The sequence below is a fragment of the Achromobacter maghribensis genome, from assembly GCF_057334215.1.
Genome location: NZ_JBHFII010000047.1, coordinates 396436 through 443937 on the forward strand (window position 1 = coordinate 396436; position 47502 = coordinate 443937).

37 protein-coding genes are annotated in these 47502 nt (G+C 65.7%); 21 read left to right on the forward strand and 16 right to left on the reverse strand.

The window, feature by feature from the left end; translation table 11 throughout:
• Positions 1–70: 70 nt before the first annotated feature.
• Complete coding sequence (locus ACE039_RS21745) at positions 71–8695, forward strand: filamentous haemagglutinin family protein (protein WP_485823349.1); 8625 nt, start codon at positions 71–73, stop codon at positions 8693–8695.
• A gap of 58 nt (positions 8696–8753) precedes the next feature.
• Here ACE039_RS21745 and ACE039_RS21750 read toward each other — a convergent pair whose 3' ends face one another.
• Genes ACE039_RS21750 through ACE039_RS21760 form a run of 3 tightly spaced genes read right to left on the reverse strand, consistent with a single transcriptional unit; the run spans position 8754 to position 9820 of the window.
• Positions 8754–9290: a hypothetical protein gene (locus tag ACE039_RS21750; RefSeq protein ID WP_485823300.1), complete on the reverse strand. Its 537-nt coding sequence runs from the start codon at positions 9288–9290 to the stop codon at positions 8754–8756.
• A 28-nt stretch (positions 9291–9318) separates the two neighbouring features.
• A complete protein-coding gene (locus ACE039_RS21755; RefSeq protein WP_105555198.1) occupies positions 9319–9576 on the reverse strand; it encodes a hypothetical protein in 258 nt (85 codons plus the stop codon).
• Positions 9577–9616: 40 nt separating this feature from the next.
• A complete protein-coding gene (locus ACE039_RS21760) occupies positions 9617–9820 on the reverse strand; it encodes a cold-shock protein (protein ID WP_105555199.1) in 204 nt (67 codons plus the stop codon).
• A 461-nt stretch (positions 9821–10281) separates the two neighbouring features.
• Here ACE039_RS21760 and ACE039_RS21765 point away from each other — a divergent pair, with 461 nt between their 5' ends.
• The 5 genes from ACE039_RS21765 to ACE039_RS21785 all read left to right on the forward strand — a co-directional run bounded on the left by ACE039_RS21765 (position 10282) and on the right by ACE039_RS21785 (position 13426).
• Complete coding sequence (locus ACE039_RS21765) at positions 10282–10725, forward strand: hypothetical protein (protein WP_105555200.1); 444 nt, start codon at positions 10282–10284, stop codon at positions 10723–10725.
• A 58-nt stretch (positions 10726–10783) separates the two neighbouring features.
• Positions 10784–12079 carry a hypothetical protein gene (locus ACE039_RS21770; RefSeq protein WP_485823301.1) on the forward strand — a complete coding sequence of 432 codons (1296 nt, stop codon included), beginning with the start codon at positions 10784–10786 and terminating at the stop codon, positions 12077–12079.
• 228 nt (positions 12080–12307) lie between these two features.
• A complete protein-coding gene (locus ACE039_RS21775) occupies positions 12308–12580 on the forward strand; it encodes a type II toxin-antitoxin system RelE family toxin (protein ID WP_485823302.1) in 273 nt (90 codons plus the stop codon).
• Entirely contained in the window at positions 12564–12959 is a 396-nt protein-coding gene (locus tag ACE039_RS21780) for a helix-turn-helix transcriptional regulator (protein ID WP_485823303.1), read from the forward strand. Before ACE039_RS21775 ends, ACE039_RS21780 begins: the two co-directional genes overlap by 17 nt.
• A 62-nt stretch (positions 12960–13021) precedes the next feature.
• Entirely contained in the window at positions 13022–13426 is a 405-nt protein-coding gene (locus tag ACE039_RS21785; RefSeq protein WP_448709685.1) for a GCN5 family acetyltransferase, read from the forward strand.
• Positions 13427–13437: 11 nt separating this feature from the next.
• On the opposite strand, the gene ACE039_RS21790 is transcribed toward ACE039_RS21785, so the two are convergent.
• Both ACE039_RS21790 and ACE039_RS21795 read right to left on the reverse strand, forming a co-directional pair.
• Complete coding sequence (locus tag ACE039_RS21790; protein ID WP_105555204.1) at positions 13438–14178, reverse strand: SDR family oxidoreductase; 741 nt, start codon at positions 14176–14178, stop codon at positions 13438–13440.
• Between the two features lie 37 nt (positions 14179–14215).
• Complete coding sequence (locus tag ACE039_RS21795) at positions 14216–15556, reverse strand: CitMHS family transporter (RefSeq protein ID WP_105555205.1); 1341 nt, start codon at positions 15554–15556, stop codon at positions 14216–14218.
• A 157-nt stretch (positions 15557–15713) separates the two neighbouring features.
• Here ACE039_RS21795 and ACE039_RS21800 point away from each other — a divergent pair, with 157 nt between their 5' ends.
• The 4 genes from ACE039_RS21800 (at position 15714) to ACE039_RS21815 (ending at position 19784) form a co-directional block, all read left to right on the forward strand.
• Positions 15714–16418, forward strand: a complete 705-nt coding sequence (locus ACE039_RS21800; protein ID WP_485823304.1) for a response regulator transcription factor — start codon at positions 15714–15716, stop codon at positions 16416–16418.
• A gap of 3 nt (positions 16419–16421) precedes the next feature.
• A complete protein-coding gene (locus tag ACE039_RS21805; RefSeq protein ID WP_485823305.1) occupies positions 16422–17810 on the forward strand; it encodes a sensor histidine kinase N-terminal domain-containing protein in 1389 nt (462 codons plus the stop codon).
• Positions 17800–18879, forward strand: coding sequence for an ABC transporter substrate-binding protein (locus ACE039_RS21810; protein WP_485823306.1), 1080 nt, complete (start codon positions 17800–17802; stop codon positions 18877–18879). Before ACE039_RS21805 ends, ACE039_RS21810 begins: the two co-directional genes overlap by 11 nt.
• Before the next feature lie 176 nt (positions 18880–19055).
• A complete protein-coding gene (locus ACE039_RS21815) occupies positions 19056–19784 on the forward strand; it encodes a LuxR C-terminal-related transcriptional regulator (RefSeq protein WP_485823307.1) in 729 nt (242 codons plus the stop codon).
• Positions 19785–19867: 83 nt separating this feature from the next.
• Here the strand turns inward: ACE039_RS21815 and ACE039_RS21820 are convergent, their stop codons facing one another.
• A complete protein-coding gene (locus ACE039_RS21820; RefSeq protein WP_485823308.1) occupies positions 19868–20929 on the reverse strand; it encodes a hypothetical protein in 1062 nt (353 codons plus the stop codon).
• Between the two features lie 188 nt (positions 20930–21117).
• On the opposite strand from ACE039_RS21820, the gene ACE039_RS21825 reads away from it, so the two are divergent.
• The 3 genes from ACE039_RS21825 to ACE039_RS21835 all read left to right on the forward strand — a co-directional run bounded on the left by ACE039_RS21825 (position 21118) and on the right by ACE039_RS21835 (position 25054).
• Positions 21118–21762, forward strand: coding sequence for a cysteine hydrolase family protein (locus ACE039_RS21825; RefSeq protein ID WP_448709679.1), 645 nt, complete (start codon positions 21118–21120; stop codon positions 21760–21762).
• Positions 21763–22068: 306 nt separating this feature from the next.
• Positions 22069–24531 carry a penicillin acylase family protein gene (locus ACE039_RS21830; protein ID WP_485823309.1) on the forward strand — a complete coding sequence of 821 codons (2463 nt, stop codon included), beginning with the start codon at positions 22069–22071 and terminating at the stop codon, positions 24529–24531.
• A 79-nt stretch (positions 24532–24610) separates the two neighbouring features.
• A complete protein-coding gene (locus tag ACE039_RS21835; protein WP_448709677.1) occupies positions 24611–25054 on the forward strand; it encodes a hypothetical protein in 444 nt (147 codons plus the stop codon).
• A 54-nt stretch (positions 25055–25108) separates the two neighbouring features.
• Here the strand turns inward: ACE039_RS21835 and ACE039_RS21840 are convergent, their stop codons facing one another.
• Positions 25109–25831 carry a DUF4377 domain-containing protein gene (locus tag ACE039_RS21840; RefSeq protein WP_485823310.1) on the reverse strand — a complete coding sequence of 241 codons (723 nt, stop codon included), beginning with the start codon at positions 25829–25831 and terminating at the stop codon, positions 25109–25111.
• A 334-nt stretch (positions 25832–26165) separates the two neighbouring features.
• The gene (locus ACE039_RS21845; protein ID WP_485823311.1) at positions 26166–32207 is read right to left on the reverse strand and encodes a DUF3320 domain-containing protein; all 6042 of its coding nucleotides are present in this window, start codon (positions 32205–32207) and stop codon (positions 26166–26168) included.
• Positions 32208–32399: 192 nt separating this feature from the next.
• Here ACE039_RS21845 and ACE039_RS21850 point away from each other — a divergent pair, with 192 nt between their 5' ends.
• A complete protein-coding gene (locus ACE039_RS21850; RefSeq protein WP_332007348.1) occupies positions 32400–33170 on the forward strand; it encodes an extracellular solute-binding protein in 771 nt (256 codons plus the stop codon).
• A gap of 24 nt (positions 33171–33194) precedes the next feature.
• On the opposite strand, the gene ACE039_RS21855 is transcribed toward ACE039_RS21850, so the two are convergent.
• The 8 genes from ACE039_RS21855 to ACE039_RS21890 all read right to left on the reverse strand — a co-directional run bounded on the left by ACE039_RS21855 (position 33195) and on the right by ACE039_RS21890 (position 40775).
• Positions 33195–34025 (reverse strand): lysozyme inhibitor LprI family protein, encoded by an 831-nt coding sequence (locus ACE039_RS21855; RefSeq protein WP_485823312.1) that lies wholly within the window; start codon positions 34023–34025, stop codon positions 33195–33197.
• Positions 34026–34053: 28 nt separating this feature from the next.
• Positions 34054–35244, reverse strand: coding sequence for a COG3904 family protein (locus ACE039_RS21860; protein ID WP_485823350.1), 1191 nt, complete (start codon positions 35242–35244; stop codon positions 34054–34056).
• Positions 35245–35423: 179 nt separating this feature from the next.
• Entirely contained in the window at positions 35424–35852 is a 429-nt protein-coding gene (locus ACE039_RS21865; RefSeq protein WP_313464308.1) for a VOC family protein, read from the reverse strand.
• A 55-nt stretch (positions 35853–35907) separates the two neighbouring features.
• Complete coding sequence (locus tag ACE039_RS21870) at positions 35908–36963, reverse strand: sensor domain-containing diguanylate cyclase (protein ID WP_448709673.1); 1056 nt, start codon at positions 36961–36963, stop codon at positions 35908–35910.
• Positions 36964–37196: 233 nt separating this feature from the next.
• On the reverse strand, positions 37197–37796 hold the full coding sequence (locus ACE039_RS21875; RefSeq protein WP_448709672.1) for a nitroreductase family protein: 600 nt from the start codon (positions 37794–37796) through the stop codon (positions 37197–37199).
• 188 nt (positions 37797–37984) lie between these two features.
• Positions 37985–38950: a Bug family tripartite tricarboxylate transporter substrate binding protein gene (locus ACE039_RS21880; RefSeq protein WP_332007350.1), complete on the reverse strand. Its 966-nt coding sequence runs from the start codon at positions 38948–38950 to the stop codon at positions 37985–37987.
• A gap of 50 nt (positions 38951–39000) precedes the next feature.
• Positions 39001–39513: a DUF3237 domain-containing protein gene (locus tag ACE039_RS21885; RefSeq protein WP_332007351.1), complete on the reverse strand. Its 513-nt coding sequence runs from the start codon at positions 39511–39513 to the stop codon at positions 39001–39003.
• Positions 39510–40775 (reverse strand): flavin-dependent oxidoreductase, encoded by a 1266-nt coding sequence (locus ACE039_RS21890; protein WP_485823313.1) that lies wholly within the window; start codon positions 40773–40775, stop codon positions 39510–39512. The genes ACE039_RS21885 and ACE039_RS21890 overlap by 4 nt, the downstream gene beginning before the upstream one ends.
• A 152-nt stretch (positions 40776–40927) precedes the next feature.
• On the opposite strand from ACE039_RS21890, the gene ACE039_RS21895 reads away from it, so the two are divergent.
• The 7 genes from ACE039_RS21895 (at position 40928) to ACE039_RS21925 (ending at position 47487) form a co-directional block, all read left to right on the forward strand.
• The gene (locus tag ACE039_RS21895) at positions 40928–41419 is read left to right on the forward strand and encodes a MarR family winged helix-turn-helix transcriptional regulator (protein ID WP_485823314.1); all 492 of its coding nucleotides are present in this window, start codon (positions 40928–40930) and stop codon (positions 41417–41419) included.
• A gap of 80 nt (positions 41420–41499) precedes the next feature.
• A complete protein-coding gene (locus tag ACE039_RS21900; protein ID WP_332007353.1) occupies positions 41500–42279 on the forward strand; it encodes a tyrosine-protein phosphatase in 780 nt (259 codons plus the stop codon).
• A gap of 41 nt (positions 42280–42320) precedes the next feature.
• Positions 42321–42626, forward strand: coding sequence for a hypothetical protein (locus ACE039_RS21905; protein ID WP_105555227.1), 306 nt, complete (start codon positions 42321–42323; stop codon positions 42624–42626).
• 96 nt (positions 42627–42722) lie between these two features.
• Positions 42723–43859, forward strand: coding sequence for an NAD(P)/FAD-dependent oxidoreductase (locus ACE039_RS21910; RefSeq protein WP_310033105.1), 1137 nt, complete (start codon positions 42723–42725; stop codon positions 43857–43859).
• Positions 43860–43884: 25 nt separating this feature from the next.
• Entirely contained in the window at positions 43885–44280 is a 396-nt protein-coding gene (locus ACE039_RS21915; protein ID WP_313462437.1) for a RidA family protein, read from the forward strand.
• Positions 44281–44415: 135 nt separating this feature from the next.
• Complete coding sequence (locus ACE039_RS21920; protein WP_485823315.1) at positions 44416–45861, forward strand: M81 family metallopeptidase; 1446 nt, start codon at positions 44416–44418, stop codon at positions 45859–45861.
• A 54-nt stretch (positions 45862–45915) separates the two neighbouring features.
• Positions 45916–47487, forward strand: a complete 1572-nt coding sequence (locus ACE039_RS21925) for an ABC transporter substrate-binding protein (RefSeq protein WP_485823316.1) — start codon at positions 45916–45918, stop codon at positions 47485–47487.
• Positions 47488–47502: the final 15 nt, after the last annotated feature.

The window sequence follows — 47502 nt, forward strand, 5'->3', positions numbered from 1 at the left end:
GCCGCGCCCAGGCCGCCGCCGGGACGCCTCGGGCAGCACTGCCACGGTACTGATCAATGGCGTGCCGACGATGTTGGCGGGCGCTGGCGGCAACATCGCCGTCAGTTCCGGCAACGGTCTGTACCTGGATGGCCGCATGACCGCCCTTGCAGGCGGCAGCGGCGCGCCCGGCGGCACCCTGTCCATCGGCCTGGATGCGCCGGTCTACCGTACGGCGGCGATGACCGCCCGAGTGAACAAAGGACGCGATCTGCGCCTGTCGCAACAGGCCCTGCCCGACGACTTGGCCGGCTTTGCCGACGCGCAGGCCGCGGCGGACGCGCTTGTCTATGGGCACGGCGGCCTAAGCGTTGCGCAGGTGGAAGACGGGGGGTTCGGCAGCCTGAACCTGCTGAGCAACGGCGCCATCAGTTTCGCGGGCGACGTCGACCTGCGCATGGGCCAAAGCCTGCGCCTGTTCAGCACGTCGCTCAACATGACGGAAGCCGCGCCCACCGCCGCCCGGGTGCGGCTGGCCGCCCCCTATGTGATGCTGGCAGGCGCCACCGACAATGGCGCGCCCGACTTGTACACCCGCCCGTCATCCTCGCTTGCTCCGTCCACGCGCATCAGCGAATCCACCTTCACGGCGGATGCCGGCTTCATCGATATCCGCGACCTGGTACAGCTGGGCGCGCTGACCACGCAGCGGGCGCCGAATGGCGATGCCAGCTACGTCGGCACCGGCTTCATCCAGACCGACCTGCGCAGCCAGAGCGACATACGGGTGCTGGGCGGCCGGGGCACGCAGGTTGCGCTGGCCAACCAGCCCTACACCACGCAGTTTGCTGCCCCGGGCAATCTCAACCTGACCGCCGCGCAGATCTATCCGGACACGGGAGCGGTGACGCGAATCGTGGTCGGTCCGAACGGCTCTCGCGACGGCGTCAGCGGCTACGAAGCCGGCCGCACGCTTACCATCCGCCGCAATAACGACGCCCTTCCCCCCCTTCCGTACAGCGCGTTCGGCAAGCTGCGGCTGGCCGCCGACATCATCGACCAGGGCGGCGTGGTGCGGGCGCCGCTCGGACTGGTGGAAATGGGGGTGGCGGATACCACCGGCACAACCTCCCGCGTCAATCTGTTGCCGGGCAGCGTCACGTCCGTCAGCGGCCAGGGGCTGGTCATGCCCTATGGCGGCACCGTCGACGGCGTGACCTATCAATACGCCAGGCAGAACATCGTGTTGATCGGCGCAGGCGCCGCCACGCTCGGCGGCGACTTGAGCAGCGGCATTCAGCTGGCCGGCGAAGAGGTTCGGGTGGACGGCAACGCCATGCTGGACCTGTCCGGCGGCGGCCGCTTGTTGGGCGCCGGCTTCGTGACAGGCCGGGGCGGCTCCACCGACGCGCGATTCAACCCGCTGGTGCAGATCAATGCCAAGGGTGCGGGCTTCACCCTGCCGGGCCTGGCCACCAATCCCGTCTACGCGCTGGTGCCCGGCGTGCAGGCGCCCGTGGCGCCCACCACGCCCGACGGAAGCCAGAAGCCGCAGATCGGGCAGCAAGTCACGATCGGAAACGGGGTGCCCGGCCTGCCCGCCGGCACCTATACGCTGATGCCCTCGACTTATGCCCTGATGCCAGGCGCATTCCGCGTGGAAGTCAACGGGCTGGCTTCGAGCGCCGCCGCTTCGGGTGCGATACCGCTGCGCAACGGCTCCTGGTCCATCGCGGGCAACGTCGGTACCGCCGGCACGAACCTCGCCACGGCGACGCCCAAGCAGCTGTTGATCACATCCGGCGACGTCCTGCGCCAGTACTCGCAATACAACGAGATGGACTACGCCGCCTTCGTGCAGGCCGACGGCGCGCGCCGCGGCATTCCGCGCGCCATGTTGCCCGCGGACGCACGCACGTTGCGGGCGTATCTGGCGAGCGGCGCCGAAGGCCAGGCCTTTTCATTCGCGGGCCAGGTCGACTTTTCCGCCGCGGCAGCCGGCTACGGCGGCACGTTCGCCGTCTCGTCCAGCAATGACAAAGCAGGGCATCTAGAGGTCACCGCGCCGGGCGCGGGGCGCAGTGCGGGCTTCGAGGGCTTATCGCTGGATTCCGCCCAGCTCAGCGCGCTGGGCGCGCCCCGCCTCGTGCTGGGCGCCGTCCCCAATGTGGACTATGCCAACAACAGCAATACCGTCGACTTCGGTTACGCCCGCACCCACTTCAACTCCGTGGTCCTGCGCGAGGGCGCGTCGCTCTCGGCGGCCGAAGTCTTCCTGGTGACCAGCGGCCTGGCCACCGGCATCACCCTCGAACGCGGGGCCTCGATCAACACCATCGGCCGCGGCAAAGCGCCTTTTGATTCCACTGCCGGCTACACCTATGGGGCATCTTCCAGCAGCCTCCTGGCCTTGTCCAACGGTTGGATCAACATGCTTCCTCCCACCGCCGACCAGGAACCCAAAGGCGCCGGTCCCATCCGCATCGGCGTCTGCGGCGCTACCTGCGTCGGGGAATCCCTGTTGTATACCGAAGGCACGCTGGCGGCCGTCACCAACAAGACCTTCGAGCTGGGTAGTGCTGCCGGCTACGGCGCACGCTACCTCACGCTGGCCGTGGGCGCCGTCAACGCCGGCAGCGAACAGGCCCTGGCGGCCGCAGCCACGCGCGGCACAATTGGCGCAGGGCTTAGCCTGGACCAGACGCTGCTGAATCGTCTGATGGCGGGCGACCAGCGCTTCGGCGCGCCGGCGCTCGAGATGCTGACCCTGGCCGTAAGCGACTCATTCAACTTCTTCGAAACCGTCACGCTGGACACGACCGATCCCGCCACCGGCAAGTCGCGCCTGCAAACCCTGGCGCTGACGGCGCCGGCCATCTACGGGTATGGCCAGGCGGGCGACGTGGCCACGCTGCGCGCGGGCAACCTGATCTGGAACGGATCGATCGCGCCGCCCGTCGGCGTGATCGATAACGGGGCGGGCTCCGGCAGCGGCACACTCAATATCCAGGCCGAGCGCATCGAGTTCGGGTATGGGCCCTATACCCAGCCGTTGGGCGAACTGGACAATGCCCGTCTGGCCCTGGGTTTTGCCAACGTCAACCTGACCGCCAGCGACCGCATCACCGCCAATCATCAAGGCAGCCTGGCCGTGTACCAGTCGCGCGGGGCTTTCGATGCCGCGTCCGGCTGGCGCTACAGCGGCGGCACCCTGAATCTGTCGACGCCCCTGCTGACGGGCGAGTCCGGCTCCATCAATCGGATCAAGGCGGGCGCCGCGATCAACCTCGGCAGCCCGCCGGCAAGCGCCTCGGCCCCCGACGCGCGCGGACTGGGTGCGGAACTGGCGCTGGACGCCGGCACGCTGAATATCAACGGCCGCATCGCGCTGCCCACCGGCAAGCTAAGCGCAAGCGCGGACAACGCCTTGATCCTGGGCCCTGGCGCGCATCTGGACGTAGCTGGCCGGCCTGTACCATTCGACGACATCACAAAATACAGCTGGGGCGGCGACGTCAGCCTCCACAGCCGCCAAGGCGACATCACGCAAGCGGCGGGCAGCACCATCGACGTCTCGGCCCAACACAACCGCGCCGGCCGCCTGACCGCCGTGGCGCTGGCTGAGGACGCTGGCCGCGTGGACCTGCAAGGCCGAATTCTGGGCATGGCTTCGGGCAGCTATGACGCGGGCGGCACCCTGGTCCCCTACGCCTTCGGCGAAGTGGATATCCGAGCGCAGCAAGTGGACTTCGCGGCGCTGAACCAACGCCTGAACGAGGGCCAGGTCTTCGGCGGGCGCAGCCTGCAGCTCAAGCGCGGCAACCTTGCCATCGGCGACGAGGTACGTGCCCGCAATGTGAATATTTCGGTCGATGCCGGCAGCCTGACCGTGACCGGCCGCATTGACGCCAGTGGCGATGGCGTGGGCAGCATCCGCCTGGCCGCGCGCGATGGACTGCGCCTGGCGTCCACCGCAGTGCTGGATGCGCACGGCACGGCGCTGCGCGTGGACAGCTACGGCAAGATCATTGACGCGCCCAACCGCGCCATCGTGGAACTGAATTCGGGCAATGGCCAGTTGCGGATGGACGCAGGCGCGGTCATCGATGTGCGCGCCGGCACGGGTGCGCCCCGCCATGACGGCCTCCCGCGAGGCACGCTGGCGCTGAATGCGCCGCGGCTGGGTGGGGCGACTGGCGGCGACATCGACATCGACGCGCGCGGGCCGCTGGACATCCGCGGCGCGCGCAGCATCGCGATCAATGGCGTCTGGGTCTACACGGACGCAGCGCCAGGGACCGAAACGACGGCGGACGGCAAGCCCTACCAGATCATCGACCAGGCCTACCTGACCCGCCTGCATGGCGACAGCGTCGCCTTCATCAACCGGGCCCGGTCCAACGGCAATCTGATCAACGGCAGGCTGGCCGGCTTGCTCGCCTATGGCGACGCCCTGCACCTGCGCCCCGGCGTTGAGATCCGCAGCGCCACCGCAGACGGCAATCTGGTGGTGCAAGGCGACCTTGACCTGTCCGGTTTCCGCTACGCCAGCCTGAACCCGCATACGCCGCTGCGGCCGGGCGTCTACGGCTCGGGGGAAGTGGGCAATCTGGTCATCCGTGCCGGTGGGGACCTGCAGATCCACGGCAGCATCAACGACGGCTTCGCGCCGCCTCCAGAGGTCAAGCAGGACGTGAACGGCTGGCGCCTGCTGCCAGGCCGGGACTTCACCGGCGGTGACATGATCACGCCCCACGCCGGCGTGGTGCTGGCCGCCGGTACGGCGTTCCCGGTCGGTGTCACGCTGAATTACGACTTGACGCTGCAAGGCGCCACGCTTCTCGAAAATTCCGTCCTGCCCGTTACCGCCCCCTTGGCCCAGGCGCTGACGCTTCCCGCCGGCACCGTGCTATCGGCGCCCATCCTCAACCCGGACGGCACGGTGGCGCACGCAGCCGGCACCGTGCTGCGCCAAACGCTGACGCTGCCTGCGGGGATGGCGCTCGGCGCCGGCACGCGTTTGACAAGCACTGCCTTCCTTGGCGCCGTCACCTGGCCTGCGGGGGTTCCTCTGCCCCGCAACGCGAATCTGGCGGCTGCCGTCGCCCTGCCGCGCGGCGCACTGATCCCATCGGGCACCAACGTGAAACTGGAACCGGGCGTGGAATATGTCGATCTGCGCCCGCGCGTCGACGGCGCCCAGGGCCAGGTGTGGGCGGTAGCGCCCATGCTGCCCGAAGGTTCGCAATCCTGGTCAATGCGGCTGGCCAGCGGCGCCGACCTGGGCGCGGCCGATACGCGGACCACGCAGTTCACGACGAAGGAAGGCGCCAAGCGTGGGGACCTGGTGCTGGCCGACAGCCACTACGGCATGTATGGCTTTGATGGCCCCGGCAACTTCGTCTGGACGCAGCTGGTCGCCGACGACGTCGGCATGCCGGAACTGGTCGGCCAGGTCATCGATGATGCTTTCGTCCGCGACACGTTCGGCTATCCGAATGCCGGCGCCCTGTGCGCCGAACTCCCCGAGTACTGCGCCGCAAGCGGCGCGAACAACTACATCCCCGCGCCTGCCACCCCGCGCTTCAGCGTGCTGCGTACCGGCACCGGCGACCTGGATCTGCTGGCGGGCGGCAGCTTGCGCATGCAGTCGCTGTACGGCGTCTACACCGCGGGCACGTCATCCACTGGCACCTACGCGGGCGACCCCTATAACCAGCCTCGCCTGATCAATCCCGACGGCACGGTGCTGCGCGACCCGAGCAAGGGCTTTGAAGCCTTTGTGGATGGCGGGCCGCAAAGCGTCTACCGGGCCTGGTATCCGGATGGCGGCGGCAACGTGACGCTGCGTGCCGGCGCCAGCCTGACCGGCGATCTGATGACGGCATCCGTGGCTTCGTACGGGCGGCCATTGACCCGCTCGACCGGCTACTCCTCCGACCTGGTCGGAAACTGGCTGTGGCGCCAGGGCAGCGGCGACGCAGCGATAGGCCAGGCACAGCCCACTGCATGGTGGCTGAACTTCGGCACCTATACCTCCAGCGCGCCAGACCAGGCCGATGAATTGCGTGGCTTCACCGGCTTCGGCACGCTCGGCGGCGGCAACCTGGACATCGACGTGCGCGGCGACGCGGGCATCATCACCTCGCACCCCATCAGTTTCCAGGAACGCCAGATCAACCCGCGCAGCCAGGCCTTGACGCTGGCCGTGGCCAGCACGGGCCGCGTGATGGCCGACGGCACGTTGGCGCTGACAGGGGGCGGCGACATCATCCTGCGGGTCGGCGGCAGCTTGAATCCTGCGCTGCCCAGCCCCTATGAAGCCTCGGGCGCGGTCACCAACTTGCGCGGCCAGACACTGCTGCAAGCCGCCTCGATGGGCCGGATGGACCCCATCTACAACATTCGTGCGGCACGCGACACGCGCGCGCTGGACCGCTTCCAGGCCAGCACCTACGAGCCTGCGGGGGCGTTGACGCTGACGCCGGGAGACAGTGCATTCCAGCTGCAGAGCCTGGGAGACCTCGTTATCCAGGCGGCCAGGGACCCCGGCCGCGTGCTCCTGCCCGTGTCCATGCCATATACCCAGGCGGACGGCACACTGGGCGTCTACGGTTCCGACAGCTGGTTTTCGCTGTGGACGCCCAATACCGCCATCGACCTGTTCAGCGCGGGCGGCAACCTGGCGCCGGTACACAGGGCCGGCAACGACAATGACGGCATCGTCATCTACCCGTCGCAGTTCTCGTCGGTGGCCGCTCAGGGAGATATCCAGTACAACAATACGATCGCCCTGGCGCCCGGTGCCCTGTCCCGCCTGGACTTGCTGGCCGGCCACTCGCTCTATGGCGGCAACACCTCCTTTGGCCGCACCAGCGCCGATCCCGGCGCGTTGGCATCGATCTACCGCCCGGCTTTTGCCGGAAAGGTGAAGGCGGCCGAAAGCAGCAACATCATCTGGGGCCCCACCAACCTGTCCAGGGACGGTGCCTATCGCGACAACGTGTTGTTCGCCTTCGGGTCGTTGTCGGCCGCCACGTCAGGCGTCGTGGCGCCGTCGCGCTTCTATGCGAAGGACGGTGATCTCGTCGGCGTCAGCAGCGGCCGGCTGATCCAGCTGACGGACAACGGCAATGTCGTGACCGGCACCGACTGGTACGCCGCGGGCGGTCCGGTACGCATGATCGCCGGCCGGGACATCGTCGGCAGCGGCAGCCCGTTGGGGCCCGCCGATGCGTTGTCCACGCCCATCCCATATCAGTACACCGACAACCTTTTCGTGCATGGCGATGCGAACGACGTGTCGGTCGTGCAGGCCGGCCGCGACATCCTTTACGGCAGCTTCACCGTGGCCGGTCCCGGCACGCTGGAGCTTAGCGCGGGCCGCAATATCCTGATGGAAGACAAGGCCGCCGTCGTCAGCCTGGGGCCAGTCGTCCGCGGCGACACGCGCCCCGGCGCCAGCATCGTGCTGCAAAGCGGGCTGGGGGCCCAAGGTGCCGACTATGCCGGCTTCCTGCGCCACTATCTGGGCGCCGACGTCGCCGATCCTGGTCTGCCGCTGACGGACCAGGGCAAGCCGTTCAGGACCTACGAGGCCGAACTGCTGCTGTGGCTGACCCAGGCCTACGGCTTCGCCGGCAGCACCGACGACGCCCGCGCCTTCTTCAATGCGCTGCCGTCCGAGCAGCAACGGGTCTTCGCACGCCAGGTCTACTTTGCCGAATTGCGCGCCGGCGGCCGCGAGTATGGCGACAAGGCCGGTCCGCGCGAAGGCAGCTATCTGCGCAGCCGGCAAGCCATCGCCGCGCTGTTCCCGGGACAGCCCGCCGCGGGCGCGGCGCAAGCCGGTGGCGGCAGCGTCACGATGTACGGCGGCGCGGGCCTGCAGACCCGTAGTGGCGGCGATATCCAGGTGTTGACGCCGGGCGGCGCGCAAATCTACGGCGTGGAAGGCACCGCGCCTCCCGCCACCGCCGGCGTCCTGACGCAAGGCCGTGGCGACATCCAGCTGTACGCGGCAGACAGCATCCTGCTGGGCCAGAGCCGCGTCATGACGACATTCGGCGGCAACATCCTGGCGTGGTCGGCGCAGGGTGACATCAACGCCGGCCGCGGATCCAAGACCACGGTGGTCTACACCCCGCCGCGCCGGGTCTACGACGCGGTCGGCAACATCACCCTGTCACCCGCTGCGCCCGCCAGCGGCGCTGGCATCGCGACACTGGCGCCGCTGGCGGAAGTGCTTGCCGGCGACGTCGATCTTTACGCACCGCTGGGAACCATCGACGCGGGCGAAGCCGGCATCCGCGTGTCGGGCAACGTCTACATTGGCGCGCAATCCGTGCTGAATGCCGCCAACATCAAGACGCAAGGCGAAAGCGCCGGCATCCCGGCCGCCCCCAGCGTCAATACCGGTGCGCTGACCTCGGCCAGCAGCGCCGCCACCTCTGCCGCCAACGCCGCCCAGGACTCGGCGCAGCGCGCGCAGAACCAGGCGCGCCAGAACCTGCCGTCGATCATCAACGTGCAGATCCTGGGATTCGGCGAGGAATCGGCTTCAGGTACGTCGACGGTGGCGCCCAAAGACGGCCAGGCCGCGGATATCCCGGCCTACCGGCCCAACAATATGGTGCAGGTCGTGGGTGACGGCGCGCTGACGGCAGCGCAGTCGGCAAAACTGACGGGAGAAGAGAAGCAGGCGTTCGGGCTGTAGGGCAGGATGCGCCTTGGGGCAATGGCCGGCTCGCCGATGAAGCACCCGGCGGGCCGCCTCACACCCAGGATACGGGCCAGTGAGCCAGGCGCGTTACCTGGCCCTCCACGTCTTCGTATACGGCAAGCACACCGCGCTTGTTGCGCAAGACAACGACACGCTTGCCGTCAAATTCGTTGATGTGGCTGTAGTGCGCGGGTTCCGCGGCCCCGCCGTCCTGCTTGTAGGCCGTCTTGGCGCGGTCGACGAAGTCATCGTCGTCGCGCACCCCGCGCGTGATGCCCGGCCGCATACTGACCGGCGGCGCGTCCCCAAGGCGGAAGCTGACGCCGTCCGCCATGAAGCGCGCGATCTGCGCCTTCACCTGCGGAGAGTTGATTTCGGTTTGCCCGGCCGCATGGCTCATGAGGCGTTGCCTCGTGCCGTGAGGCAGCGCGCTCCAGTGGTTCAGGACGGAGGCGCCAAGTAAAGCCAAGATACGCTGTTCGGCGGCGTCCAGTTGCTCAAGCGCGAATGACGTGGCCAGTGCGGCGAACCGCCCGTGGCCTTGATCGTCCGATTCCGCCCTGCCTGCCCTGCCGGTTGAATTCGCCATGCGAATCTCCTGGGCGTACTGCACGGCATCAAGCTGGCCTGGCGTGCGCATCCACTACGAGCCGGCCGTGATTGATCGCGGCGTCCACCGCCATTCCGGGGCTGGATACAAACCCGCCCGATGCGAACAACGGCACGGTGTGGTGTTCGTTGAGTTTGTCCTGATCTGCCGCAAGTTCCACCGCAACGGTTGCGGTGAAGGCGGGCCGGCCGCTGCCCCCGACGGAAACGCGGGAAACGTTGGCGGTAAGGCGATAGCCCTTGTAGACCATATTATTGTGAAACATGAAACCCCCTATTTGATCAAAAGGCCCAAAGGGCCTTCATTCACAAAGCGCGGATTTGCGTAGCGTGAGGGCCTTTGGCGCCCTGCGCGGTGACATAGCTGACTCGCTGGTTTTCCAGCAGCACTTTATGCCCTTCGCTCACGATTTCGGAGAAATGCGCAAACAAATCCTTGCCGCCGTTCTCGGGCATGATGAAGCCGAAGCCCTTGGCATCGTTGAACCATTTGACGATTCCGGTTTCCATAATCTCTTTCCTTTAAATGCGGGCACCGCCCGCGAAATGAGCCTGTCAAGGAAAGGACCGCGAACAATGAAGCGCCCTCGGAGGGTGCAAGACCGGACGAAAATCACGATGCTCGAAAAGCTTCAAGTCCACTATGGGCGCAGGGGTAGTTAAAGTCAATCGGCGTTTCCGATTACCACCAAATAGTTATTCTGGTGCGTTTTGACCGCTAATTCACCGTAAATGCGCCCATCCCGGCCTGCATATGCACCGGGGATTTACTTATTGCGTAACGGGCGCCGCATTTGCATACGCGCGCGTAATAAAGCGCGTATCCTGAAGCGATGGTGCTTGAACGCGCGTTGCCTCGCCGTATCGCCATACAGGAGTATGGTCATGCCCACCCCCCGCAATACCCCCCCGTGCACGCGCCGAACCTTGCGTTTCACGACAATGGCGCGCGCGCTGACTGCGGAACGCGCGTGAGCGCTTTCAGAAGGTCGATCGCCAAATTCGCAAATGCGTGCGTGAAGTTGCTTCCCCCCGCATCGCCGTCACCGCGTGGCGGTGGCGGTGAACCCAAGCGCACGGTACAGCGCGACCACGCGGCCATCTCGTCGCCGTGGCGCATCTACCGCATCTATGCCCGCCCCGGGCATCTGCTGATGCGCAACGAACAAGGCCGGATCCTGGACCTGGGCGTCATGAAAGGCGCTGAACCCGACCTGGCATACCGGCTGTTCGCCAGTGACCTCCAAGGCAAGGGTTTCGCCACGCGCACCTTGCTGCTGGACGACATTGCCCGCCGCATCGAAGCCGGCGAAATCAACAAGGAACTGCTGAACCTGCCCGATTGGGATCAGCCTCTTGGCGCAGACCTGGACCGGGGCACGCATACGGATGTGTCGATGAAGCTGGGGCGGTAAACCGCCCGCTTCACCCGCGTGGGATACTGTCCCCCTGAGAATTTTCAGGGCCCGCCCGATGCAAGACCCCGCCGCAATCCTGAACGCGTTTGAACGCCTGGGTTGGAAGAACAACGACCCGATGGCGCAGACGCTGCGGTTGCGCCTTGAAGACCCGAAGGCGCTGGGCGAACTGGTCGCGCAAGCGCTGGACCGCTCGCTCGACAACGCCACGTTCATCGATGCCGCGCTCGACCTCATGGACGACGACGCCTACGCGGCGACGGTCACCCTGGCCTGGCAGCGCGCGATGCAAGGCGTCCGTTCGGACATCTTGTCCGCGGTGCTGGATTCCGCTGCCCTGCAATACCCCGATGCCTTTGCCGGCCACTGGGAACGCCTGCTTACCGCCGTGCACACCGGCGACGGCGGCCCGGAATACCTGGATGGCCAAGCCTGGCGCGCGCTGGACGACGCGACGATCGACGCATGGCGCGCCGGGCTGGAACCGGACATCAGTGAAGAAACGCTGGGCCGCGCGCGCGCCATCGCCCTGCTTCGCTCTCGACGGCCGAACGCCGTGCTGCATGCCTGGGCGCGCTTGTTTCCCGATGCATCGGATCCCGCTGCCCGCTCCTGGCTGATGCTTGCCGGCTATGCCAGACAGGCGGACGGCTTGCGTTCGCTGCATACGGAATCCCCGTTGCACATCGGATTCAGCGCCACGCAGCGCAAGCCCATGCTGGCGAGCCAACCCGCCTGGCGACGCGACATCCAGAAGGCCCATCCCACCTGGAACCCCGGCACGCCGCCCGTCACGCAAGCGCGCATGGGCGGCGTGCTGGCCAGCACCTGCGGACTCTGCCATGCCCCGTTGCACCGGTTGCTGTCCATGCGGGAGCCCGCCCTCGTCGGCATCGACGGCAGCGGCCCGATCGAATTCGTCACCTGCCTGTCTTGCCAAGGTTGGGAAAGCGACGGCCCGATGTTCTATCGGCACGACGCCGACGGCGTTGTCAGTGCGCACCCGGTCCAGCAGCGCGACGACCCCTTGCGTCCCGAGGTCGTCGCCCACGCGTTGCAAGACGCCGAGGTCCAGCTCTTTGCCGCCCCCGGCCGCTGGGCCTGCCAGGATTGGGGCGAATCAAACGGCCGCCAGAACCTCAGCCGCGTCGGCGGCGCACCCAGCTGGGTGCAATCCCCCGACTACCCGGCCTGCCCCGACTGCCAACAGGACATGGCCTTCGTCATGCAACTGGATTCCGGATTGCCGCAGGCCGACGGCGGCGAATGGTTGTGGGGCAGCGGCGGCTGCAACTACACGTTCTGGTGCGCCGGCTGCCGCGTCAGCGGGCAACTGTGGCAATGCACGTAGACGACTGATTTTTGTCTGCGGTCCGTCCTGTACGCAATGACGAGCAGGTATTCGCGCAGGGCATGCATCAATCGAGGCGATAGGGAAACCGTCCTAGATTCGAGCAACTCGGTTGATGCCGACCCGACCCCACGGTAGAACTCGTCGGAACCGTCCCATCCCAAGCAGGGCGCCAGCCATCGGTGCCTGACGACGGACTTGCTAACCTATATAGCTTAGGCTATAACAATGACAGCTCCGCCGAGCACGTTCTCCATCAACTGGGCCAGGAAAGCCGTCAAGCAATGGCTGAAATTTCCCACAGCCGATCGAATCAGGATAACTACCGAGATCACCAGACTGGAGTTGTTCCCGGCCCTTTCGAATATCAAGGCGCTTTCGAATCACGAGTTTGGATATCGGCTCCGCGTCGGCCAGTATCGGGTCTTATTCGACGTCCGAACTGAAATTCGGATCATAGACATTCAGGAAGTGAGAAAGCGCGATGACAACACCTATTGAATCCAATGCGCGTGGCCGCCGCAGGCTCCATCCCACTATCCTGGAAGCCGACGGAAAGCCGACCTTCGTCGTTCTGCCCTATGCCGAATATCTCGCACTGACCGGCGACCAACAGGCCATCCCCCATCCCCACCCCCGCATTCCTGCCGACGGCACGATCCCGCACGAGGTCGTATCGTTGATGGCCAACAATGGCTGGAGCATCTTGCGGTCATGGCGCGAGTATCTCGGCCTCACTCAAGTACAGATGGCATCACGCCTTGGCATACGCCAACCCAGCTATGCCACGATGGAGGCGCCTGGCGCCAGGACGAAGAGGGTCACTCGGGAACGCATTGCGAACGCGCTTGGCGTGCAGTTTGACCAGATTGACGTATAGGGCCGATCACTCCCGCGTCGGCTTTGCCAATCCCCCTATCCAATCACCGCATTGAAAATTTGATGACGACTTCCACCACTTCCCCCTACCCCATCGCCATCAGCCCCGACCAGGTTGGCGAATACCCTGCCCTGACCAAATCCGGCGGCGGCTATTTCTACGATGACGTGTTGGAATACCGCGTGTGGGTGCACCCGCATGCGGGTGGCGAGGATCTGCACGATGGCGACGACTATTACTACGCGTTCGCCACCTTCGAGGACGCGGCGGAATGCTCGAACGAGACGCCGGGCGCGGAGCGGCCGCTGGTGCTGGTCCGGCAGTTCGAGTCCATCAACGAACCGTCGCCGGGCGTCTTCGAGCATTACACCACCGAGCGCATCACCGAATGGCGCGTGGAGTGGCTGGCGGACTGCAAGCGCACCGCCGCCTCCATCCCGGACTTCCTGAAAAGCCGCGCGCGCTAGGCGCCTGCCCGTCAGCTCATGTACACGCCACCGTTGATGGCGTAGTTGGCGCCCGTTACGAAGGCCGCCTCGTCGGACGCCAGCCAGGCGCACAACCCGGCCAGGTCACGGGCGGTGCCCAACCGCCCCACGGGCACGCTTTCGATGATGCGGTCCAGCAGCGCGGGCGGGAAAGCCTTCACGGTATCGTCCGCGATGAAGCCGGGCGACACCAGGTTCACCGTCACGCCGCGCGCCGCCACTTCCTGCGCCAATGACCGCGTGAAGCCGATCACCGCGCCCTTGGCGGTGGCGTAGTTGATCTGGCCGATCTGGCCTTTTTCGGCCGCGACCGATCCGATGTTGATGATGCGGCCCCAGCCACGGTCGGCCATGCTGTCGACGACCTGCTTGGTGCTGTTGAACAAGGTGTCCAGATTGCTGCGCAACACGGCTGACCAGTCTGCATACGCCATCTGGCGAAAGCGCATGTCCAGCATCGATCCGGCATTATTGACCAGCACATCGATCTCGCCGACTTCGCGGCGGACCTTCGCGAACGCCGCCTCGGTCGACGCCCAGTCGGTTGCATCCCCTTCCGACGCGATGAAGTCGTAGCCCAGGGATTGCTGTTCCTTCAGCCACGCGTCGCGGCGCGACGAACGCGGGCCGCAGCCGGCCACCACGCGGTGCCCGGCCTGGTGTAGCGCCTGGCAGATCGCGGTGCCCGTATGGCCCATTCCGCTGGTGACATAAGCAATGCGCAAAGCCATGAACGTTCCTTTATGAAAGTGCGGCAGGCGCCGCGGATCAACCGACCGCCCCGACCAGCGGGAACAAGCCGAACGCCAGCGCGGCCGCCAGCATCACCATGCAGACCATCGTGGCCCACTTCAGCGCGTAGCGCTGGTGGTCGCCGAATTCCACGCCTGCCAGGCCGACCAGCAGGTACGTCGACGGCACCAGGGGGCTCAGCAAATGCACCGGCTGGCCGATGAGCGACGCGCGCGCCATCTCGACGGGCGAAATGCCGTAGCCCTGCGCGGCTTCGCTCAGGATGGGCAACACCCCGAAGTAGAAGGCGTCGTTGGACATGAAGAACGTGAACGGCAGGCTGACCAGGGCGGTGATGCCGGCCAGATACGGTCCCATCGCATCCGGAATCACGGCAAGCAGGCTGCGCGACATGGCCTCGACCATGCCCGTGCCCGACAGGATGCCCGTGAAGATGCCCGCGGCGAAAATCAACGACACCACCGACAGCACGTTGCCCGCGTGTTGCGCGACGCGGCGGCGCTGCTCGGCCAGGTTTGGATAGTTGATGATCAGCGCAACCGCGAAAGCGATCATGAACAGCACCGGCAACGGCAGAATGCCCATCACAAGGCTGACCATCAGCGCCAGCGTCAGCCCGGCGTTCACCCACAGCAGCTTGGGGCGGCGCAGGTCGTGGTCGACTTCGATCTCGGGCAGGTTCTTTGGGCCGTCTTCGTCGTAGCCGGCATGCAACGACGCGCCCTGCGGCAGCGACAGCACGCCCAGGCGGCGGCGCTCGCGCAAGCCCAGGAAGAACGCCAGGACCAGGATCGAAACGATGGCCACGCCCATCACCGGCACCAGCGGCACGAAGATATCGCCCGCATCCACGTGCAAGGCGCTGGCGGCGCGCGCCGTCGGCCCGCCCCACGGTGTCAGGTTCATGACGCCGCTGGCCAGCATCGCCAGGCAGGTCATGGACAGCGCGTTCATTTTCAAGCGGCGGTACAGCGGCAGCATCGAGGCCACCACGATCATATAGGTCGTCGAGCCGTCACCATCCAGCGAGATCACCAGCGCCAGCACGGTGGTGCCGACCACGATTTTCAGCGGATCGCCCTTCACCGCGCGCAGGATGCGCCCCACGATGGGGTCGAACAGGCCTGCGTCGATCATCACCCCGAAGTACAGGATCGCGAACATCAGCATCACGCCGGTGGGCGCGATCTTGCGGATGCCGTCCAGCATCATCTTGTCGATACCGGCGCCGAAGCCGCCCAGCAACGCAAAAATAATGGGGACAAGGATAAGGGCGACCAACGGCGACAGGCGCTTGGTCATGATCAGCGTCATGAACGTGATCACCATGCCGAAGCCAAGCAGGGTCAGAAGCATGAGGGGTATCTCCGACTAGTCATTGTTATGTGTGGCGCTGCTTCCGGCGGGGGAAGCAGGTGCGCAAGACTAGGAAGAAAAGCTGTCTGGAACCTGTCGTTTTCTGGCAAGCGCGCCCGCGAAGGCCCGGGCACGCACGGGGCTTTACAATCGGCCGATGCGCATCCTGGTAATCGAAGACGACGAGGATCTGGCCGACGCCATCGTCCGCCGGCTGCGCCGTCTCGGCCATGCCGTGGATTTGCAGAAAGACGGGCTTAGCGCCGACGGCGTGCTGCAATACGAGACCTTCGACCTTGTCATCCTGGACATCGGGCTGCCCCGCATGTCCGGCTTCGACATCCTGCTTCGCCTGCGCGACCGGGGCAGCAAGACGCCCGTGCTGGCCCTGACCGCCCGCATCGACATCGAAGATCGCGTCCATGCCCTGGATACCGGGGCCGACGACTATCTGGCCAAGCCCTTCGACTTCCGCGAGCTGGAAGCCCGCTGCCGCGCGCTGCTGCGCCGGCCGCTCGCCCAGGCAGCCGGCGTGCAGCGTTTTGGCGACTTGACCATCGATAGCGCCGCCCGCCAGGTCACCCTGGCCGGTCAACGCATCGACCTCCCCAAGCGCGAGTACAGCCTGCTGGAAATTCTGCTGGCCGGCATGAACCGCGCCGTCAGTAAAACGGAAATCGCCAACAAGCTGTTCGCCTTCGACGACGACGCCGCCCCCAACGCCATCGAGGTCTACATCGCCCGTCTGCGTCGCAAGCTGGAAGGGTCGCCGCTACGCATCGAAACGCAGCGCGGCACGGGTTATCTGCTGACCGCCACCGACGACGCGGACAGCGGCGCGCCGCCCCCGCCCCGGGCCTGACCCGTGCAGCACGGCCGCATCTCCGTCCGCCGCCGCCTGCTGGCCATGCTGATGGCGCTGTTCGCCGTCGGCCTGGGCGCGCTGTACCTGCTGGTGCGCGGCTATGCGCATCAAACCGCCGACACCACTTATGACCAGCTGCTGCGCGCATCGGTGCTTTCCATGGCCGACAGCCTGCAACTGGTGCAGGGCAAATGGCAGATGGACATGCCCTACGCCGCCCTGGCCCTGCTGGAACAGGCGCCGCGCGATCGCGTGTTCTACCGCGTGGCCACCGGCAGCGGCGCGCTGATCTCCGGCTATGCCGACCTGCCGCCCCCGCCGGACGATTCGCGCCAGCTCTACACCGCGGCCTATCAGGGCGGGCCGGTGCGCATCGCCTGGATGGAGCGCAAGGTGGCGGGCCCCCACAGCGCCGAATCGGCCGTCATCCAGGTGGCGCAAACGCGCGAGGCCCGCAATGCGCTGGCCGAAAATATCCTCTGGCAGGGCACCCTGGCGCTGATCGGGTTCACGGCCGCGGCGCTGGCCCTGGCGTACTGGGGCCTGCAACGGTCCCTGTTCCCCATCCAGCGCATCGAACGTGAACTGGCCGCCCGCAACGCCTCCGACCTGCATCCCATCACCGCGCCGGTGCCCGAAGAGCTGGACACCCTGGTGCACTCGCTGGACGGCTTCATGGCGCGCCTGGCGGACAACCTGGACACGCTGCGCCTCTTCATCGCCGAAGCCGCGCATCAATTGCGCACGCCGCTAGCCGCGTTGCACGCGCAGATGGAAGTGGCGCTGGACGAAGAGGATCCTGCCGAGCAACGCCGCAGCCTGGTGGCCGTGCTGCGCAATGCCGAAAAACTGTCTCGGCTGGTCAATCAGCTGCTTAGCGACGCTAGCGTCATCCACCGCAGCAACGTCAAGCAGTTCCAGCCCGTGAACGTGGCCGACCTGCTCAGCCAGGCCGTGCATGACACCGTGCCGCAAGCCGAGCCGCAACCGGACGTCCGGCTGCGCCTGCCGGAATCCGCCGGCGCCAGGCCGCCCCTGGTACTGGGCGATAGCCTGATGCTGCGCGAAGCCTTCAAGAACCTGATCGACAACGCCCTGCGCCACGGCAGCAACGAACACGGGCACATCGACATCCGGCTGGAGGCCGACGACGGCAATTGGCGCATCACGGTATCGGACCAGGGGCCGGGCATTCCGCCAGCGCTGGCCAACACCGCGTTTGAGCGCTTCGCTCGTGGGCCGAACCCCCGCACGCCCGGCGCCGGCCTGGGATTGTCGATCATCAAGCGCGTCGTCGACGTCCACCAGGGCAGGCTCAGCCTGAGCAACCGCGTGGGCGGCGGCCTGGATGCCGTCATGACATTGAAGGCCGCCCCCCATGATGCGTAGCGCCCTGTCCGTGATCCGCGCCGCCGGCGCGATGGCCGCCCTGCTGCTTGCCTTGCTGCCTGCCGCGACGGGACACGCCGCCGAGGTCAGCGGCGGCGGCCTGACACTGGGCCCGGCCGACAGCAAAAACGTGCTGATCTTGCACGCTTCCAACAGCGTGCAGGTCTTTCGCGGCGTACTGGAGGACTTCAGCGCACTGCATCCCGGCCTCCGGCTGGAATACACCGAACTGTCCACGCAACAGCTCTATCGCGACACCGTCGAACGCGCCGCACGGCCTGCCGTCAAGAGCGGCCCCGATCTGGTCATCAGCAGCGCCATGGACTTGCAGACCAAGCTGGTGAACGACGGCTACGCGCAGACGCACGTATCGCCCGAGACCCGCTCGCTGCCGGCCTGGGCCAACTGGCGCGACGAGGTTTTCAGCATCGGCACCGATCCTATCGTCATGGTCTACAACACCCGCCGGCTTGCTGCCGCGCGCGTGCCGCACACCCGCCGTGAACTGCTGTCGCTGCTGCAAGCGCCCGACCGGCCGCTGGCGGACCGGATTTCGACTTACGACGTGCAAGGCAGCGGCATCGGCTACCTGGCCGCCACGCAGGACACGCGGCTGGACAGCATGGCCGGCGCATTGCTGGCGGCCTTCGGCCGCAACGGCGTGTCCGTCCACGAATCCACCGAGGATGCGCTGGACAAACTGGAGCGCGGCGACATCACGCTGGCCTATAACCTGCTGGAGTCCTATACGCGGCACCGTATCGACCAGGGCGCGCCGCTGGCGATCATCTATCCGCAGGACTACACGTTGATGCTGTCGCGCTCGGCGATCATTCCGAAACAGGCGCCTCGCGGCGACCTGGGCGCGCTGCTGCTGGATTATCTGCTGTCGCCCCGGGGCCAGGAAATGCTGGCCAAGCAGTCCGGCATGCGGCCGGTCAATGCCTCGGTCGTCCCGGCGGCCGGCGTGCGCCCCATGGCGCTGGGCGTGGGGTTGCTGGTGTATCTGGATCCGTTGAAAAAACGGCATTTCCTGGACGTCTGGCGGGCAGCCATGCAGACGCCCTGAAGCAGATGCCCCGGTACGGCTGCCCCATGGCGGGCAGATATGCCGTTTTCCTTGCGTCCAATGGACAGGGATTCCTCCCGGATCGCCCATTCACGCGCATAATTTTCCCCTGGGCCCCACCCACCACCTGCGACACGTAGCCGCGCTTACGTTTGAACCAGCGTTGGAGGCACATCATGGCCGAACCTCAGATTGCCGTACGCCCTGCCACCGGCGCCGCACCCGCCCTGGCCGATTCCAACCCGCCGTGGCAAGACATCCTGCACACCCCGCACGCGTTGGCCGATACCGGCGGCGTCGCCCGGCACAGCAGACGTGCCTTGCGCCAGCAGGCCTTGTCCGCCGGCTGGCAATCCATCGACAGCGCCTTCTCCGGCCTCGGCGAAGCCGTGTTGCTGATCGGCAAGGACTCCGCGGTCGACAAGATGTCCGCATTGGCGATGCGCTACCTGGACGACGGCCACGGCTGGGCGGTACGGGACGGCACGTTGCGCCATGCCAACGCCAAGATGCAGCGCTTGTTCGAGGCCTATTGCGCCGCCGTCTCGCGCGACAGGCAGATGCGCTCGCTGGCGACAACGGCCAGCTGGGGCGAGGTCTTCTGGATCGACATCAGCGCCGCCCCCGCCGCCCTTGGCCAGATCCGCGGGCCCATGATGCTGCTGCGCATGCGCCGTAAAAGCGCCTTCGCCATGCCCGACGTGGCCAAGCTGAAATCCGTCTTCGCCATCACCCCCGCCGAGGCCGCCGTGCTGGCGGGGCTGGCCGCAGGCCACAGCGTGGAGGAAGTGGCCACGTTGCGTGGCGCGTCGGTGCTGACCGTGCGCAAGCAAGTGGCGTCGCTGCTCAGCAAGATGGAATGCCACCGCCAGTCCGAACTGGTCCGCCTGGCGTCCCTGCTGTAGGCGGAGGGCTCGCCTGCGGCCATGCGGCGCCCCCCATGCGGCCCTACCATGAACCCGAAGCCAAGGGAGGAGGGGCCCTCCGGTCACGCCAGGTACGACGCCACCTCGTCGGCCGTCAGATAGCGCGTGAAGGTCATCGACGGCTGCTGCGCGTCGTGGATGATGCCGTTGAACCCCGACCAATTGCGCTGGGTGCCCGCTTCCGTCTCAAGCGCGATCAGCACGCGCTTGCCGTGCTTGGCCATGTTGTGGCGCAGCGCCGCTTCGCCCCACGCCCACAACATCGGCTGGACCAGTTCGCCCCCGGAATACGCGCCGACCTGCAGCCATTGGAAGTCGGCGGTGTCCCGCTCCATCTCGGGCTGGCGCGGCGCGATCTCGCGTTGGACGCCCAACGCCTCGGCATGCTCGCCAATGATGATCTGCAACAGCGTAAAGGCGTGGAAAGTGTTGTTGACGGCGTGGGCGCGCGCCACGAAGCCCGATCGGGACGCCGGCAGCACCACCACCAGTTCGTCTTCGTAGCTGACTTGCGCCGCCATCCACAAATAATGCAGTTGCTCGAACGGCAAGCTGTCGTTGTGGGTGGCCATCGGATGCAACAGGGCCATCAACGCCGTGTCGGACACAAAGGCGTGATGATTGCCTCGGTCGCGCATCAGCATCGTCATCATGGGCAAGACAAGCACGTCCACGGATTGATGCAGGGCTTCGATCTCCCATCGGCGGTCTTCCGGCACCCCGGCCAATTTCGCCTGCGCGTCCGTCCAGGCCTGACGATCGGCCGCTTCGACTTCCTCATCGTCGTCTTCCACCTCCTGCGCGCAATAGGGGCGCAGGGTCTCCAGCCATGGCCGCAACAGTGATTGCAGGGTGGGAAACAGGATGGCGGGATCTGCGTCGTCTTCAACCAGCGACCCGCACATCAGCGCCAGGGCCGACGCGCGATTGGGATGAAGCCGGGCAAGCAGATCGGCGCAGACCCGAAGGCAGGCAGCGGTGTGGGCCGGGTCTTGCGCATGCGCGTAGAAGGCGCGGACTTCGGGACGGTTGAAGAACTGCTCCAGGGAATCCAGATCGTCCGGCGTCAGAATCGGGCTGGACAGCGGGGCGGAAAGCGCAGCGGCAAGGTCGTCAAGGGGCATGGGAACCAGTGGCACGCAAGGTGCAAGTCGAGAACATCTGGAGAATATCGCGGGAGGATACCCCGCCACATCAGGCCGGGCCAGCGTGCGGTGCGCCGACGTCTAGTGAATGGGCCTGATGGCCTGCCTCGCGAAGGCCATGGTAGATTCATTTGTCGATCCCACCGCCACCGCCCATGCCGCCCTCCATGGAACCAGGAAACGCCGATCCGAAGCCCTCGCAGCCCGCCTCGGGAAGTGTTGCCACGGCAGAAGACGCAGGCCACTGGCCGCCGGCGATCATCCCCGCGCGGACCGCGCTGCTGGTCATGCACTATCAGACCGACATCCTTGAACTTTTCCCGTCGGTCGCCCCCGCCCTGGTGTCCAACACGCGCCGCCTGTGCGATGCGGCCCGGCAAAACGGCGTCAGCGTCTATTTCGCCAACATCCGGTTCAGCCCTGGCTATCCCGAGGTCAGCCCATTGAACAAGAACGGGCAAGGAATCAAGCAGATGGGCCTTTTTCTCGGCGACGACCTATCACCCGCGCTTGGCCGGCAAGCCAGCGAACCGCTCATCATCGCGCACCGCGCCAGCGTGTTCCACGGCACCGATCTGCAGGTCCGGCTGTCGGCGCAGGGCATCGATACGCTGATGATGGCGGGCATCGCCTCGACCGGCGTCGTGCTGTCGTCGGTAGCGTATGCCAGCGATGCCGATTTCCGGCTGATGACCGTCAAGGATTGCTGCTACGACCCCGACCCGGTAGTGCACGAACACCTTTTTGCGACGGCATTCGAGTCGCGCACGACCGTGCTTTCGCTGGCCGACGCCTTGTCATTGCTGGCCTGATCGGCGGCATGAACGTGGGCCTTCGCCTTCCCCGCCATTTGATAAACGTATCAGACTGCAAGGTCGCCGGCCGGCTCCGCAACCGCGTCGCTCGGTGCCCAAGCCGCCCCGAATCGCGACGCGCGCCATCTTGCAGGGGCCGACGAAACGTTTGCGACGTTACAAGCCCACTCATATCTCATCAAATGAAACACCTGTTCCGCGCCGCGTGATTTAGTTGTATTGCTGGCTTGCGAGACCGCCCGGCGGCACGACGCTCCGGGGCCTGCAGGCCGATATAAAAGCAATAAACCGGAAGGAGGAGCCATGCGTATTCTTTATCGCAGGATCGCCGCATTGCTGGCGAGCGGGCTGATCGTTGTCGTGGCCGGCTGCGCCGCGCCCGGCGGCAAGAAAGACACGATCGATATGGCGGGACTGTCCCAGCCCGTGGAGATCGTCCGAGACAAACACGGCGTATCGCACATTTACGCCCAGAACCAGAACGACCTGTTCTTCGCCCAAGGCTTCAGCGCCGCGCGCGACCGTTTATGGCAGCTGGACCTGTGGCGCCGCCAGGGCGAAGGCAAGATGGCCGAGCAATTCGGCCCGCGCTTCATCGAACAGGACCGCGCCGCGCGCCTGTTCCTCTTCCGCGGCGACATGCAGGCGGAGTTCGCCAGCTACCACCCCGAAGGCCGGGCCATCCTGACCGCGTTCGCCAATGGCATCAACGCCTATGTGAAATGGGTCAAGGCCAACCCCGAGCAATTACCGCCGGAATTCAAACTGACTGGCACCGAGCCTGGTTACTGGAGCCCGGAGACCTCGCTGATCCGCATCTACGGGCTGACCCGCAACCTGAACGAAGAAGTCAAGATGGCGCAGAAGGTCGCCGCCTTGGGATTGAACAACGTGCAGGGGTTGAGCACGTTCGAGCCGCCCCTGGCCTTGCAGGTGCCGGCGGGGCTGGACGTGCGTCAGATCGACAAGACCATCCTGGCCAATTACGCCCTGGCGCGTGATGGCCAGAAGTTCGTCGCGGCCGACTTCCCGCGCAGTCCGCTGGCCGCCGATCAACGCGCCACGCTCGCCAGCGCGCTGTCCGAAGGCAGGCTGGCATCGCTGGATCCGGATTTCGATCCGATGGCGACCCGCTATGAAAGCAATAACTGGACGCTAGGCGGCCAACGCACCGCCACCGGCAAACCCATCCTGGCAGGCGACCCGCACCGCTCCATCACCATGCCGTCGCTGCGCTACATGGTGCATCTGAACGCGCCGGGCTGGAACGTGATCGGCGCCGGCGAACCCGCGTTGCCGGGCGTCTCCATGGGCCATAACGACCGCATCGCGTTCGGGCTGACGATCTTCGCCTTCGGCGACGAAGAGGATCTCTACGTCTATGACACCAACCCGGCCCAACCCGACGAATACCGCTACCAGGGCCGTTGGGAAAAAATGCGCCAGGTCGACGAGTCCATCCCCGTGCGCGGCGCGGCGCCCGCCGTTCGCAACCTGAAGTTCACGCGTCACGGTCCGGTCATCCACGAAGACCGGATTCGCCACAAGGCCTATGCCTTGCGCGCCGCCTACCTGGAATATCCCGGCACGGCAGCCTACCTGGCCAGCTTGCGCCTGAACCAGGCGCAGAACTGGAACGAGTTCGTCGCCGGCATGGAAAAGCACTACACGCCCAGCGAGAACATGGTGTACGCCGACGTGGACGGCAACATCGGCTGGTTTGGCGGCAGCATCGCGCCGATCCGTCCGCGCGGCGACTGGTCTGGCATGTTGCCCGTGCCGGGCAATGGCGATTTCGAGTGGCGCGGCATCCTGCCGGGTAGCGCGCTGCCACGCGCCTACAACCCGCCGGAAGGCTACGTGGCGACGGCCAACGAATACAACCTGCCCGTCGACTTCACGCACAAGGACATGTCGGCACGCACCTGGGCCGAACCCTACCGCGTCCAGCGCATCCGCGAAGTGCTGGCTGAAGGCCGTGGGCTGACGGTGCAGCAATCCCAGGATCTGCAATACGACAACCTATCGATCCCCGCACGCACGTTGACGGCTTACGCCAAGTCGCTGAACGCCGCCGACCCGGCCTTGAATGACGCGCTGGGCCTGCTGAAGGACTGGGATTCGCGCATGGACACCGAATCGCGGGCGGCCTCGGTCTACGCCTTCTGGCTGCCCGAAGTAGTCAAGCGCGTGACGGACCTCTACGTGCCGGCGAACGGACGCGAGACCTTCGGCGAACTGTCTACCCGCAAGACGCTGGAAAAGCTGGCCACGCCCGATGCCGCTTTCGGCCCCCGGCCGGAACAGGGCCGGGACGCGCTGCTGCTGCAGGCGCTGGCCGATGGGGTGCAAAAGCTGCGCGCCAAGCTGGGAACGGATTCGACCCAGTGGCAATGGGGCAAGCTGCATCACATCCAGTTCGAGCACAGTCTGGCAAGCCTGCTGCCGCCCGACACCGCAAAGGCCTACGGCACGCCGCGCTATCCGGTGGGCGGCGACAACGACACGGTGCATCGCGCCACGTTCCGCAAGAGCGATTTCCGCCAGATCAGCGGGTCGTCGTACCGCCAGGTGATTGATGTGGCCGACTGGGACAACTCACGCGTGCAGAACGTGCCGGGGCAGTCGGCGGATCCACGCAGCCCGCATTACCAGGATCTGCTCAAGGATTGGGCCACGGCGAAGTACTTCCCCATGGCCTTCAGCCGAGCCAAGGTGGATAGCGAACGCGCGGATACGCTGACGCTGCGGCCATCGGGAAACTGAGAAGACGGGCCGATTAACCCCTACCGGGCTGCGATTCAAGGACGGCGTCGCAGCCCGTTTTTTTCATTCAGGAGAATGCATGTCCCAAAGAACCCTTACCGACTCCCGAAGCTCCGATCGCCGACAGCCCAGCGAACGGCGTTTCTGGTTCATCGTCTTGGCCGGGACGCTGGCCGCCCTCAGCTACGAAATCGTGTCTCTGCTGCAAGGCGAATTCTCGGTGTTGAAGAAGCTGCTGCTGCCCGGGCTTTTGCTGGCGTGGCTTTACCACGGTAGTCCGTGGGCGCGCTGGATCTTGATGGCGTTGCTGCTGGGGTTCGGCGCCCTCAATCTGTACCTGGGACTCGGGCTGCTGCAAGACGCTCCCGACCGCCTGCTGTACGTGTTCGTTTTCAGCGGTTTCATGGTGGCGACGGGCCTATATTTGGCATTCGCCAACAAGGACTTTTCCCGCTATCGCAATTATGTTGCCGTGCGCGAGGACCTTCGCGCCCGCGCACGACGCCCGCCTGCCCGGTCTTGATCCGGGCATGGCTGCAGGACGGAAACGGCGACGCTTATCCGGCGTCGGCCGTCGTTACTTCCCCGACGCGTCCTGCTCCACCACCATGTCCAGCACGTACACCTTCGAGGGCGCATCGGCGGGCGGGTTTTTCCAGTCGTAGCGCTTCACGCGCAGCACGGTACGCACGCCGTCCTTGTGTTCGAAGCCTTCGATCGACTGATACAGCGGATGCCACTTTTCCTGCGCCGGCTGCTGCACGCCCGCGTCGTTATAGCGGCGTTCGCGCACCATCAGGCACTGGTAGTTCGGGATCATCGGGTGGCTGCATTCCGCTTTCTTCGCGGCCACTTCCAGGAACATGGTTTCACCCGCGCTGCCATAAAGCGTCTCCGGCGTCGGCTCGCCGACGAACTTCAGGACGCTGCCGTCCTGCGCCACCAGTTCCAGGGCAGGCTCGGCGGTGTCCCCGGACAGCGTTGCGCGCAGGTCTCCGTTCACGCGTTGATTGACCTCTGCATCCAGCTGCATCAGGCTCTGTTCGCAAGCCTTCATCGTTGATGCCAGGTTGTTCACATGCAGCACGCCATTCTTGTAGGTGTACCCGCCGAATTGCGCGTTGCAGCCGCCACGGATATTCAGGGCGTCATTCGAAAACGTCAGGCGCAACTGATGCTCGATCCCTTTCTGCAACGCGGCGATCGGCTTGCCCGACGCGTCGCTGGCGGATGCCAGACGCCAGTGGTACGCGGGCAGGGTCAATGGGCTGGCGGGCGACGTGGCGGTAGGAGTGGGCATGGAAGACGATCCTTCGCTGGGAGGGGTAACCGGAGCGCAAGCCTGAAGCAGCGCGGCGCATGCGGACGCAAGAAGGATTATTTTTTTCATGGTTCGTTCCTGTAAGCCGGATGGCACTGATGACAAGCGGCATTCTACGTTCACGCTATGGACGAAATGGGATGACGGGCTCCCAGACCGTTTCAAAACCTTGCCAGACGCGATGCCGGGAAAAGGCGACGGCGGCGCCAGCAGAAAACGCCGATGCCCTCCTGCCAAGGCGACAATCGCGACTCTGGCGGACAGGCTGCTGGGCGACAGCAGACGTTTACAGTCTGACACCATCCCCCGTCCTCTATGCCGTGCGCAGCATTCCCATCTCTTCCCGCACCACGCCCTGCTGCACCAGGCGGGACACCGCCATCCCGACCCGGGCTTCCGCATCCGCCAACGTCCGCGCCATTCCCAACATGCGGCACACGGACTTGATCACGTCTGCCTTGGGTGCGTTGCCGGCCATGGCCAACACGTGCAAGACGCCGTTGGCCAACTCCTGGACGCACACATCGTCAATGCGGCGACGCGTGGCGTCATCGTCGCCGGCACTGCGAAAACCCTTCCATTCTTCAGGCTTCACGCCCCCGGGCCAATAGAAGGTGGCGTCCCCTTCCTCGGTCTGCCCGACGTCCATCGGCGTCAAGGTGCGCAGGCGCTCGACAATCCGGACGCCGGTCCGTTCCAGCCCCCACGCCCGCGCCACCCTGCGGTGCAGCACGGTTTCGGCGACCGGGCCTTCGGTTTCGATCACGACACGCAACTGCTCGGCCACCTGGCTGTTGTTGGCGCGGCTGTAGAACGCCTCGGCATCACCGCCGTCCAGGGACGCCAACGTGTACACAGGCAGGCTGCCTGACAAGCCCGAGGATGCCGATGCGCCGTTTTCGGCCGCCCAGGCGCCCTCTTCCGTCGTGATCTCGAACGGCACGCCGCGGCCGGCGCCCGCCCCCGGAGCACTGTCCGGGACCGCATCCTGCGACATTCCCGCTTCGGTCTGTGCTTCGGCCTGCGCTTCGGCATCCACTTCCGCTTCCGCCTCAGGCGCGTCGTCTGCCTGGCGTTCCAGCTCCGCGTTCAGTCGGGCCAGGATCTTCTGCACTTCGCGTTCGGGGTTGATCCACCAATCGGTTGACCAGACCCGGTGCAGGCGCCATCCCAGACCTTCCAGCACCACCTGGCGCAGACGATCGCGGTCGCGCGCCGTGGCGCCGGAGTGGTAGGCGCGGCCGTCGCATTCGATCCCCATCAGATACCGGCCCGGCGCGCGCGGATCCACCACGCCCATATCGATCCGGTATCCCGAGCACCCAACCTGCGGGTGCACGGTCCAGCCGTGGTTGCGCAGCACCTTGATGACCTGAGTTTCGAACGGGCTGTCGGGTTCGCGTCCGGTGGGCAGCGACTGTTCGACCAGGGCACGCGGGCCCTTCAACGCGAATTCCAGATAGTGCTTCAAGTCGCGCACGCCGGTGGCGCGAACGCGTGACAGGTCGATCTGCTCGGGCATCAGCGTGCTGTAGATCACCACGCCCTCACGCGCCCGGGAAATCGCGACGTTCAGGCGGCGGTGTCCGCCTTCGCCATTCAGCGGTCCAAAGTTCATCGTCATCTTGCCGGCCGCGTCCGGGCCGAAGGTGATCGAGAAATAGATGACATCACGCTCGTCGCCCTGCACGTTTTCCAGGTTCTTGATGAACAGGGGTTCGCGCGACTGGGCGGAAATCGCCTTGTCCAGTTCGGCATTCGCGCGGCGGCGCGCATCCAGCAGGGTTTCGATCAGCGATTGCTGGGGCTGGTTGAACGTGACCACGCCCAGGGTCTGGCGACGGCGCGACTTGTCCAGATAATGCTGTTCGATGCCCTGCACGATGGCTTCGGCTTCGCGGCGGTTAGTGCGGCTGCCGCCCCGGTCGTAGACGCCGGCCACCTTCTCCAGGCGCACGGCCACATCATCGGTGACGGGCGACGGGAACGTGATCAGTTGCGAATCGTAGTAGGTGACGTTGCTGAAGGTGATCAGGCTTTCATGCTTGCTGCGGTAATGCCATTGCAGGCGCAGCCGGTTCATATCGGCGCCCAGGCATTCGTCCAGGATGCTCTCCAGGTCTTCGACCTGGCCGTCATCGCCTGCACCATCTTCTTCGGGCGCGGATTTGCTGAAGAAGCTGGTGGGCGGCAGTTGCTTCGTGTCGCCTACCACCACCAGTTGCTGGCCGCGCGCGATTGCGCCGACGGAATCCCACACCGGAATCTGCGATGCCTCGTCGAAGACGACAACGTCGAACTGCGAATGGCCGGCGTCCAGGTATTGCGCCACGGACAAGGGCGACATCAACAGGCAGGGCTTCAATTTCGGCAGCAACGACGGCAGGCGCTGCATCAGCTGCCGCACCGGGACGTGGCGGGCCTTCTTCTGCAATTCGCGGCGCAGCAGGCCCAGTTCGCTGTCGGGGCTGACCAGGATACCGTTGCCGGCGGGCACCTTGCCCGCCAGCACGGCAGCGATATAGGCCGACGTCAGTTTCTGGAACCGATCGTCGGCATCGCGGAATTCGCGGATCTTGCGTTCGTGGTCGGCGCTGGAAAAGGACCGCAACACGGGCGAATGGTCGATGACTTTCTTCACCCACCACAGGCGGTAGCTGAATTCAAAATGCGCTTCCACCTGCGCAAGCGGAACGCGCCCTTGTTCCAACGATGCAACCAGCCCTTGCAGTTGCGCGCCGACCGCCTGTTCGCGGGCTTCGCGCCACACGCACCAAGGCATCAGGAACTGCTTGTTATGGCGCCAACCGTCCAGAACGGACTGAACGCGTTCCAGCGCGCCGTTGGCATCCGCTCTGCCCGCCAGCGCCTCGGTCGGCTTGGCTAGCGCATCGATCTCGGCAAGCCTGTCCTGCAAGACGCGCCATGCGTTGCGGGTATCCAGCAAGCGCTTGCCCAACGCCGCCCCCGGTTGCAGGAGCGCGCGATTTTCGCCTACCAGCGGTTGCAGCCGCGTGCGCAGGCCAGACGCGGCGGCAGGGTCGCCCGCCACCAGCGTGACGGCATCGGTGAAGCGCTGCGCCCACTGTTCGTGACGCTGCACCTGTTCCCAATCCGTGCTTAGACCCGTGTAGGCGTCCTGCAGCAGACGCTGGGCATCGGCTTTCAAGACGGCCAGTTCGCGGTCTTCGGCGTTGACTGACGCCAGCGGCGCCAGCACCGCGCCGATCGCCGCGTCGTCGGGGCGCTGGGCATCCACGCGATACGCCGCCAGGCGCTTGCGGATACCGCCTTTGGCGAAGATGGATTTCGGCCACCATGCCGAGCACGCCGCCAACCATTCGGCCTTCAGCACATTCGCATCCTGCTCGGCCAGCTGTGCATTCCACTGCGGGTCCACTTGCGCCCAATGGGCGTTGCGTGCCAGCCCATGGCGTGCCAGCGCCTGAACCTGCGAGCGGGCGGCCGGGTCATGCGCTTGCGTGGCGAATCCTGCCGGGACTTGCGGCGCGGCCAGCAGCACGTCGATCAGGCCGTCCAGCTTGGCGTAGGCGTCCAGGCTAAGGCCGGCAGCCGGCACGCCCAGCCCCTCGCCTGCCGCGACCACGTGCTGCTGAAACTCGGCCACCGCCTGATCCAGCGCCTGGCCCGCCGCCAACAGCGCGTCTTGCCAACTGGGACTCCATTCCGCCATGCCGATGTGCGCCAGCGGGTGGCCATGCAGCGTGCCCAGCTCGCCGGACAAGGTCGCCATGCGCCGCGCGGTTTCCCGCAATTGCGCGAGGTCCTTGCGTTCGTGCGCCTGCTCATCCGGCCACGACATCGGCGACGGGTCACGCTCCGCGTTCTCGATACACGTGCCGATGGCGTCGAACACCGTCAGGCCATTGGGATGTTCGTGATGCAGCGCATCGACCAGCCCGTTCAGGTCCTGGCGCAACACGGCCAGCCGCTCGGCTTCGCGGGCCCAGTCGTCGCTGGTGCGCTGGCCGCTGTGGTCCAGCGCCTTGCCCAGCTGTTGCAGCACTTCGGCCTTGCGCGCCTTGGACGAATGCAATTCCAGGCAGAATGGTCCCAGCCCGATGTTGGCCAGCCGGCGATGCACGACCTCCAGCGCGGCCATCTTCTCGGACACGAACAGCACGGTCTTGCCGCGCGCCAGCAGGTGGGCGATCAGGTTGGTGATGGTCTGGCTCTTGCCGGTGCCCGGCGGCCCCTCCAGCACCAGGTCGCGGCCGGCGTCGACCGCGCAGATGGCTTTCAGCTGCGACGAGTCGGACAGCAGCGGGGTCAGCAGGTCCTCCGGCTTATAGCTCTCGTCCAGGCGGTCGAAGCGCTCGTCCAAGGGCGCTTTGGCAAACGCCTGTCCCGGATGATCGATCAGGTGCTTGACCACGCGGTTGGCTTTCAGTTGCTCGGTGCGGTCCTGCAAGTCCTTCCACATCAGGTACTTGGTGAAGGAAAAGATGCCCAGATGCGCCTGTTCCAGCACTTCCCAGCCTGCAATCTCGCGAACGGCCAGCCGGAAGGCCTGCAGCACGCGCGCCACGTCCACGCCCTTGTCGTCCGCCGGCAGGATGTCCAGCCCCGGAATACGCAGCTCGTAGTTGTTGCGCAGCATCTGCAACAACGTGGGATTGATGATGGTCTCATCGTCATGGCGGACCAGGCGGAAGCCGCTGCGCACGGACTGGCGCTGCAACGACACCGGCACCAGGATCAGCGGCGCCAGATGGGCGCTTTCCGCACCCGGGCTTTCCGTCCAGCGCAGCATGCCCATTGCCAGATACAGCGTGTTGGCGCCGCCCTCTTCCAGCCCGATGCGCGCCGCGCCGAAGATGGCCAGCAGGTTGGCGTCCAGCGCTTCCTGCGCGACGCGGGCGATCAATTCCTTGTTGCCCAACGCCTCCAGCGCCATGTCGTCCAGCGGCGCGCGGCCGCCCCGGCTGACGTGCACGTCGGCCATGCGCGGGTCGTTGCCCTCCATCAGCGCGGCGGGCAACGGCCGGATGCGGAATTCGCTGCCATCGACGATGGCGTCTTCCAGCCTGGCCAGGTCCGGCACGACCAACGGCAGCGTGGACTTGGTCAACTTGAAATTCAGCAGGCGGTTGCGCAGCGTCAGGTCCAGCAGCCGCGACTTCCACTTGGCCAGCCGGCCTTCCGGCGTGTCGTCGGCAGGTTCCAGGCTGATGACGAACTCCGGATCCAGCGGCGGCAGGTCGGGCGTGGGCTCGATGGCAGCGGGACGCTCTACGTCGGGGGTGTCGTCCGGCGTCACCGACACGCCCCGGGACGGCAGCGGCTTGATCTGCAATTCGCGTGCGCGATGCACGTCGATCGCATATCGGAAGGTGTCCTCTTCGCGCAGATGCGCGGCCCCCTGCTCCAGCGCCAGCCGCAAAGAAGGGCGGAAATTCGGGTGCTGGGCGATGCCGGTGGTTTCAAAGACCAGGAACTCGCCGCTGTCCACGCGTTTTCGAACCGCCTGCACATCATCGGTCAACGGGTCCGCGAAGCAGGCTTGATGCAGCCAGACGCCCACCCAGGCGTGGCCGTCCTTCATCAGGATGACGGGGCGCAGCCCTGCTTGTTCCAGGCAGGACGAGAACAGCATCGCCAGGTCCAGGCAGGTGGCCACGCGGGCCTCCATGATGCGGTCCGGCGTGCGGATCTTCTGCCCGTCCACGCCGAAAGACGCAGGCGGCTCGGCATAATGCAGCGATTCGGCGGCCAAGGTGCTGTAAATGGCCGACACCTGTTTCCAGACCACGTCGCGGCTCTTGGACTGATAGCCGTTCATTTGCAGATCGGCGTGCTGCGCGCGCAGCAGCTTCGAGGCCTTGCCGATCAGCACATCCACCGCCGGATTATTGGGCATCGAAAATGCGGCCAGCAGTTCCGGCAGGGCCCGCGTGCCGGCCCACTGGTCATAGGCCAGCACGGAAATCGGCTGCGAGGCCTGGCCCAGTTCCTGCGTCCCGGACCGAACGGCAACGTCGATGCTGGCCCGCACGGCCTCTTGCAGATCGGCCACATAAGCATGGTCCGGCGCCAGATCCAGCGGCGAGACGCGGCGGATCTCGCCGGGCGCCAGCTTGTCGAAACGCAGCTTGACGGGCTGCGCGAAGGCCGGGTTGCAGCGGAGTTGGACGTCGACGCTCTCGAACGCCTGCGGCGTGCGGTTGGTCAGCAGCAGCGAACGCACGATGGGAACCGCATTCTGAATGGAGGCGTAACCCAGTGTCGGGTCCGCTTCGATCGTGATGGCGATGGCGTCGGGCGTGTTCGCCCCTGCGGCGTGCGCCGCGCCTTCCTGGATCGCCGGCGGTTCCAGGTCTTGTCGCTTATCCATCGATATCTCTCTGCGAATACGGAGCGTGCGCCCCATTTCTAATCTGCAAGGACGAATTCTAAAGCCCGCACCCGGTGACGGCATCGAGTAACAGGCTTTACACGCGGAATATTCGCCCGCGCCGTGGCGTCTATTCCATTGGCACGCCGCGCAGCGGCGCCGATGGAAGACACTTGAATGAGGGTGAAGGATATGAAGTCGTTCAGAACGTTTACCGGCGGCATGCTCGCCTGGGCCTGCCTGGCCGCCGCCCCCGCCTGGGCCGCACCGGACGTGAATGTGTACGGCCCCGGCGGCCCGGCGCCCGCCATGAAAGAAGCCGCCGCGGCATTCGGCAAGACGCACGGCGTCACCGTCAACATCACGGCCGGCCCCACGCCCGCCTGGGCCGACAAGGCAAAACAGGATGCCGACGTGCTATTTAGCGGCGCCGAAAACATGATGAGCGGCTTCGCCAGCGCCCTGCCCGGCGTGTTCGACCTGCGCGATGCGCGCACGCTGTACCTGCGCCCGTCGGCGATCCTGGTGCGCCCCGGCAACCCGAAGGGCATCAGCGGTTTCAAGGACCTGCTGAAACCCGGCATCAAGGTGATGGCCGTGTCTGGCGCGGGGCAAACGGGCCTGTGGGAGGACGTGGCCGGCCGCCTGGGCGATATCGAGACCGTCCGCGCCTTCCGCGCCAATCTGGTATTGCCGGAAGCCGCCAACAGCGCCCTGGCGCGCACCCAGTGGACCGAAGACACCAGCATCGACGCCTGGCTGATCTGGAACATCTGGCAGGTGTCGAATCCCACGCTGGCCAGCGTGGTGGATATCGAAGAACCGTACCGCATCTATCGCGACGCCGGCGCGGTGGTGACCAAACAAGGCAAGAACAATCCGCAGGCGCAAGCCTTCGTGGATTATCTGGCCTCGGCCGATGGCAAGGCCATCTTCAAGAAATGGGGCTGGAAGACGGACTGAACGCCCGTTTTCTACCCCACGGCCTTACCGGGCAGCCGGGTACGCAGGCTCGGTCAGGCAGGCCTTTACCCAGTCGAAATCGTCCGACGCGTCGATCTCGCCGTCGATCTTCGGCAGCGGTTCCGACGCGTAGACGTCCGTCGGCTGCGCCGGCTGCGGGTTCCATCTTGCGCGGATGTCGCCGACACTGGCACACGCTTCGTCTGAATTGTTGAACGAGCAGGACGCGACGACCTGCGGCTTGCCGCCCACCAGATTGGCGACATACCGCTTCGTGTAGACCGTGCCAGAAGCCCAGTATTCGTCCACCGAGCAGATGCGGTCGTTGTTCTGGTAGTGGCGGGTTGCGAAGCAATCGTAATGGCCGTAGTCCTGTGGCAGCATGTCGCAAGACGTCCAGTAGCCCGCGTACTTGCCTCCCGTGAACTGGCCCAGGAACTGCTGTTGCTGAACGGCGCGCTCGATCATCGCCGGCGTGGCAGCGCCCTTGTTGCGTTCCTTGAACTGGGCCGTGCGATTGGCGATCAGGTCGCGCGCGATTTCACCGGCGGTCTTGTCGTCGGGCAAGGCGTCCGGGTCGGAGGTCAAATGGTCCAGCGCCTGGTCGCGCGCCTCGACCCACCGCTTCTGGCTTCCCACCAGCATGGCGCGGATATCGCCGTCGGGCGCCTGCTTCAGAATCGCCTGGTAGGCGCGATTCAGTTCAGCATCGGCCGCGAGGGACTTCTTGTCCGAACAGATCAACTTTTCGGCCGGCGTGGCGGCCTTGGCGCAGTTGATCGCCAGCGCGGATCCCGACGCCATGGACAGGCCGGCAAGAAGCAACCACTTTGCTGCAGGAAATGCGGATTTCATCACGTTCCACTCTGCTCCAGGGGCCGGCTTAGCGGCTGATGACTTCACTGTCTTCCATCACGATGCGGTAGCGGTTGCGCAGATCCAGCACATACGTGAAGTTGGACGTGCCCGTGGCCGTCTTGCCGCGCGCCGGGCTGGAAACCTTGTAGTCGTAGATGCCGACGACCTTGCACATCTGGTCTTTGCATTGCGCCTTCAGCGTGCTTTGGTCGACCACGAAGCGGCGGATGGGCCAGCGGGCGAAATAGGCCTCCTTATCCGCCAGGATCTCGGACTTGGGCCGCGTCTTCTTGAAGTAGTCGACCGTATCCGCGTAGAACTCCCGCGTGAAGTTCATCGACTCCTCGTTCGTGCCGCTGCCCGCCTGGATCATCAACGCAGCGGCGTTGACGGCCTTCTGTTCGTCGGAAATGGCGGCGGGCGCGGTTTCCTTTTTCATGTACGGATTGGCCACTGGCGCCGTACCGGCAGGCGCCGCGCCGGCATGCGCGGTTTGAACCGGCGCCGGCGCGGGCGGCTGCCCCTGCTGCGACGACACGGGAGCGGGGGTGGCCGCGGGCGCATTGGCCGGACCGTTTGCCGTGCCGCGCGGCGGCGGACTGTTCTGCGCCACCTGCGTCTGACCGGTCCGGTTGATGCCGTACTTGGCGATTTCCTGCGGCGTGAAGAAGTACATGTCCTTGGATGGCGTGCTGAACATGATGCCCAGGACGTCCGCCGACACGCCGTACTTCGGCAGCGTGGCGACGATATCCGACACGCCGAACTGGGCTTGCTCGCCCGTCATTTCCGGCGCAGAGATCTGATGCACGCCCAAACGCCCATCGGCCAGGCGCTGGCGGCCGGCAAAATACACGAACGCGCATGCGGACGCGCAGTAGCTGTCTTTGGGAATGTACGTGTTCAGCCCGCGCTCGTAGACCTCTTCGGCTACCACCAGCCCGATATGCACCAGGCCGCCGCCATTGTTCTGCAGGATCAGGGTGGCGATGGAGGGGTGCTCTCGCAGGGCCTTTTTCAGGTTCAGCATGTCGTTGGCGCCGACGCCCGTGTGATAGATCAGCAAGTTGGGCGCGCTGGGGAAGTACACGAATGGCCCGTAGCGCTCCGCCGCTTCCGCCGGCGGACTGGGCTGCACGGCAGCCTGCTGTTGCGCAGGGGCCTGAGCCTGCGCCGGGGCGGCCGCGATACCGCCCAGGGGCAGCGCCACGCACATTCCAAAAGCCGTTAGTTTTCTTTTCAGCATCGGTTCTGATCTATCGCGAGTGGGGAAATGCGCTTGGGCATTTCCCGGCCTGGGGCGCCAGAAGGGAAATAACGTCCGTCGGCGCCCGTGAAAGCGCAAATTTATCAGTCTTTGCGCCTCAAGCGCTTGTCGCGGAAGATCCTGCGGCGTCAGAACGTCACTTTGACCGATGGCGCACTGCGCTGGGCCTCGCCGTGGAACACGGCTTCGATGTTGTTGCCGTCCGGATCCAGCACGAATGCGCCGTAGTAACCCGGGTGGTAATCGCGGAAGCCGGGCGCGCCATTGTCCTTGCCGCCATGCGCCAACGCCGCCTGATGAAAAGCGTCGACCATTGCCTGGTCTTGCGCCTGGAACGCCAGATGATGGCGGCCGGTCAGTTGGCCCAGCGCCGCCGGGCTGTCGGCGGTCGAAACGAATAGTTCATCGGCCCAGAAGTACCCGTCGCCAGTGCCGCCCATCGGCACCTTCAGGGCATCGAATACGGCTTGGTAGAACGCCTGGCTAGCGGGAAGGTCGCGAACAACCAGCTGGATATGGTCGATCAGGCGACCGCGGTGGATTTCATTGGTTTGCATGGCACGCTCCGGTGGGGGGTTATCGCTACGAACATAGCGGCGTCCGCCGCCGCCTTCAATGGATCGTGCGCGCCGCTTTGCGCGCCCGCTTGATCTCGTACATGCGCGCGTCCGCAAGGCGAACGGCCGCTTCGGCGTCCAGTCCGCGCGGGTCCACCGCCACCACGCCGACGCTCGCGCCTTCGTATGGCACTACGGCATCGCCTAGTTGATAGCGGCCGATCGTGGCCGCCGTGGCGCGTTCCTCCAGCGACCGGGCGGCATCTTCGGCCTCGCCGCGTAGCGCTTCACCCCCGGGGCCGGCATTGCCACGTTCGATGGCGGGGCCGGGCCCGACCAGCACGAACTCGTCCCCGCCAATACGCCCCAGCATGTCCGATGAGCGCAACGTGCTGGCCAACCGGCGCGAGACTTCCTGCAGGAATACGTCGCCCTGCTGATGCCCGTAGGTGTCGTTGATGCCCTTGAATCCGTCCAGATCGACCAAGCCCACCAGCACACTGCCGCCCTCGCGCATCGCGCGCCTTTCCAGGCGTTCCAGCTCCTCGTACAGCGCGCGGCGGTTTGGCAGGCCGGTCAGCGGATCGGTCAACGCGTACGACATCAGGCGCACGTTGGCGGCATGCAGCTGTTCCATCAGCAACTCGCGCTGCAGGAAGTTGGCGATCACGTTGGAAAACAGTTTCAACACGACCTCGGCCTGCGGGGTGATCTGATGCGGCTTGGCACTGGCCGCGCACAACGTGCCCAGCAATATGCCGTCATCCGTGCGCACCGGCGCGCTGACATAGGTCTGGATGCCCAATTGGCGGGCGGCCGTGGAATCGGGCCAGGAACGGGACACATCGCTGGTGCACATGCGGCCTTCGTCCAGCGCGCGCTTGCACAAGGTGTCCGACCACGGGACCGACAAGCCTTCGGGAATCTGCAGCTCGCCCGCGTTGCGTGCAAAGCGCACGTGCTGCACGTCGGCTTTCAGATCGATGGAAGTCAGGTACGTGGATTCCAGTCCCGTCACGCTGCCCAGCATATCAAGCAGCGGCCGGGTCAATTGTTCGATGGACCTGGCTTGCGGCAGGGAATTCGACAGTCCGGCGAGTATCGGGTCCAACGGCAATCTCCTCGAATCGCGCGCGTTTTTTTCTTATACGGCGTTTGTGGCCCAGCTCGGGTACGGGCCTGGGCCCGCCAACCGCCATTATGCACCGCGCTTATCGAGCGATTCGCCGTCGCGGGCGCTTGGTCGCATCCCGTAAAAAGTTGAAAACCCGCACTCCCCTGGCGGGAGGTGCGGGTTTGAAACCTGCGGTTATCCGAACGCTGTCCGGCGTCCGGATGTTTGGGTCAGCCGATGACGCGGAAGCGCTCGGCGTCGTCCATGAAGCCCTTGTCGCCGAAGCCGTTCTCGTTCGAGCCGAACGGCATTTGCGCGCGCAGTTTCCACGATGCCGGGAGCTTCCATTCGCTTGCGACGATACCGTCGATCAGCGGGTTGTAGTGTTGCAGGCTGGCGCCGACGTCGGCGTTGGCCAGCGCGGCCCAGACCGACAGTTGAGCCATGCCGCCCGCCTGTTCCGACCACACCGGGAAGTTGTCGGCGTACAGGGCGAATTTTTCCTGCAGGCTGCGAACGACGTCCTGGTCTTCGAAGAACAGCACCGTGCCCACGCCGGCGGCAAAGCTCTTGAGCTTGGCTTCGGTCTTGTCGAAGCCTTCGGCGGGCGCAACCTTGCGCACGGCTTCGATTGTCAGGTCCCACAGCTTGACGCTTTCAGCGCCGAACAGGATCACGGCGCGCGAGCTTTGCGAATTGAACGACGAGGGGCTGTGCTTGATCGCGTCCTGGATCAGCGTCGCTAGCTGCTCTTTAGAGGCCGACAGGTTGCGGCCCAGCGAATATTGGGTGCGGCGCTTCTTGAGGGCGTCGAGATATGCGTTGCTCATAAGAATATAACCTTTCGACCAGTAGATAGAGGGGTGGTATGCGAGGCGATTCTACTGGCCCGCCCATGACGAGAACACCCATCCAGGACCGAATTCCGGGTTTTTAGGCCAGAACAAACTGTTCCATTCATGAACCCAATCGGCTGGATAACGCGAACGACGGCGCTAGTGTTCCCGTTGAGCACGCATCAATCCGCCCGGAATCCCGTCGCTTTCACGACCTCGGCCCAGCGCCTGGATTCCGACGACAACAAGGTTTGCAGCGTTGCCCGGTCCGACCCGACCACCACGAAACCGGCGTCTGCCAAACTGCGCACCGCCGCGGGCTGGCGCAAGGCCTGGGCGCTGTCCTTCTGCAAGCGGTTCAGCACCGCGTCCGGCGTACCGGCCGGCGCGAACAGGGCGAACCACGCCCCGAAATTGACCGCGGGCAGGCCGCGCTCGGCAAAGGTCGGCACGGCCGCCAAGGCGGGCGAACGCTGCGCGCCGGTGATTGCCAACGCGCGCAGCTTGCCGCCCTGCACCTGCGGCACCGCCAGCGCCGTCGTTACGAACGCGGCCTGGACCGCTCCGGACACCAGGCCCGACACCGCATCGCCGGTGGAACGGTAGTGGATGGCTTCGATTTTCATGCCGGCTTCGCGGGCGAACAGTTCGGCCCCGAAATGCCCGGGCGTGCCGGCGCCGAAAGTCGCGAAGTTGAGGCGGTCCGCCGCCTTCCTGGCGCCATCGATGAACGCCGCCAGGTCCTGGTACGGCGAACCGGCCGGCACCACCAGCACAAAATCGGCGCGCACCACTTCTGAGATCGGCGCGAAATCGCGTGGCGGATCGTAGTTCAGGTTGCGGTAGGTGGCCGGGGAAATGCTGATGGAGCCCACCTCGCCCAACAACAGGGTCTGTCCATCCGCCGGGCTGCGCGCCACGGCCTGCGCGGCAATCTGCCCACCCGCCCCGACCTTGTTTTCCACCACCACGCTTTCACCCAGCAGCGGCCCCATGTGCTGTGACAGTGTGCGCGCCACGATGTCGGGCCCCGTTCCCGGCGGAAAGCCCACGTTCAGACGCACGGGGCCGTTGGGGAACTGCGCCATCGCCGCGATCGGCAGGCACAGCAGGAAACCGCCCAGCAGGCGGCGCAGCGTCGATGTCATGGTTGTCTCCGGGTGGTTTTGGTATTTGTGCCGTGGCGGGCGCCACGGGTTCAGCAGATGCGGTAGAAGCGCAATTCCACCCGGTCGGGGTAGCGCGCGCCCGTGCCGACGAACAGGCTTTCGTTCATCCACCCCAGGGCCGGCGACGCGGTTTCAAAGCGCGGATAGCTGCGGAAATAGATGCGCGCGGGGTCCACGGCTTCGCCGCGCACCAACCGGGCGATATCGTCGGCGTGGCCCGTGCGGATGCCGGTGTTCTCGACATAGATGCGTTCGCCGTCAGGGGTTTCGATGACGTAGCGCGCATGGATGTCGGTGTAGGTCGCCGAACGGATCACCTGGAAATCGGCGCCGCCCGGCAGGACTTTGCCGCGAAGGCGCGGGCCCTCCACGGTGCCGCCCGTGATCGGGATGACGCGGCGACAGCCTTGCGGCGTATCGCCGACCTCTTGCGGCGCGCCCACTTCCACCACCACGGTCGCCACGTGCTCAAGGCGCGGCGCCAAGGGGTCGGTCAACGGGTCGGCCAAGGGTTGCGCCAGGGCGCCGGTATTGTCGGTCATGATGCTTCCCCCCGGCTCTTGCGCACGGTGGCGGGATCGAATCCCGCGAGTTGTTTGTAGCGCAACGATACCGCCTCCAACTCCTGCGGCGCGATCACGTCGCCGATGTCGTCAAACCCGTCAGGCGCGCGCTCTTCGGCCAGCTGCATGACTTGCTCGGGCCCATTCAAGCGGTTGCGCAGGACGATGCCTGCCGTGCGGGGCAGGCGCTCGGCCTCGTATTCCAGCAAGGCGGTCTCGGGCGAGCGCACCGCGCCGCTCGCGGCTTGCGCCAGCCAATCCGACAGGCAGCGCGCATCCAGGATGGCCTGCGCCGACCCGTTCGATCCGATGGGGTACATGGGGTGCGCGGCATCGCCCAGCAGGGTCATGCGCCCCCGCGTCCAGCGCGGCAAGGGATCGCGGTCCACCAGCGGGAACTCATAGATGGCTTGCGCGCCGTCGATGATGGCGGGGATATCGATCCAGTCCCAGCGCCAATTGGCGAAGCGGTCCGCGAACACCGATTTGTCCACCTGCCGGTTCCAGTCGGTGGCGAGCAGCTCGGCGCCGGGCACGGAGAGTTCGGCGATCCAGTTGATCAGCGACCGCCCCTGGCGGCGCAGCGGCTCCGAAATCGGATAACACACGAATTTCTGGTCCTGGTGTCCCGCCATGAACATGCTGCGGCCATCCAGATACGGCGGCGCTTCGGTCACGGCGCGCCACAGCATGCGGCCGGAAAAGCGCGGCTCGTCACCGGCAGGATGCAATTGACGGCGCAGCGCCGAATGGATGCCGTCCGCGCCCACCAGAATGTCCGCGCGCACGCTCTGCGTCGCCCCGTCCTGCCTGCGCCGGAAGTTCGCCACCACGCCGAAGGCATCCTGCTCGGCGGATTCCAGCACGCTGCCCGTGACGATGGCGTCGTCGCCCAGCCGTTCGCGCACCGCTTGCGCCAACAGCATCTGGAATTCGCCCCGATGCACTGAAAACTGCGGCAGCGGATACCCCGCGTCCCGGCCGCGCGGTTCACGCCAGATCGGCTGCCCGAACTTGTTGTAGTAGTGCAGTTGCGAGGTCTCGATGGCGCGCTCGGCCAGACCCGGCATCAGTCCCAATGGTTCAAGTTCGCTGACCGCATGCGGCAGCAGGTTGATGCCCACGCCCAGGGCCTTAAGTTCCTGCGCGCTTTCATAGACGCGGCAATCGATGCCGCGCCGATGCAGCATCAAGGCGAGCGTCAGCCCGCCGATACCGGCGCCGGCAATCACGATCTGCATGTCTGCTCCTGATTTTATTTGTTATGCAACATAACAAAATCCAGACGCTTTCCGCACCCCGGGGATTTCCCGTAATGCGCTGGCGCGCCGGCAACGGGTGCATTAGTGTTGAGGCCTTCTTACAAGATGGCCCCAAGAACGCAACCCCGCCCATGTCCAGAGCCGCATCCCAACGCCCCCGGCGCCCCGCCGCCCGTGGCGAGCATTTCGACCCGCATGTGCCCGGCATCCGGTATGGCGCATTGGACGACCTGGTCGGCTACGCCATCCGGCGCGCCCAGATCGTCATCTACGAAGACTTCCTGAATGCGCTGGCGCCGTGGGACATCACACCGCAGCGCTTTTCGTCGCTGACGCTGATCGCGGCCAACGCCAACCTGAAGCTCACCGACCTGGCCCGGATTCTGGGCATTGCGCGATCGGGCGCCGTGCAGATCGTCAACCAACTGCAGGAATTGGGCTATGTCGAACGGCAGGAGGCCCTGCACGACAAGCGCGCGTATTCGCTGGCGATGACGCATACGGGCGAAAAAGCGCTGGCCGAAATCACCCTGGCCGTCAAAGTCCACGACGCGCGCATCAGCACGCAATTGAGCGCGGCGGACAAGCGCCGATTGATCGGCTTGCTGGGCAAGCTCGGGTAGCGCTCGCGGCGGACCGCAAGGGGCAGACGGGCCACGGTGATACGATCTTCGACACGCCCTCAGACCAAGGAACCCGCCCCATGTCCCGTTCGAATCCCGCCGAGACGCCGCCTGCCAACGGCCGACGCCGCCTGGCGCTGGACAGCGTGCACAACGCCCGCGACCTGGGCGGCCTGACAGGGGCGAATGGCCGGCGGCTGCGCGAAGGCAAGCTCTTTCGCAGCGGCAGTCCGGGGCGCGCCAGCGCTGCGGATATCGAATTCCTGAGTGGCCTGGGGCTGGAAGCCGTCATCGATTTCCGCGCCGACACGGAAAAAGCGCAGGATGAAGCGCACTTCGGACAACGCTTTACCTGGATCGCGTCCCCCGTGCTGGACGGAAACATGGCCATGGCCGTGCTGTTGCCCAAGCTACGTGAAAGCACGCAAGCCGCAGTCAGCGCGATGATGGTGGACATCTACCGCGACTTCCCTGCCCGCTACCAGGCGCCGTTCGGCAGTTTTCTGCAAACCGCCGCCAGTGGCAAGACGCTGCTGTTCCACTGCACCGCGGGCAAGGACCGCACCGGCTTCGCCTCGTTGCTGCTGTTGTCGGCGCTGGGCGTCTCGCAGGACGACATCGTGGCGAACTACCTTGAATCGAACCATTGGAACGCGCGGTTCTTCCAGGAGATCCTGGCCAAGTCCGCGGAACGCGGCGTGCGCGACGACGTGATGATGCCGCTGCTGGAAGTCGCTCCCGCCTACCTGGACGCATCGATGCACGCGATCGATCAGGCGTTCGGCGGCATGGACCGCTATCTGCGCGACGTGCTGAACGTGGACGTGGACGCCTTGCGCGAGCACTATCTGGAGGACTGAGGCCGACGGCCCCACGTTTGAATCGACACAGGATCGACACCATGTTGAAAGACCGCGGATTCCTGATCTGGCTGGCCGTGTTCGCATTGGTCGCCGGTACGTTGATCGCCTTGCTGTGGCCGAAAACCTCGGGCCACCCGTCCATCGGCGGCGGCGGCTACGACCTGTCGAATTGGGTCTACACGCTGGGCCTGCTGGCATTCACCGGATTGTGGTCACTGATCGCGCTGTTGATCGCCCTGGGCCGAAGCCATGCCCATGCGGCCAGGCGCGCCTATTGGCTGGCCGCCGTCGGCGCAGCCACCTTCGCCGCGTCGATCGTGGCCTTCGGTCATCACCTGACATAGCCCCGCCATCAGGGCATTCCCCTATTACCCGTCTGCCGTCAAAAAACTATCGTATTCGAGAATTATCAAATAAGAGAATTCTCGCTTCCGACAAATATGACTGCAGAACCCCTATACGATTTTGCCGTGGTCGGCGCTGGCATCGCCGGCGCATCCGTGGCCTACCGCCTGAGCGCCACGGCGTCCGTGGCGGTGCTGGAGCGTGAATCCCAACCCGGCTACCACTCCACCGGCCGTTCCGCGGCCATGTTCATGGAAACCTACGGCACGACGCAGATCAAGGCGCTGACCCGTGCCAGTCGTGCCTTCTACGAGCAGCCGCCGCAGGGCTTCAGCGAACATCCCCTGCTTAGCCCGCGCGGCGTGCTGTACATCGCCACGCCGGAACAGAAGGACCTGCTGCAAGAGGTTTTCCAGGACTTCCACCGCCAATCGCCCAATGTGACGCTCATCGACGCCGAACAGGCCATGGCGCGCGTGCCATGCCTGCGCGGCGACCAGCTCTGCGGCGCGATCGAAGAACCCGATGCCCGCGACATCGACGTGCACGCGCTGCACCAGGGTTTCCTGCGCGGCATGAGCCGCCAAGGCGCGGTGCTGCACAACAACGCGGAAGTGGTGTCCGCCGCTTACGCCGACGAGGCATGGACGCTGACGCTGGCGGACGGACGCGCCATCCGGGCGCGGGTGCTGGTCAACGCCGCCGGCGCCTGGGCGGACCACGCCGCCGCCCTGTGCGGCGCCGCCCCCATTGGCTTGCAGCCCTGCCGCCGCACGGCCTTTACCTTCCCCGGCCCGCAAGACACCGATTTTTCCCACTGGCCCGCCGTGGTCGGCGTGGACGAAAGCTATTACTTCAAGCCCGATGCCGGCCAATTGCTGGGGTCGCCCGCCAACGCCGACCCCGTGGCCGCGCATGACGTCGTGCCCGAAGAGCTGGACGTGGCAACCGGCATCTACCGCATCGAAACGGCCACGTCGCTCACCATCCGCCGCCCCAAGCACACCTGGGCCGGCTTGCGCTCGTTCGTGCGCGATGGCGACTTCGTGGTGGGCTGGGACGCCGGCGCGCCCGCCTTCTTCTGGCTGGCGGCGCAAGGCGGCTACGGCATCCAGACCGCGGCCGCCACGTCCGAACTGGCCGCCGCGCTGCTGACGCACCAGCCCGTGCCTGCCCACCTGCACGCGCATGGCGTCGATGCCGATGCCGTACGCCCCGAGCGCTTGCGCTGACTTTCCTCCGGAACCAGAACCCGCCATGACCGCCATCATTCGTTATCCCAGCACCCTGCCCCTGCCGTTTTCGCGCGCCACCCAGGCAGGCGACTTCCTTTTCCTGTCGGGCCAGATTCCGATGGATGCCAGCGGACAGGTCGTGCGCGGCGATATCGCCGCCCAGACCCATGCCGCCATCGAACGCATCAAGGAAACGCTGGCGCTCTCGGACGCCACCCTGAAAGACGTGGTGCGCGTAACGGTGTGGCTGTCGGACCTGACGCTGTTCGCGCAGTTCAACGAGGCCTATCGCAGCCATTTCGCATCGGACTTCCCTTCGCGGTCGACCGTTGAGGCCAGGCTGGCGATGGACGTGGACGTAGAGATTGAAGTGCAGGCCTGGCTGGGCGGGGCGCAAGCGCCCGCGCAGGCGGCCTGAGCCGTATCCGTTTGCTGGCAAGACAACGCCAGGCCCGCCGCCTGGCAAGGCGTCACCCACTGCGCGCGCGACGATGCCCGCGCCCCTAGGGCCTGCCTGCAGGCCTTAACCCCTTTTTTGCGCGGAGCGTCATCCATGAAGATCTTTTCCGGGTCCCTGGCGACCGAAACAAACACCTTTTCCCCCATCCCGACCGGCCTGTCCGCCTACCGCGCCCGCGGCTATTACCCCGCCGGCCAGCATCCCGATCGCATGCAGATGTTCTCGGGGCCGCTGTGGGCGGCGCGTCAACGCGCGGTGGGCAAGGACTGGACGCTGATCGAAGGCATGACGGCCGGCGCCACGCCGGCCGGCATCACCACCCGCCACGCCTACGAAACCCTGCGCGACGAACTGCTTGAAGACCTGCGCCGCGCCGGCCAGGTCGATATCGCCCTGTTCGGCCTGCATGGCGCTATGGTGGCCGACGGCTACGACGATTGCGAAGGCGACCTGCTACGCCGCGCCCGTGAAATCGTCGGCCCGGACACCGTCATCGGCGCCGAACTGGATCCGCATTGCCATCTGACGGACGCCATGGTGGACAGCGCCGACTTCCTGGTCTGTTTCAAGGAATACCCGCATACCGACATCCTGGACCGCGCCTACGACCTGGTAGACCTGTGCGTGGCCCGCGCCGAAGGCCGCAACACGCCCACGCGCGCGGTCTATGACTGCCAGATGATCTCGATCATGCACACCAGCCGCGAACCCATGCGCAGCTTCGTGGACCGCCTGATGGCCATGGAGGGCAAGGAAGGCGTGCTGTCGGTATCCATCGCCCACGGCTTTCCCTGGGGCGACACGCCCGACATGGGATCCAAAGTCCTGGTCTATACCGACGGCGACCAAGGCCAGGCCGACGCCTTGGCGCGCGCGCTGGGCGAAGAGATCATCGGTTTTCGCGACCAGCTTGCGCCGCCCTACCCCGGCGCGGACGAGGCGCTGGACCAGGCCTTGGCCGCGAAGGAATTCCCCGTCGTGCTGGCGGACTCCGCCGACAACGCGGGCGGCGGCGCGCCCAGCGACGCCACCTTCATTCTGGAACGCGTGCTGGCGCGCGGCATCACGGACGTTGCGACGGGCCCGTTTTGGGATCCGGTCGCCGTGCAGCTTTGCTTCGAAGCCGGCGAAGGCGCGCGGATCGCGCTGCGCGTGGGCGGCAAGGTCGCGCCCGTCTCGGGCCAGCCACTGGATCTGGACTGCGAAATCCTCGCGCTCAAGCGCGACGCCGTCATGACGGGGCTGGCGGGCACGCCCGCGCTGCTGGGTGACGTCGCCGTCGTGCGCACCCGGGGCGTGACGATCGTCATGAACACCTCGCGCACCCAGGCCATGGGCACGGACCTTTTCACGCAATTCGGCGTGGACCTCCAGGCGATGAAACTCATCATCGTGAAGTCGTCGCAGCACTTCTATGCCTCGTACTCGAAGGTGGGCCGCCAGGTCATCTACGTCGAAACGCCGGGCGCCATCACGCAGGACGTCAACGCGCTGCCATTCACCAAGCGCAAATTGCCCAAATGGCCGTTCAAGGCCTAGGGGCGTCATCCATTGCCGCCCACCCGGGCATCCAGAATGAATAAGGGGAAATCAATGATCAGACGTTTCAGCTTGCTGGGAGCCGCGGCGCTCCTGGCAATGAGCGCCGCCACGGGTGCGCTCGCCCAGACCAAGACCCTGCGCATGGTGCCGCACGCGGACCTGAAGACGCTGGACCCGCTGTTCAACACGGCCTACATCACGCGCAACCATGGCTACATGGTGTTCGACACGTTGTTCTCGCAAGACAGCAAGGGGCAGGTCAAGCCACAGATGGTGGACACGTGGACCACCTCCGAAGACCGCAAGACCTGGACCTTCACCTTGCGCCCGGGCCTGAAGTTCAACGACGGCACTCCGGTAAAAGCAGAAGACTGCATCGCGTCGCTGCAGCGCTGGGCAAAGAAGGACACGCTGGGCCAGGCCATGATGGCGGCCGGCGCCGAATTCGCCACCACCGGCGACAACACCTTCACGCTGACGCTGAAGGAACCCTTCGGCCTGGTGCTGGACGCCCTGTCCAAGCCCTCGGGCATGCCGCCGTTCATCATGCCCAAGCGCCTGGCCATGACGGACCCGAACACGCAGGTGACCGAGATGGTCGGATCGGGCCCGTTCCTGTTCAAGCGCGATGAATGGGTTCCCGGCAACAAGGTCGTCTACGTGAAGAATCCGGCCTACGTACCCCGGGCCGAGCCGGCCGACGGCCTGGCGGGCGGCAAGAACGTGAAGGTGGACCGCGTCGAGTGGCTGTACATCCCCGACGGCAACACGGCGACGGCCGCGCTGATGAACGGCGAGGTCGACATGATCGAACAGATCACGCCCGACTTCCTGCCGGTGGTGGAAACCAACCCGGACATCACCCTCAGCACATCGGTCGCGTCCCAGGGCATGGTCATCGTCAACGCGCTGCACCCGCCGTTCAACAACCCGCTGGCCCGCCAGGCGCTCTATCACCTGGTAAGCCAGAAGGAAATGCTGTCGGCCATGGGTTACCCGGAGAAATACCGCGTCGACTACTGCGCCACGCTGTACATCTGCGGTTCGCCGCTAGCGACCGACGCCGGCGCCGCGCCCTATGCCAAACCCGATCCGGCGCGCGCCAAGCAATTGCTGCAGGAAGCCGGCTACAAGGGCGAGAAAGTGGTGCTGCTGTACCCCACCGACCACCTGAGCGCGCCCGCCGTGATGGTGCTGGCGCAGAACATGAAGAAGGCCGGCATCAACGTGGACGTGCAATCGATGGACTGGGCGTCGCTGGCCGGCCGCCGCCTGAAAAAGGACCCGCCCGAAAAAGGCGGCTGGAACATTTTCCTGACCTGGGGCGGCTACTACGACGCCAGCACGCCGGTGACCAACCCGTGGCTGTCCGCCGCCTGCGGCAACAGTCTGCCGGGCTGGCCATGCGACAAGGAACTGGACACGCTGCGCACCAGCTGGATCCGCGAGACCGATGCCGCCAAGCGCAAGGAGATCGCCGCGCAAATGCAGGCGCGCGCCTATCAGACCGTGCCCTACGTCATGTGGGGGGAATTCAAGCCCGTCTTCGCCGTGCGCGGCCTCAAGCACACCGAGCTGATCAAGAACGGCATCCCGGTGATGTGGAACATCGAGAAACCGTAAGGCAGACGCGGGGCG

What these genes read in the sequence shown, in the direction of transcription:
- ACE039_RS21745 (WP_485823349.1), top strand. Translation starts at nt 71, where the DNA reads ATGTTGGCGGGCGCTGGCGGCAACATCGCCGTCAGTTCCGGCAACGGT.
- ACE039_RS21750 (WP_485823300.1), bottom strand. Translation starts at nt 9,290, where the DNA reads ATGGCGAATTCAACCGGCAGGGCAGGCAGGGCGGAATCGGACGATCAA.
- ACE039_RS21755 (WP_105555198.1), bottom strand. Translation starts at nt 9,576, where the DNA reads ATGTTTCACAATAATATGGTCTACAAGGGCTATCGCCTTACCGCCAAC.
- ACE039_RS21760 (WP_105555199.1), bottom strand. Translation starts at nt 9,820, where the DNA reads ATGGAAACCGGAATCGTCAAATGGTTCAACGATGCCAAGGGCTTCGGC.
- ACE039_RS21770 (WP_485823301.1), top strand. Translation starts at nt 10,784, where the DNA reads ATGCAAGACCCCGCCGCAATCCTGAACGCGTTTGAACGCCTGGGTTGG.
- ACE039_RS21775 (WP_485823302.1), top strand. Translation starts at nt 12,308, where the DNA reads ATGACAGCTCCGCCGAGCACGTTCTCCATCAACTGGGCCAGGAAAGCC.
- ACE039_RS21780 (WP_485823303.1), top strand. Translation starts at nt 12,564, where the DNA reads ATGACAACACCTATTGAATCCAATGCGCGTGGCCGCCGCAGGCTCCAT.
- ACE039_RS21785 (WP_448709685.1), top strand. Translation starts at nt 13,022, where the DNA reads ATGACGACTTCCACCACTTCCCCCTACCCCATCGCCATCAGCCCCGAC.
- ACE039_RS21790 (WP_105555204.1), bottom strand. Translation starts at nt 14,178, where the DNA reads ATGGCTTTGCGCATTGCTTATGTCACCAGCGGAATGGGCCATACGGGC.
- ACE039_RS21795 (WP_105555205.1), bottom strand. Translation starts at nt 15,556, where the DNA reads ATGCTTCTGACCCTGCTTGGCTTCGGCATGGTGATCACGTTCATGACG.
- ACE039_RS21800 (WP_485823304.1), top strand. Translation starts at nt 15,714, where the DNA reads ATGCGCATCCTGGTAATCGAAGACGACGAGGATCTGGCCGACGCCATC.
- ACE039_RS21810 (WP_485823306.1), top strand. Translation starts at nt 17,800, where the DNA reads ATGATGCGTAGCGCCCTGTCCGTGATCCGCGCCGCCGGCGCGATGGCC.
- ACE039_RS21815 (WP_485823307.1), top strand. Translation starts at nt 19,056, where the DNA reads ATGGCCGAACCTCAGATTGCCGTACGCCCTGCCACCGGCGCCGCACCC.
- ACE039_RS21820 (WP_485823308.1), bottom strand. Translation starts at nt 20,929, where the DNA reads ATGCCCCTTGACGACCTTGCCGCTGCGCTTTCCGCCCCGCTGTCCAGC.
- ACE039_RS21825 (WP_448709679.1), top strand. Translation starts at nt 21,118, where the DNA reads ATGGAACCAGGAAACGCCGATCCGAAGCCCTCGCAGCCCGCCTCGGGA.
- ACE039_RS21830 (WP_485823309.1), top strand. Translation starts at nt 22,069, where the DNA reads ATGCGTATTCTTTATCGCAGGATCGCCGCATTGCTGGCGAGCGGGCTG.
- ACE039_RS21835 (WP_448709677.1), top strand. Translation starts at nt 24,611, where the DNA reads ATGTCCCAAAGAACCCTTACCGACTCCCGAAGCTCCGATCGCCGACAG.
- ACE039_RS21840 (WP_485823310.1), bottom strand. Translation starts at nt 25,831, where the DNA reads ATGCCCACTCCTACCGCCACGTCGCCCGCCAGCCCATTGACCCTGCCC.
- ACE039_RS21845 (WP_485823311.1), bottom strand. Translation starts at nt 32,207, where the DNA reads ATGGATAAGCGACAAGACCTGGAACCGCCGGCGATCCAGGAAGGCGCG.
- ACE039_RS21850 (WP_332007348.1), top strand. Translation starts at nt 32,400, where the DNA reads ATGAAGTCGTTCAGAACGTTTACCGGCGGCATGCTCGCCTGGGCCTGC.
- ACE039_RS21855 (WP_485823312.1), bottom strand. Translation starts at nt 34,025, where the DNA reads ATGAAATCCGCATTTCCTGCAGCAAAGTGGTTGCTTCTTGCCGGCCTG.
- ACE039_RS21860 (WP_485823350.1), bottom strand. Translation starts at nt 35,244, where the DNA reads ATGTGCGTGGCGCTGCCCCTGGGCGGTATCGCGGCCGCCCCGGCGCAG.
- ACE039_RS21865 (WP_313464308.1), bottom strand. Translation starts at nt 35,852, where the DNA reads ATGCAAACCAATGAAATCCACCGCGGTCGCCTGATCGACCATATCCAG.
- ACE039_RS21875 (WP_448709672.1), bottom strand. Translation starts at nt 37,796, where the DNA reads ATGAGCAACGCATATCTCGACGCCCTCAAGAAGCGCCGCACCCAATAT.
- ACE039_RS21880 (WP_332007350.1), bottom strand. Translation starts at nt 38,950, where the DNA reads ATGACATCGACGCTGCGCCGCCTGCTGGGCGGTTTCCTGCTGTGCCTG.
- ACE039_RS21885 (WP_332007351.1), bottom strand. Translation starts at nt 39,513, where the DNA reads ATGACCGACAATACCGGCGCCCTGGCGCAACCCTTGGCCGACCCGTTG.
- ACE039_RS21890 (WP_485823313.1), bottom strand. Translation starts at nt 40,775, where the DNA reads ATGCAGATCGTGATTGCCGGCGCCGGTATCGGCGGGCTGACGCTCGCC.
- ACE039_RS21895 (WP_485823314.1), top strand. Translation starts at nt 40,928, where the DNA reads ATGTCCAGAGCCGCATCCCAACGCCCCCGGCGCCCCGCCGCCCGTGGC.
- ACE039_RS21900 (WP_332007353.1), top strand. Translation starts at nt 41,500, where the DNA reads ATGTCCCGTTCGAATCCCGCCGAGACGCCGCCTGCCAACGGCCGACGC.
- ACE039_RS21905 (WP_105555227.1), top strand. Translation starts at nt 42,321, where the DNA reads ATGTTGAAAGACCGCGGATTCCTGATCTGGCTGGCCGTGTTCGCATTG.
- ACE039_RS21910 (WP_310033105.1), top strand. Translation starts at nt 42,723, where the DNA reads ATGACTGCAGAACCCCTATACGATTTTGCCGTGGTCGGCGCTGGCATC.
- ACE039_RS21915 (WP_313462437.1), top strand. Translation starts at nt 43,885, where the DNA reads ATGACCGCCATCATTCGTTATCCCAGCACCCTGCCCCTGCCGTTTTCG.
- ACE039_RS21920 (WP_485823315.1), top strand. Translation starts at nt 44,416, where the DNA reads ATGAAGATCTTTTCCGGGTCCCTGGCGACCGAAACAAACACCTTTTCC.
- ACE039_RS21925 (WP_485823316.1), top strand. Translation starts at nt 45,916, where the DNA reads ATGATCAGACGTTTCAGCTTGCTGGGAGCCGCGGCGCTCCTGGCAATG.